We start from the raw sequence: 57,348 nt of genomic DNA, 5'->3' as shown, positions 1-57,348 counted from the left end.
ACCTGGTTGCAGGCCGCTCAGTCCGCTGACAATCACCTGATCGCCAGCCTTCAGGCCTTCACTGATCTGCCAGCGCGAACCTTGCATGGAACCGGTCACCACATTGCGCGCTTCGGCGCGGCCGTCGGCGCCGACCACCATGACCTGCGCGCCGCCATCGCTGCCGCGCTGCACCGAGCGCTGGGGCACGAGAATGGCCTGCTTGTCGGTGCCTTGAGGCGTGCGCACGCGCACGAACATGCCCGGCAGCAACACGCCGTCGCTGTTGGCGAACTTGCCGCGTAATGACACCTGCCCGGTGCCGCGATCAACGGCGATATCGGTAAACATCAGTGCGCCCTGACGCTCAAAAGCGGTGCCGTCGACACGAATCGACAACGTTTTACTGTCATCAGCGGAGAGTTTTCCGCCCTTGAGCGATTCGCGCAGGCGCAGCGCGTCGGCGGCAGATTGAGTGAAATCGACATAGACCGGATCAAGTTGCTGAATCCGCGCCATCAACGTCGCGTCACCCTGACCGACCAACGCACCTTCGGTTACCAGTGCACGGCCGACACGACCGGAAATCGGTGCAGTCACCGAAGCATAACCAAGGTTCAAGCGCGCGCTTTGCAGATCGGCCTGAGCCGAGCGCGTGGCCGCCTGGGCGCTGCGCAGGTCGGCCATGGCACTGTCGAAGTCTTGCTGGCTGACCGCCTCGACCTTCACCAACGGTTCATAGCGCTTGACCCGCGCCTGTGCCTCAAGTGCAACGGCCTGGGTGCGGGCCAATTCACCCTCTGCTCGCGACAAGGCCGCCTTTAGCGGCGCCGGGTCGATCTGGAACAGCAGGTCCCCGGCTTTGACATCCGCGCCCTCTTCAAAACGCTTTTGCATCACGATGCCTGGCACGCGCGCGCGCACCTCGGCGACTCGCATGGGCTCTACCCTGCCCGGCAAATCCGAAGTCAGAGCTAGAGGCTCCGTCTTTACTGCCAGCACCTCTACAGGACGCACCACTTCGGCCACGTCCGCTTGTTCATTCGACGGCCCACACCCGGCCAGCGCAATGGCCGCTGCCAGCGAGCCTGCCATCCCTATCGCACGCAAATTTCCCATCTCTCACCCAAGGCTTGATTGAACTTGGTGCGGATGCTACTTTGCAAACTCTAATGAGTCAACATTGTCTCATATGAGAATATTGTGATCCCTGTATAAACATCGCTAAAGGCGTGGTGATGACACCCAATTCCCATGATGAACAAATGCTCAAGTCGCTGACTATGGCGGTTGTCAATCGCCCCCGGGCGACAATGAAAGAGCTGGCGCAACTGGCGGGCATGAGCAAAGCGACCCTGCACCGCTACTGTGGGACACGGGAAAATCTAGGGCAGAGACTGGAGGAGTACGCCGAAAGTACGCTCAATCTGATTATCCGCAGCGCCGGTTTGCAGCATCTGCAGCCCTTGGACGCGCTGCGTCGATTGATCCGCGAGCACTTGGCTCATCGCGAATTGCTTGCCTTTCTTATGGCGCAATACCGCCCAGACTTCCTCGACTTCGAACGGGGTGACACACGCTGGCAGTTTTACCTGGCGGCGCTAGACGAGTTCTTCCTCAGAGGTCAGCAAAGAGGACTGTTTCGCATCGACATTAGCGCAGCGATTTTTACCGAGCTGTTCATCACCCTGGTCTACGGCTTGGTGGATGCCGAACAGCGCGGGCGTGCAGCCAACGCCGAGTCGGCCCGAACGCTGGAGCAAATGTTCCTGCACGGAGCACTCTCTAGTGGCGAGTTTCGCGAGCACGCCTCTGTTCAGGAGAACGCTTCAGTCCTCAGAAATGCGTGAAGGCATCGCTGATGCTGGCAACCGGCGGGTGATTGGCATGATGAACAACATTGTGGTCAGCGGGCCGTGGCTGAACATACAGCGCACCCGAAATCAGTGCGATCACCAGCAAAGCGAACAGAAACCGACGCATCGTATCCCTCCATCGTCCAGCCTTGGGCCGAACGCAGGTCTTTTGTTATTGGTCGTTCGAGTGTGGTCTCGGGACAAGGGTGAAAGCTTTGCATATCGCGCCAGAGATTTTGCATATCGTGCCAATACTTTTCAGGCCAAAGGCTGTATTTCATTCGAGAGGCTCAGATGATGTCCACAGTGCGTGGTGTTGCTTTGCTTGGTTTCAAGGCGTTTGCTACCAGTCAGGGGATTGATCCGGTTTCGGCGCTGGCGGAGGTAGACCTGCCCGAAGAGCCGCTGAACGCTCAAATATCCGGCGCGCAATTCAATGCGTTGGTCCAGTTATGTGCGTTACGGTCGAGCAATCCCTTGTTCGGCTTACAGTTAGGCTTGCACCAAGGCACGCAAAGTCTAGGCACTCTGCTGTACGCCATGCGTAACGCGGCCAATGTGGGCGAGTCGCTGAATCTGCTGACACGCTATTTCCATATACACAGTGACGGCGCACTAGTGCGCCTTGAACGCCGAGGCGGTAGCGCCCTTCTTGTGTACGAAGTCATTGACGGTACGTTGGCCTCAGTACGTCAGACAGTGGAGCTGGCAATGGGAGTTGCCGCATGCTTGCTCCGCGAACTGCTGGGGCACGCCTGGAAACCGAGAGCTCTGATGTTGCGCCACAGCGCTCCGGCCAGCCGCATTGCCTATCGCACGCTGCTGGGTGTCCCTCCGCGCTTTGACAGCGCCGTCAATGCCTGGGTTTTCGATGAGTCGTTACTGGCCAGACCTCTCGGAGCTACAGACGTCAGGTGTCAACTATTAGCCCAGCAACAAATCGACGAGTTAGCGCGCGTAACACTGCAAGAACTTCCGTCGTATGTGCAAAAAAGGCTATGCAATGAGCTTGCCAATGGTCCGGTCACACTTCGCGACATGGCCAAGTACATGATGATCAGCCCGCGCACCTTGCAACGCTATCTTCGGGCACAAAACACGCGATTTCAGGAGCTGCTGGACGAAACGCGCCAGACGATGGCCGCACGCTACCTCTGCGACTCATCGATCAGCCTGACACAGGTGGCAGGTATGTTGGGTTATGCCGACCTGAGCACCTTTTCCCGGGCTTTCACGCGCTGGAATGGCGTCAGCCCGCAGAAGTGGAAGCAGCGCATGCAACAAACTCTTGGGTAAAACATGGCGTCCAATCCATTCATTCGTGCAATCAGTCTGACAGGGTTCGATCAATTTGCCCGGCGTCAGGGTCTGGACCCGAGCCGTATACTGCGACAGGCCTCTGTGCCTGCGATGTCGCTGCAGCGCCCGGAAGATATCCTCTCCTTCCAACAATATTGCAGCTTGTTGCAAATGTGCCAGCAGCGTTCGAATAACGCATTGTTCGGCCTGGAATTCGGGCTCCACCAAGGTGTCGACGTCTTCGGTGATATGTTTTTCCTGATCCACAACGCTCGAACCATCGGCGATGCATTGCTCGAGCTGCGCGCGAATTTCGGGCTGTACAACGGCGCAGCACAGGTTGATTTGGAGGTTGTGAAAGGCGTCGCGTTGCTGAGCTATCGAACCGATGAGATGTCGATTGTCGGATTGCCTCAAGCAGAAGAACTGGCGTGTGGTGTCGGTTTAAAACTGATGCTCACGTTGGCCGGGGATCAATGGCAACCTGAGGCGGTAATGCTCCGTCATCCGCCTCTTGCCGATGAGTGGGGCTATCGCCAGGCACTGGGTATCACACCAACGTTCTCAGCAGCGCATACGGGTCTGCTATTTGACGCATGCGTGCTGGCGCAACCACTGGATCGCGCCAGCGAAGCATTACATCAGATTTTCGCTAGACATCTATCAGGTATAGAGCGCTTGTCGACAGACGCGATACCTGGCTACGTCAGGCAATTGCTGCGTAACTTGTTGCCCAGCGGACGTGCAACGATCGACAAGGTGGCCGATTGCATGGCAGTCACCCCAAGAACCTTGCAGCGCCACTTGGCTCAAGAAAATACGTCTTTTCAGCAGTTGCTGGATGAGACTCGCCAGCAACTGGCGCGCAATTACCTGCTGGTTCCGACAATCAGTCTTACAGACGTGGCGCATCTGCTGGGTTACGCCGATGTCAGCACTTTTTCGCGGGCGTTTCGTCGCTGGTTTGGTATGTCTGCGCTTGAGTGGTGCAGGGAGTCGGGGGTGAGCAGGCAGCCTTTATTGATGGCTAGCCGGATAAAGGATCAGCTTTGAGCGGAGCGACCCAGCCCCTGCAATGGATGGAAGACGAACCACATCCAATGGCTCGTCTTGCGGCCCGCGCGCAGCTCGTCCATGCCTCGATTGAACACCAGGCGCTGAGCCTCGACGAAACGGGGAAGATTGAACGTATCCTGCATGATTGGCGCCTCCTACGATAAGCGCGTCGGTAATCTCAGTTCAGCGCACAGTCCGCCGCCTTCGCGATTTCTCAAGGTGAGGGTGCCGCCGAGGGCTTGTGCCAGTTGCTGGGCGATAGCCAGGCCCAGGCCCGTGCCGCCGGTGCTGCGGTTGCGCGAATTTTCCACGCGGTAAAATGGCTCAATCACACGGGCCAGCTCCTCTTCGGCAATGCCGGGACCACGATCCATCACGGTCACCGAGAGGCTGTCGCCCTCCTCCGGCTCGACCCGCAGCTGCGCGGCACCGGCGAATTTGAGCGCGTTATCCGTGAGGTTTACCAGCACTCGGCGCAGCGCGTGGGGCCGCGTGTGAATCACTGCGTTGCTTTTGCCGCTGAGCCGCACGTCCTTGCCCATGTCCTGGTAGTCGAACACGAGGCTGTCGAGGAATGAATCAAGATCGGTACGGCGGCTTTCCTCGGTGGCGCCATGCACGCTGCGGGCATAGGCAACGCCTTCACGCACCAGATGCTCCATCTCGCCGAGGTCATTCCACAATTTGTCTTTGTCGCCGCAGTCGTCCATCAATTCGGCACGCAGCTTCATGCGCGTGATCGGGGTTTGCAGGTCGTGGGAAATCGCCGCCAGCAGTTGCATGCGTTCTTTCAGATAGGCCGCAATGCGCGCCTGCATGGCATTGAAGGCGATGGCCGCGTGTGCGACTTCGGTCGGGCCTTGTTCATCCAGATGCACCGGGTGAGTATTAGGATCGAGGTTCTCCACGGCCTGGGCCAGGCGGGTCAGCGGGCGTATGGCAATGCGCACAGCCAGCCACGCGCATAGAATCATCAAGGCCAACTGGCCCAGCAAAACCACCGGCAGCCACGGCGACAATGGCACCATCGAGGGGCGCACGTCGATGGTCACCGGGCTGCCGTCGGCCAGTTTAAGATGGACCTGGAAATGTTTGATAGGCCCGGGAATGTCTGTCACGGTCATCGGGTAATCCTTGCCGATAGCCTCCTTGATCGAGGTCACTGCAATCGGCGTGTCACGCAGGGCGGTGCCTGGCGAGCCTTCGTCGAGCAAATAGCGGTAATTGCGTCGATCCAGTTGTTTCAACCAACTCATGCGTTCCTCGGCGGGCAAGCGATCAAGGATGGCAATGGACGTCGACACATCGGTTTCCAGGTTACCGAGCATGGTGTTTTTCGCGGTTTCGTAACGCTCGTAATACTGCACGCCGAAGGACAAGGCCTGCGCGAGGGTCAGCCCTACCAGAAAGATCAACGACAGCCGCGAGATGAGGGTACGAGGCCAATGCAGCGAAGGCTTCATGCCGGTGCTCCAAGCACTTGCACCGGCAGCGAGAAGACATACCCCTCGCTGCGTACGGTTTTGATGTAAGCCGGCTCGCGGGCATCGTCAAGCAGGCGTTGGCGCAGGCGGCTGACCAGCAGATCAATGGAACGGTCGAACAGGTCGGCGTCACGGCCCTGGGTCAGGTTGAGCAACTGGTCGCGATTGAGTACTCGTTGCGGATGGTCGAGGAACACCCGCAGCAGGCGATATTCAGCGCCGCTGAGGGCGACCATGGTGCCGTCCTCATCAAGCAGATGGCGGGCGGAGGTGTCCAGGCGCCAGCGCCCGAACCCCAGCAACCGTCCGGTTTCGGTAACGACCAGGTTGGGCGGCAGCATGCGCGTACGGCGCAGCACAGCATTGATGCGTGCCAGCAATTCACGGGCGGCGAACGGCTTGACCAGGTAATCGTCGGCGCCCATTTCCAAACCGATGATGCGGTCGGTTTCGTCGTTGCGGGCGGTCAGCATCAGCACCGGCGTGGCCTTGTGTTTGCCGGCGCGAATGTCGCGGCAGAGCACCAGGCCATCGTCGCCGGGCATCATGATGTCCAGCACGATCAGGTCCACCGGCGTGGCCTCGAGAAACGAGCGCATCTGGCGGCCATCGGCAACCAGGGTCGTGCGCAGGCCGTTCTTCTTCAGGTAGTTGCCTACCATCTCTCGAATCTCACGGTCATCGTCCACGATGAGGATGTGATCAACGTGTTCCATGGGCCAAGCCTCTGTCATTGGAAATTGCGGCTCAGTCTATAGAGGCTGAGCCCGTTCGCCCGCGGCGGTTTGTATTGCAGTGTATCTGCTGTGGCGAAGGATACATGCAGAGGCAAAAACAACAATTTCCTAGGTTTTGTATGGCTGTGTATCGGGACGGGGTCCTGATACGAACCGATTTATCCGCGCCTGTTTTTGACACAGGCGAGATACCTCGCGGGCTTCTAATGAGCCACATCGAGGCCAACCCAAGCGCCTCGGCTCAACTGAACGACCCAACCCTTGAAGCCTTGAGGAAACGACCATGAACACCAATACCCTCTATGCCACTTGCCTGTTTGCCGCCCTGAATATCTGCACCTTCTCGGCCCGCGCCGAAGCCGACGTCACGCCGCAAACCTACACCTACGGCACGCATCTGGACATCCAGAAAGTGGTGGCATTGACAGAGGATGCCGGGGCGGCCTGCGGCATTGTCGATGCCCAACTGACCTACCTGAATTCGCAGGGCAAGACCGAGATCCTGAACTACCGCAAATTTGCTGAGTGCCACAGCGATAACTGAGCCCGGCCCACATTTCATCAGGAGACCCTTATGTTCCTCATCGCATTCCTGGGCGGCTTATTGACCGTCCTCAGCCCTTGTATCCTGCCGGTCGTGCCGTTTCTGTTCGCCGGTATCGACCGCACACGCTCCTCGATCCTGCTTACCCTTGGTGGCATGGTCCTGACCTTCGCGCTGGTTTCCAGCCTGGCCGTGGTCAGCAGTGAATGGGTGATTCAGGCCAACAACACCGGGCGTCATGGGGCACTGGTGGTGATGGCGCTGTTTGCCTTGTCGCTGATCTCGGCGCGGATCAGTGGCTGGCTGGCCAGCCCGTTCGTGTTACTGGGCAATCGCCTTGCCCCCCAGACGCGCAAAATGTCCGGGCCGCTGGGTTCGCTGATGATCGGCGTCGCCACCGGCCTGCTCTGGGCGCCGTGCGCCGGGCCTATCCTCGGTGTGATCCTGACCGGCGCCATGCTGCAAGGCGCCAATGCGCAAACCAGCCTGCTGCTGGTGGCCTACGGCCTGGGCAGTGCACTGTCGTTGGGTACGCTGATTTTCGCCGGACGCGGTTTAGTCAATCGCCTGAAGGCCTCGATTCCGGTCACGGGTTGGCTGCGGCGCGTCACCGGTTTTGCGGTTCTGGCCGCAGCGCTGATGATTTCTACCGGTGCCGACAAGACGCTGTTGGCCGGGGCGTCGTCCGAAGGCGTCAGCGTGCTGGAAAAAGGCGTGCTGCAAAGCGTCCCCAAAGTCGTCGAATACCTGGTAAGCAAGGCCAAGGCCGAACCCACCCTCGACAACGCCCAAGGCCCGATGCCGTCGCTGTCCGGCGCGGTGGAATGGCTCAATTCGCCCGCACTGACCAGTGAATCGCTCAGAGGCAAAGTGGTGCTCGTCGATTTCTGGACTTACGACTGCATCAATTGCCAGCACACCCTGCCTTACGTGAAGGACTGGGCGCAGAAGTACGAGAAGGATGGCCTGGTGGTAATCGGCGTCCACACCCCGGAATACGGTTTTGAACGCATCATCAGCAATGTCAGGGATCAGGTGAAAAAGCTCGGCATCACTTACCCGGTAGCCATCGATAACAACTACGCGATCTGGCGCAACTTCGATAACCAGTACTGGCCTGCGCACTACCTGATCGACGCCAAAGGGCAAGTGCGTTTCACCCACTTCGGAGAAGGTCGCTACGAGACGCAGGAAAAGATGATTCAGCAACTGCTGCAGGAGGCGAAAGCCCCAGCCGCGTAACCCTTGAATATCCATGGCCCCCAGGCAACGCGCTGTGGGCCATTAGCTTTTTCTCCTGCGGCCTGGGTTGCGCGACCACCCTCTCCCGCCCACCCAAGGCTAATCGGACACGATGCTTTTGGCCTCAAGAAATGCTTGCAGCCCAAAGACTCCAAACTCCCGGCCGACACCGGACTGCTTTACCCCGCCGAACGGCGCCAGCAGCTCTGGCGAAATTCTGTTGATCAACACCGAGCCGGCCTGCAGCTGGGTCGCCAGGCGTTGGGCACGTTCCGGTTGCCGGGTAAATACATAAGCCTGCAAACCGTAGAGACTGGCATTGGCAATAGCGATCGCCTGTTCTTGCGAGTCATACGCAATGATCGATAGCACCGGGCCGAAAATCTCCTCTTGCGCGATGTCCATGTCATTGCTGACGTCGGCAAAGACCGTAGGCCTGACGAAGTAGCCCTTGTCCAAGCCGGTCGGTCTGCCCTCCCCGCCGATAATCAACGTCGCGCCTTGCGCCTGCCCGCGGCGGAGGAAAGCTTGTACGCGGTCGAATTGGGCGCGATTGACCAGCGGCCCGAGAGCCGTGGCCGGATCCTGCGGATCGCCGACGACCATCGCTTCAACCAGGCTTTTGACGCGCTTGATAATGTCCTCGGCGTGCGAGCGTGGCACCAGCAGACGTGTGCCAGCGACACATGCCTGACCGTTGTTCATGAACGCAGCATTCAGAGCCAGGGGAATGGCGATGTCGAGATCGGCGTCATCCAGGATGATAGAGGCCGACTTCCCCGTGAGCGACAGGCTCACTCGCTTCATGGTCTCGATTCCGGCACGTGCAATAAGCTTTCCGGTAGCGGTGGACCCGGTGAATGAAATTTTCGCGATGAGTGGGCTGGCGCTGATTTCGTCACCCACATCACTGCCGCGTCCCAACAGAATATTGAAAACCCCGCTGGGCAACTCTGCGCGATGCAACGCTTGGGCGAGCACGGTGGTTTGCAAGGGGCTCAACTCGCTCGGTTTGATGACCGAGGCACAACCCGCCGCGATGGCCGATGCCAGTTTGCTGCATATCGTCCCGGCGGTGCTGTTCCAGGGGGCAAACAGCGCCGCGACTCCGACCGGCTCCATCACCACGGTAGCGTCACCGACCGAACGACTCAGGTCGAAGTGTTTCAACACCTGCGCCGCATTGGCAAATGACTGCGAAGCGTAGCGACTGACCCATTGCGCACGGGCAAACGGCGCACCGTACTCTTCGATGGCGGTATCGCGAATTTCATTCGTGCTCGCCAGCACGGCAGCCTGCAACTGCTCGAGCATGTCGATACGCTCGGCCTTGGAGGTGCGGCCCATCGCGACTTGAGCATGCGAAGCCGCCGCGATAGCGCGCCTGGCATCTTCACGATCAGCCAGGGTGAGCGTACCGATGACCGCCTCGGTAGCCGGATTGATGCATTGCACCGTTTCATTGCCCTGAACGGGAACGAATGCTCCATCAATGTAACTGTGATTGATCTTCCACATCGTGGCGTACCTGATTGATTGCGGTTGCCCGCGATAAGCACAACGCCCGGTATGCCCAGGCGTTGGCAGCGTCGAATACCCCTCTCCCGCGTTCAGCGTTGCACACGTTCAAAACGAATCCCGCCGGGCGCCGTGTAAAACCCACCTCGGCATAGAGCGCTGAAAACGCCGCTTCGCCCTTGGCGTGTTACTTCGCGGTGGCGGCTTTTTCGATGAGGCGGGCAACCGGTTCCGGGTTCGAAACCATCACGACATGGGAAGCGCCCTTGACCACTTCCACGGCTTTGGCAGCGGCGCGCTTGGCCATGAATGCCATGGCTTGCGGGGGAATGTTCTTGTCCTTGTCGCCGTAGATGTACCAGGACGGAATATGCTTCCAGGCAGGGCTGCCGGATGCTTCGTTGAGCGCCGCTTCCGTTACCGGGCGTTGGGTGGCGGCCATCAATGCCGCCTCTTTCGCGGGGACGTCAGCGGCGAACTGGTTGTGAAATTTGTCCTGCTGGATGTACAAGTCCTTGCCCCCATCGGCCAGCGGTACAGGCGCAGCCAGCGTTGGACCCAGCGTGCTGCCCGGGAATTTGCCGGCCAGCCCGGCGACGGTTTCCCCGGCCTCAGGTGCAAACGCACTGACGTAAACCAGGGCTTTGACGTTTGCATGATCGTTGGCCGCATCACTGATAACGTTGCCGCCATAGGAGTGGCCGACCAACACCACCGGCGAATGAATGCTCGTCAGCAATGCCGAGATTGCCGACCCATCGCTCTTTACACCGCGCAATGGGTTGGCAGCGGCAACCACCGGGTAACCGTCCTTCTCGAGAATCTTCACGACACCATTCCAACTCGACGCATCGGCAAAGGCGCCATGTACGAGCACAATCGTGGGTTTTTCAGTTTGCGACCAGGCGTGTGTCGCCATGCCCAGGCTGACGGCGACGGCCAGTGCGGTTAATACTTTTTTCATTGTTGACTCCGGGTTTGACGGGAAATCAGGGAGCGAAGCGCGTGAAGACAAAGTCGTGATTACGCACTCGCGCCTGGTGACAGGCGAAGCAGGTTTGGTGTTGGGCTTCATCGGCCGGTTTACCGTTGATAAACCGCCCGAATCCCCAACCACCGGTTGCTGCATATTTTTTCGAGTCCTTGACCATCACCTGCACGGTCGTGGCCGGCCCCGGGATGGACGCCGGCTCGAATTCCGGGGACTGCACATGTTTCCAGGCCAGCTTTACCAGCACCGTGCCATCAGGGAACGGCAGCGTTGAATCCTGATAAGCCTTGATGGCCAAGTCATTGCCCACCACGGCTCGCAGCTCGTTCAAGGGGGCCGCTTCCTGCGCCGGGGCAATCAGCGGCCATAGGCGGTAGTTTTCCGGCAATTTCACGCCATAGATTGGTGAGGCGTCGCCAGTACTGGCGTCGCCCGAGGCCACACCGGTAGCGCTCAACGCTGCGATTGCAATGGCAGCCGACATCGCGGCCAGAAATTTCAGCTTCATTCTCGCCATCCTCTCAGCCGGTTTTCAAAGATGATCGGCGTCGATCACCGCCTGGGCGAAGGCTTTCGGCGCTTCCTGCGGCAAGTTGTGGCCTACACCACCGGTGATCAATCGGTACTCATACTTGCCAGTGAAGCGCTTGGCGTACGCTTCGGCAGGTGGGTGCGGTGCGCCGTTCGCATCACCTTCCAGGGTGATGGTCGGCACGCTGATGGATGGAAATGCCGCGAGTTTCTTCTCCAGCGCGTCGTATCTGGCCTCGCCCTTGACCAACCCCAGGCGCCAGCGATAGTTGAAAATCGACACGGCCACGTGATCAGGGTTTTGCAAGGATGCCGCGCTGCGCTCATAAGTGGCGTCGTCGAAATTCCACTGTGGCGACGCCAGCTTCCAGATGAGCTTGGCGAAGTCATGGGTGTTTTTCTCGTAACCCAGGCGCCCGCGCTCGGTCGCGAAGTAGAACTGGTACCACCACTGCAGTTCGGCGGCTGGCGGCAATGGTGCCTTGCCCGCCTCTTGGCTGCCTATCAGGTAACCGCTCACAGCGACCAGGGCTTTCACTCTTTCCGGCCACAGTGCGGCAACGATATCTGCCGTGCGGGCGCCCCAGTCAAACCCACCCAGCACCGCCGTCTTGATCTTCAGCGCGTCCATGAAGTCGATCAGGTCGGTCGCTAGCGCAGCGGGTTGACCATTGCGAACTGTCTTGGCCGAGAGAAAATGCGTATCGCCATAACCACGCGCAGAAGGGATCAACACTCGATATCCCTTGTCCGCCAAAGCAGGACCGACATCAGCGTATGCGTTGATATCGTAGGGCCAGCCGTGCAACAAAATGATCACAGGGCCATCGGCTGGGCCGAGTTCCGCGTAAGAAACGTCCAGCAGCCCCGCCTTCACATGCTTAAGAGCACCGAGAGAGGTGTGAGCTCCCGGCGTGATAGCCCCAATGGTGGACGCGGGCACATCAGCCGCGCTGGCTTGGGAAAAACCGACAGCTACCGCCGCGAATTGCAGCACCGCTGCTGCCAACAGCGATGGGGCAAGACCCCGCAGGCGGCTGGATTTATTTTGATTGTTCAGCAAGGTCATCTCCATGGTGTTTCTCCGTAGCGAGCCGCCGAATAGCGGCCCGGTGTGTTGGCTGGATTGCGTGTGAGCTACTGGGCTGTCTTCGTTGCGCTCAGCTTGGCGCGCAGCGGCCGGAAGGCCTCCCGCAACTGTTCGCTGAACAATTGAGGTTGCTCCCAGGAAGCGAAGTGGCCGCCCTTGTTAACCTGGCTGTAGTAGGAAAGTGATGGGTAAGCGCGTTGCGCCCAGCTTTTTGGCGCCTGATAAATCTCGTGCGGGAAGACCGTGATCGCCACCGGCACCTTGATGCTTGCGGTGTTCTGCGCGGCAGCGCTGAAATTGTTGTTGTTGTTTTCCCAATAGAAACGCGATGACGATGCGCCCGCGTTCGTCAGCCAGTACAGGCTGATATCGTCCAGCATCTCGTCACGGGTCAATACCCGTTCAGGCTGGCCATCACTGTCCGTCCACGCGGCGATTTTTTCGTACATCCACGCCGCAGTGCCGGTGGGCGAATCGGCCAGCAGGTAACCGATAGTCTGCGGGCGCGTAACCATCATCGCGCCGTATGCTGCATTGCGGCCGAAGAAGGTGCTCAAGGAATCAAACGCCTTGCGTTCAGGCTCAGTGAGCCCAACAGGGGCCGGCTCGCCGCTATTGATCGGCTTGACCAATTCGGGCGGGATGGTGGCCGGCATGTTCAAGTGAATGCCCAACAGCCCCGGCGGATTCAGGCGGCCCAATGCATCCGATATGACCGAACCGTGATCTCCGCCCTGGGAAACATAATGGGTATAACCCAGACGCTTGACGAGCACATCCCAAGCCTTCGCGACTCGATCCGGCCCCCAACCCAATTCAGTCGGCTTACCGGAAAAACCGTGTCCCGGAATCGATGGAATGATCACGTCGAACGAATCTTCAACCTTACCGCCGTAAGCAACGGGATCCGTCAGCGGGCCGATAGTCTTCAGGAACTCAAACTGTGAGCCAGGCCATCCGTGTGTCAGAAGCAGCGGCATCGCGTTGGGGTTTGGCGAGCGAACATGGATGAATTGAATATCGACGCCGTCGATTCTCGTGATGAATTCAGGCAGCGCATTGAGCTTCGCTTCGGCCTTGCGCCAGTCATAGCCGCTGCCCCAATACTTCACCAGCGCCTGGACCTGGGCCAACTGCACGCCTTGGGAAACGTCGTTGACGGTCTCTTTGTCCGGCCAGCGGGTCGCCGCAATGCGCTTTTTCAGATCGGCCAATTGAGCTTCATCGACGTGAATTCGATAAGGTCTGATCGATTCGGGACTGGTCGAGGCCGAGCTGGCAACTGACGCATCGGCGGCCGGGCCAGCAGCCCAGGCACCACCGCTGCCGGCTATCAGGGCCAACCCCAAAACACCCATTCTCACGGAAGAAGCCAGACAATGGCGCCAGGTGAAACCGAACGTGGCTGCAGGCATTTTGAATTTCCTATAAGTCATTGGTCGACAACGTCGCGAAACGCGCAGAGATAGCCGCGAGTTAAATGAGTCATCCATTGGAGAAGGTTTGCGCCTTCTCGATGGGTTCATTTAAAGCCCCGCAGGTATCCCGTATGTGTCATCAACCGACTTAAAGGAATCGCTGTGTATCTATCCAAAGCGCAGATACAAAACGATACAAATGCGCCAATCGCTGCTAAAGACAGGGTTCCACTTCGTGATCTACCCCCTGCCCATTCACGCCTTGATCGATTTGGGTATCGCGATACGGCTACTGGTCTTAATTTCGCGTAAAGCCAGACTGGACTGGATGGACGCAATACCCACCTGATGCCTGAGCACCTGCTCGATAAAATCACTGTAGCTATCAAGGTCCTCTGCTAACACTTGCAGCACGTAATCGGCATCCCCGGTGATCTTGTGACAGGACAACACTTCAGGCAGTTGAGCGATCACCGCCTCAAAATCATCGGGAGCGTGGTCGGCGTGGGTGGAAAAACGGATGTGCACGAACGCCATGATATCCAGCCCCAGCATTCGTCGATCAAGGTTCGCCTGATAGCCTTTAATCACGCCCGCCTCCTCCATTCTCTTACGCCGCCTCCAACAAGGTGTCAGGCTTAACGACAAGCGCTCACTGAGCTCAGAGTTGGAAATACTCGCATCCTCCTGCAGCAACGCGAGAATCGCCAGGTCGGTGTCGTCGAGACTGATGCGTTTGGATGTTTTTTTCTGCATTACGTCATTCCTGAGTAAAAACGCCCGAATAATCCAGTAAACCACGAAAACAAAGCAAAGAAAGCGCATCAGAGCCGGAACAGAATATTTGCACTGGCTCACATCAACGGATGCGCACAATGTTTACAGTTTTCAGTGATTCCCACCGTTTGCACCACGGCACCGAATTGAAAGACGGCGTGCTCAAGCCGTCCTTCGAACAGCCCAGTCGGGCCGATACCGTCCACAATCGGGTCAAACAGGTAGGTCTTGGCCAGATCATCGAACCGCGGGCATTTGATCGGTCGTGCTATGTCAACGCGCACAGCGAGCGCTACGTAACTTTTCTGGAATCTGCCTGGTCTGAATGGTGTGCAACCGGGCGCACCCACGACGCCTTGCCGCTGGTATGGCCAGTGCGTGATCTGGCCAACGAGCAAGTTCCGAGTTTCATCGACGGCAAGCTGGGTTTCTACGCCATGGACGCCGGCTCCCCCATTACCGCCACCACCTGGCAAGCGGTAAAAACCAGTGCCGATATCGCGCTGACCGGACTGGCGCTGATCGATGAAGGTCACGACAGCGCCTTTGCCCTATGCCGCCCGCCCGGCCATCACGCAGCACGTGAATACATGGGCGGCTATTGCTATCTGAACAACGCAGCCATTGCCGCACAGCAGGCTATTACCCGAGGCGCCAAGCGTGTCGCGGTATTGGATGTCGACTTTCATCATGGCAACGGTACCCAGAATATTTTCTACGGGCGCAGTGACGTCATGTTTGTCTCGCTGCACGGCGAACCGGCGGTGTCCTATCCGTACTACTCAGGCTACAGCCACGAAGTCGGCGCTGGTCACGGCGAAGGTTACAACCTGAACTATCCGCTGCCGAAGAACACCTCTTGGGAAAGCTACCGCAACGCCTTGCTCCACGCCTGCAAGAAACTTCAGCAATTTGCCCCTGACGTGCTGGTTATTTCACTGGGCGTCGACACCTTCAAGGACGACCCCATCAGCCACTTTTTGCTTGAAAGCGAAGACTTCATCGGCATCGGCGAGCTGATAGCCGGCGTGGGCTGCCCTGCCCTGTTTGTGATGGAAGGCGGGTACATGGTTGATGAAATCGGGATCAATGCCGTCAATGTGCTGCATGGTTACGAGAGCAAACGCGCCTGAATCGCAGCCTTTCGACTGTTGAATCGGAGAACAAAAACATGACTTTTTTATTGGCCGTGCACCTTGTTAGCGGAGGAAAAGCCTGCCATCCGCAAACCACCACCGTCAGTAGCCGTTACATCTCAATCAAGGTCATGTGACACCCACTTTTCTACCAAAACTCAAAAACATAAAATCAAGAGGTTTTGTAATGAAATCGACTCCGTCCGAGCGGGTTGAACAGCCCGCGCTGCAGCGCACGCTCAGCAATCGTCACATTCAGTTAATGGCCATGGGAGGTGCTATCGGGACAGGCCTGTTCATGGGTTCCGGGAAGATCATCGCCCTCTCCGGCACGTCGATCATCCTCATCTATATGATCATCGGACTGTTCGTCTACTTCGTCATGCGTGCCATGGGCGAAATGTTACTTTCCAACTTGAACTTCAAAACCTTCGCTGATTTTGCCGGTGCCTATCTTGGCCCACGCGCAGCATTCTTTCTCGGCTGGTCATATTGGCTAAGCTGGAGCGTTGCAGTGATAGGTGATGCAGTCGTGGTGGGTGGTTTTTTTCAGTATTGGTTCCCTGATGTACCCGCATGGATACCGGCCATTGGCATGCTGATAACACTGTTCGCCTTGAACGTGCTGACTGTCAGGCTCTTCGGTGAAGTGGAGTTCTGGTTCGCGATCATCAAAATCATTGCCGTCGTTGCCCTGATTGGCGTGAGCATGGTGCTGATTGCCAGCTCCTTTGTCTCACCCAGTGGCGTCACTGCGTCCCTGAACCACTTGCTGGATAAACAGGGCGCATTCCCCAACGGCTTGTTCGGTTTCTTTGCCGGGTTTCAGATGGCGATTTTCTCGTTTGCGGGCACCGAGCTGATCGGCACCGCAGCCGCCGAAACGCGCTCCCCCGAAAAGACCCTGCCTAAAGCCATCAACTCGATTCCGCTCAGAATCATCTTGTTTTATGTGCTGGCACTGGCCTGCATTATTGCAGTGACTTCCTGGCAACAGGTTTCGCCCAACAAGAGCCCCTTCGTCGAGCTGTTTCTGGTTGCGGGGTTCCCCGCAGCAGCCGGTATCGTCAACTTTGTGGTGCTGACATCCGCCGCCTCATCGGCCAACAGTGGCGTATTTTCATCCAGTCGGATGCTGTTCGGGCTGGCCAATCAGGACAACGCTCCGGGGATTTTCCGGCGTCTGTCGAGCAACAGCGTGCCTCTGCTGAGTTTGGCGTTCACCACCTTGTTGATGCTGCTGGGCGTGTTGTTGCTGTTCATCGTTCCAGAAGTCATGACCGCGTTCACCATCGTCTCTACCGTGTCAGCAATTCTGGTGATTTTCACTTGGTCGACGATCCTCGCGTCGTACATTGCCTATCGCAACACTCGCCCTGACCTGCATGCAAAATCGACCTACAAGATGCCTGGCGGCGCGCCGATGGCCTGGTTCTCTTTGGCGTTTCTGGGCTTTGTTCTTTGTCTGCTGGCATTGAGACCAGATACCCGAATTGCGTTGATGGTCATGCCGGGATGGTTCCTATGGTTGGCAATTGCTTACCAGCTGACCTGTTCCAGAAAACCCAAGCCCGCTGACAGTTCGGCAAATCAATACAAACGCGAAGGATTGGTTTAAGGGCTATGGCTTACCTCTCTCGTACCTCCTGGCGTGGAACTCTAGGGGGTACGAGGGAAACCTTATTGAAGCTACTGATGTGTCGCAGCCGTTCTGTTTTTAGCCTAGCGCCCTTCATGTTGAATTCGATCAAAGGACTTTATATATCTGCGAAACCCCCCGCCTCATCGCCTCCTCAATCGTCCCTTCATTGCGACACATCACCCACCCCTGCCCCACAGCCGCCCGTTCAAACGCCTCGGTACACACAACCTGCTCCTCCAGCTTATGCATCACCGTACTGCTCAACCCGCGCCGTCGTGTCGCTGCCCTCGCCCAGGATATTTGCGCAGTGGTGACAACCCCCACATGCAGATCCGGCACTTGCACCTGTCGATCAAGGTTCAGCGCAAGGATATCTTTAAACGGTATCAATCGACGAAACGCCGCATCGGAGGGGTACCAACGGTCCATCAGGATGATGCTGTCAGGTGGCTGGGCAGCCAGTACGTGCCGGGTAATCCAGCGACGGCTGTCGGCAAAGCGTTCACACACCTCAAGTTCCAGATCCCGGCTGGGATCTCTGGCGAATGTTTTAACCAGAGCCATCGTTTGCGCTCGATAGGGATCGCTCTTGCGCTCGCACAGGCGGACAACCTTTTTGTTGTCGGCCCTCAATGCTGTCGTAACGGCCTCCAACAGCGTGGTTTTGCCGGTGCCCTTGGGCCCATCCAACGAAATAAACAGCGCACGATTCATACGAGCGCTGCGTTATCGTTCAGGTTGTGCAGTTCCATGGGGCCTCTGGTCTGAGCGTTTGGGCGAATTGGCCTCCATTATGGGGAACCCTATTGCCCAATGCGAGGCTGGGCCCTTCCCGCGTCGACCGTAGAGGATCGGTCAGCCATTCAGCATTCCGGGACTTCGGCCTCGTACGTCACCGCCCAGGGCGCGATCAAGCGCTGCGGGGTCTGGCAGGTTTTGCGTTTAAACACGAAGTTTCGGCACTTTTCGGCAAACTGTTGGCGGTTTTGCACCATATCCAACTGCATCTGTACCAGCTCATGTTCGCGGCAACGTTCAACCTGCTGACTATCCAGCGTGGCTTTACGGGTGCGTGCGTACAGATACTTCTCATCGGTCAGCGCGCTTTGGGCCTGTTGAGAGAGCCACAGATCAAAGGCGTGTGGGCAGCGTGGGCCGATGTCCTGAACCATTCCGTGCTGCAAGGCCTGGACGGCACTGACGGGCAGGCATTCTTCGGTGAGCTTGTGCGCGATCTCACTGCCGACGGCCCGTGGCAGGCTGTAGGTCCAGTACTCGGAGCCATAGAGCCCCATGGTTTTGTAATGCGGGTTGAGCACTACACCCTCACGGGCCAATACAATGTCAGCGGCCAGCGCGAGCATCACGCCGCCTGCGCCCGCACTACCGGTCAGGCCGCTGATCACCAGTTGCCTGGCGGTTAGCAGCTCCCGGCACACATCGTCGATGGCTTGAATATTGGCCCAGGCTTCCAGCCCCGGCACTTTGGCGGCCTGGATGACATTGAGGTGTACACCATTGGAAAAGCTCCCGCGCCCGCCCTTGATCAGCAACACTTGGGTGTCTCGCGCCTTGGCCCAGTGCAATGCTGCCACCAGTCGTTGGCATTGTTCGGTGCTCATGGCGCCGTTGTAGAACTCGAATGTCAGTTCGCCGACGTGACCGGCCTCCCGGTAGCGAATCGGTTGATAGGCCAGCGCATTGAAGCTTTGTTGCGCGATCGAGCTGTTCAACACCGGAATGTCAGCCAGTTGTTCAGCCAAGACATGGCGAGCCGGCAGCTTGAAGGTCTCCTCCCCTGGCTGGGCCTTGCGTTTGAGCGAGCCGATCCACAGGCTGTGATCCCCTGCTGCCACCAACACGGCGTCGTCCTGTACCGCGAGGATGTCTCCCGGGGTGCCCTGGCGTGAGTCCAAGTGCGCGTCGTACAGGTAATATTGCCCGCCCAGCAGGCTTGCCAACACCCCGGGTTGGCCGTCGGCGGCGTCGATGCTGCGCTTGATGAAGCTTGCGCAATCGAACCAACTGAAGGTGCGGTCAGCCTGGGTCATGTTCGGCTGCAACCGCCCGATAACGCTAGGTTGCGTGTAGTCGAGGGGCTCCGGGACGAAGCCATTGGCGAATTTTTCCACCACGTCGCGGATGCAGACGATCGCCGCGTCACTCACCGGGCCGTTGTACAGTTCGGATTTGCGTACATCGGCGGGCATGTCGAATTCACAGGTCGACCAGATCGGCCCGGCGTCCATTTCCTCCACGGCCTGCAGGGCCGTGACGCCCCAGCGCCGGACCAGCTGGGTGATGGCCCAGTCCAGTGCGCTGGCGCCACGGTCACCGACGATGCCGGGATGGATGATCACCACCGGGCGCTGCGGGTGGCTCCATAGCTGCTGTGGTACACGGTCCTTCAGGAATGGGCAGATCACCAGGTCGGCGCCTGACGCCTCGACGTGGCGACACACCGTAGTTTCATCGGTGAATACCACAACGCTGGGGTCGTGACCCGCCTGGCGCAAATCCAGCCAGGCCCGCTGGGTCAAACCGTTGAATGCCGAGGATAACAACAGGATCTTCAATGATCGCATGGCTGACTCTTCCTTGAGATTGGGCGACCAGAGGTGCTCCTTGAGCCGTCCCTGGCCTTTGATGGAAGCCCAAGGTTATAGAGCGTGGCAGCAGCGTTACCTGACCAGGATCAAGCTTGTGCCAGCAAATGACGATAGTTTCGAGTTGACAGCGCCCTGCAAACTTCAACAACCTGCCAACTTTCCTGCCCTGCCCCGAGGCTGCCCTTGGACTATTTCAGTGCCCTCACCGCCTTCGTCGAAGCTGCCGAAGGCAATAACTTCTCCCGCGCAGCCGAGCGTTTGGGGATCAAGGCGTCCACGGTTTCACGCTATATAAAGGATCTTGAGCAGGACCTGGGTATCGCGTTGTTCAACCGCTCCACGCGCACCTTGCACCTGACCGAAGGCGGCCAGACCTTCCTGATGCACGCCCGCAGGGTGCTGGATGAACTGGAACACGCCAAGGCGGCGACGTCTGCGTTGAACCAGCAGCCCAGGGGCTTGTTGAAGCTCAACCTGCCGCCGGCATTCGCCCGCCATCACATCCTTCCAGCCTTGAAGGACTTTTGCGCGCGCTACCCGCAAATCAGTGTGGAATTGGTATTGGATAATGCTCAGGTCAACCTGATTCATGCCGGCGTCGATCTAGCCATACGCATTGGCGCGCTGGCCGATTCGACGCTCAAGGCCCGCAAACTCTGCGATGGCCACTACCGCGTGGTGGTCAGCCCGGCTTTTGCCAGGCAGCACCCTGCACCCTCAACCCCTGCCGACCTCGCCGGTTTGCCCGCGGTGTTGGGTACGCTGCCTACGGGCGCTATCAGCTTTGTCTGCGGCGATCATGTATCACCGCTGCTGCACAACGGCTGCATTCGGATAAATGATCTCGACGCACAACTGATCGCCGCTCGCCAGGGGCTGGGCTTTGCCCTTTTGCCGGATTGGTTGGTCGCCCAGAGCATCCAGGCCGGCGAGTTGCTCGTGTGGCTGCCGCAATGGCGAATACGCGATGTCGAGCGCGACTTCGCCGTGCGGTTTGTCTACCCGCCCAAGCGCATCGTGTCATCCAAGGTCAGGTGCTTTATCGACTTTATCGTTGAGCGACTGGGCGAAACGCCTGAGTGGACATGACTCAACTGAAACGAATATCCAGGGAGCGCAGATAGGTTTGCAGCCCTGCGTCCTGAATCGGAATCAGGAACGCCTCGGTGTCCGATTCATTGAAGTGCGCGTGCCAGTACCCCGGCGGCGTGACAAATGCCAGGCCAGGCGACCAGTCCACCCGCTGCGGATTGCGGATCTGCCCGTCCGCGTCCAGCTCGGTGCCCACCAGCGAGTAACACCCCGGCGGGCAATCAATAATGAAGTCCAGCGCAATCGACTGATGCCGGTGAGGTTTCTGTACCGAGCCTGCCGGCAGGATCCCATACATGGCCCACAGCACATGGGTCACGGTGCGCGTCTGGGGGAAATTGCGGTTGCCCAGCAAAATGCTGATGCGGCTGCGGTCTTGCGCACGAGGATCGTCGGCCGCTTCACGCAGCTTGGCGTTAGCCAGTTCTGCGGGGTACAGCGTCGGTGCGAAGCGGTCTGCGCTGCGTGCCACCCCCAGGTAACGCAATAACGGTTCATCGTGCACGTAGTAAAGACGGGCATCCTGGCGGGCGCTGAAGTGTGCTGCCTGCAAGCCAGGCAAGGCCATAAAGCAACCTTTTGACCATTGAATCTCATGTTCGCCCTGAACCACGCTGCCCTCGCCGGCGATCACGTAGAACACCTGGGACGTCGCATTGGGTTGCACGGTCAGCGTGTCGCCACGGTTAAGGCGCATGAAATTCGCGCACAGCCCGGGGCCTGTCGCAGGGCCTTCGCAGCCCAAAGCGTCGCTGAGGTCCAGCGGTACCACGCGTGAAGGGCCACTGTCGTATAACGAGGCGGGAAAGCTGTGGTAGGGAATGCGCGCAATAAGGTTGGCACTGATGGGGTTGGCCGCTTTGCTGTACTCGAAGTACTCGGCGTCCATTTGGTTTATATCCGTCGGCACAGGGTTGAATTCGTTCATCAGGCTCATCTCAGTTTTTGGCTGGAGCCCGCAGCGCTTTTAAACGCTGCGGTGTGTGAATGAACTATAGGCAGTGCGCGCAGGCGGATTAATCCCTGGTACTGCACAGCAGTTATGCGAAATGGGGAGGTGCTTGGCTCCCTGTCGACACCGCTATCAAACCTTGAACCGTGGTATCGCCAACCCCAGACTTTCGCGCAAAGTCGAGCCTTCATACTCTGTGCGGTAAACCCCACGCTCCTGCAACAACGGAATCACCTCCCGGGTGAATCGATCGAACTGCCCGGGGTGGCCGATGTAGATATTGAACCCGTCCACAGCCCGCGCCTGGAGCCAGGCGGCCATTTTCTGCGCCACCGTATCGGCGCTACCCACGAAGGCGCCAGGACGCAGTTGCCGACCAAACTCAATGGCCTGGCGCAAGGTGAAACCCTTCTCCCGCGCCTGATCGGCGATGCGTTTGGCATTGGTGAAAAAACTGCTGCGCGCCGCTTCCAGGCTCTCTTGCGGGAATGGCGCATCCAGGTCGTACTGGCTGAAATCATGCCAGCCGAAATTACGCCCGAACTCCTTGAGCGCCAGTTCAAAACTATGGTCGAGTTGATGGTAGTGCTGCTCGATTTCCCGGGCCTGTGCATCAGTGTCACCCACATAGACTTCCGCACCGGGCATGATCAATAACTGCTCCGGATCGCGCCCTCTTTGTCCCGCCCTGCCCTTGATATCCCGGTAAAACGCCTGGCCCTGCTCGATGCTGGCCGCATGGGTGAAGATCACGTCCGCCGTGGCTGCGCCCAGATCGCGGCCTGGCTCGGAATCTCCGGCCTGAAAGATCACCGGTTGGCCCTGGGGTGAGCGTTGGATATTCAGCGGGCCGACCACGCGAAAATGTTCGCCCTGGTGGTTCAGGCTGTGCAGCTTGCTGGGGTCGAGAAACTGGCCGGTAGCGCGGTCGCGCACGAACGCATCGTCTTCGTAAGAGTTCCACAACCCCTGCACCACTTGGACGTGTTCGGCGGCGCGGCCATAGCGGGTGGCGTAGTCATAATGTTCATCGCGGCTGTAATTGCCTGCGGTGCCAGCATCACCGCTGGTGACCACGTTCCAGCCGGCGCGGCCTTTGCTGATCAAATCCAGGGACGCCAGGCGCCGCGCCACGTTATACGGCGAGTTGTAGGAGGTGGTCAGCGTGCCAACCAGGCCGATATGTCGGGTACTCACCGCCAGCGCCGATAACAGTGTCAGCGGCTCCAGGCGATTGAGGTAATGGGACGGCGAGCCGGGGGTGATAAATTGGCTGTCGACGATAAACATCAAGTCGAACAGCGCCGCCTCGGCCTGGCGCGCAATCTCGATGTACCAGTCGACGTTGACGCTGGCATCGGCCGGCAGTTGCGGGTCGAGCCACAGGTTATGCCGGCCCGGGCCACCGCTGCCCATGGTCAGGGCGCCCAGTTTGAGCTGTCTTTTAGTCATGACGAGACCCCCTTCAGGGCTGGCGGGTGGCGACGGCGGGCTGCAAGGACGCCGCGAAGGACGGGTCAAACAGTTGGGCGGCCGGGTAAGCCTTGATCAGGCCCTGGCTGGCGAAAAAGTCCACGGTCTTTTGCGCTTCCACAGGCACCTGGGCGGTCAGTGGCTCGACGGTGGTGCGCGCCCGAGCAAACCACACACGGGCGATGTCGGCGTTGGCACGGGTGCGCTTGGCCCAGGCATCGGCATAGGCATCGGCGTTGGCCGGGTTTTGGCGAGCCCAGTCACGGGCTTTTTTCAGCCGCTGGAGAAAGTCGCTGATAGGCTCACGCTTGGCCTCTACCACATTGGCGTTGGCGGCAATGAAGCTCTGGGCCGGGATCAACCCCTCGGCGGTCGCCAGCACTCGCGCACCCTGGCGTTCCTGTTGCGTGACATACGGCTCCCAGGTGGCGATGACGTCAACCGCGCCGCCCTCCAACGCATGGGACGCATCCAGCGCGCTGAGGTAGCGCAACTCCAGAGAGTCCCGTGCAACCCCGGCTTTATCCAATGCAGTCAGCAGCAGTTGCTGGCTCCAGGAGCCCTTCCAGATGGCCGCGCGCTTGCCCGCAAGATCGGCCAGGCTGTGGATCGACGAATCCTTTTTCACCAGGATTGCCACGCCCGCAAGATTCTGGCGGCTGACGGCAATCACCTTGATCGGTGCGCCCAATGCGCCCAGGAACAATACCGGCGCATCGCCCAGCAGGCCGATATCCAGGCTGCCGACGTTGAGCGCTTCGGCCACCGGTGACCCGGCGGTGAATTGCTTCCATTCCAGGGTATAGGGCAGATCATCCAGCCCCCCCGCCGCTTCCATCACCGCTTGGGCGTTATAGCTCTGGTCACCCACGACCAGGGTTTGTGCCTGTGCCGTCAGGCTTAGCAAGGTGGCGGCCAACCCGGCCGCCAGTGTTGTCAGGTAACGCACGCTCGTCTCCAGATGCCGTGTTGGGCAGTCAAGTCGATCCGCGCGTGCGGTCTCGGCAATGTTCGTAAGGATCAATACGATGCTGTTCTAAGAGGCGCGTGTAAAATACCTATAACGCATAGCGTAATGCGCAAATAATGCGCGCACCGCATCAGGCTATCGAGGCAGCTCGACCCGCGCCACCAAGCCTGAGCCACGCAGACGGTTGCTTAGCGTCAGTTCGCCGCCCTGCTCGCGCACAATGGCGCGTGCTGCTGAAAGCCCGAGACCCACGCCACCGGTATTACGATTGCGCGAGGTTTCGAGGCGAAAGAATGGATCGAATACGCGCTCAAGGTCAGCCTCGGGAATCCCCGGCCCCTGGTCATGAACCTCAATGCAGATGCGCTGACCGTCCCCACTCAGAGAGATGCCAGGGTGACGCGCATATTTGGCGGCGTTCTCCAGCAGGTTGACGATCACCCGCTTAAGTCCCAGTGGGCGTCCGTGATAGACCAGGTGGGACGGCCCAATGAAATCCACCGCAAAATGCTGGTCGCGATAGTCATCGATGATGGTTTGCAGCAGCTCCGACAGATCGAATGCAGTGCGTTGCTCCAGCACCGTATCGTCGCGAAAGAACGCCAGCGCAGCGTTGATCATCGACTGCATTTCCTCGACATCGCGAATCAGTTTGTGCTGATGGTCCAGATCCTCCATGAACTCGCAACGCAGGCGAATCCGCGTCAAAGGCGCGCGCAAGTCGTGGGAAATCGCCGCGAGCATATGGGTGCGTTCGCCAATGAAATGCTGGATCTGCGCCTGCATGGTGTTGAAGGCGATGATGGCCTGGCGTATTTCGTGGGGGCCTTCGCTGTCGATGGGCGGAGCGCGCAAATCACCACCAAAACGCCTGGCGGCACTGGCGAAACGCTGCAACGGTTGGGCCAATTGCCGGGTCGCGAGCCACGCCACCAACAAGGTCGCGATCAACCCCAGGGTGATGATCACCGCGATGCGCGTGGGTGCGCTCAGCCCCCACGTGCGTTCAGGCGGGACGAATGACAGCCAGCTGCCATCGAGCAACTGCACGAGCGCAACATAGTGCGCTTCGCGGCTGCCACGCGGCCAATCGTTGGGGCTGAACACCTTAATTTGTCGCCCAGTGCCAAACAGTGCTTGTATCCCCGGGACTTCGCCCGTTTGAAGCGCCGTGTTGCCGTCGGGAAGGCCGAAATCCGCGGGCTCGTTACGCCACGCCACATGCAGGCGGGCATCGCTGGCCGCTGCCGCCAGTTGCGGACGCAGCGTTGCAGGCGCGGCTTCGATGACTTTGGTGGTGGCGGCCATCTGCTCCAGCAACCCTGTGCGCTCGATCGGCGGGCGCGCCCAGACCCCGGCAACCTGGACGAACAAAGCATTAAGCGCCAGCGAAGCGAGCATCGCGGCGAGAATGGTCAGGGCGATGCGCCGGTTCAGGGTGTCGCGACGCAACAGGTCGCGGATCATGACCGGGTGACCGGGGCGGTGAACAGATAGCCGCCATTGCGTACCGTGCGGATCAGGTCCGGGCGTTTGCAATCGGGCTCGATCTTGCGCCGCAGCCGGCTGACCTGCACGTCAATGCTGCGGTCGAAGGCGTCGTGGTCCCGGCCGTGGGTCAGGTCGATCAATTGGTCGCGGGTGAGGATGCGCTGAGGATGCTCAAGAAACACCACCAGCAAGTCGAATTCGCCACCGGACAGCGGAATCATCACGCCCTCGGGAGAGCGCAGCTCGCGGCAGGTAATATCCAGATGCCAACCGGAGAACGCGATGATTGGCCGGGAATGCTCACTGGCAGCGCCGACGGGCTGCCCCGCCCGCCGTTGCACCGAACGCAGACGGGCCAGCAATTCGCGGGGGGCAAACGGTTTGGTCAGATAGTCGTCGGCGCCCAGCTCCAGGCCGACGATGCGATCACTGAGCTCGCCCATGGCCGTGAGCATGATGATTGGAATGCCCATCTGCGCCCGGACTTTCTGGCACAGGCTAAGACCGCCTTCACCGGGCAGCATGAGGTCAAGGATAATGGTGTCTGGCCGCTGCCGGGCGATGGCTGCCCACATGGCTTCTCCGTCGGCAGCCACGTCGACTTCATAGGCGTGCTGCACGAAGAACTTCTTCAGCAATGCCCGAATTTCTCCGTCGTCGTCGACGATCAGCAGTCTGCTCACGTTCCCAGGTCCCCTGGCAAAAAAGGAAAACATCTAAAACCATTCCGGCGCCGGGGTCATTTATTTCAATCGAGCAACATTCCTTCGCCACGGACACAACCCGGACATCTTCGGGAAAAACCCGTCGGGCATCCTGCACGCCTTCCATTCAAGGAGACGTTCATGAAGGTTTCTAGCAGCAGGTATACCGAGCAGGCACAGGACACCGGGCGGCCATTGGTGCTGAGCCAGCGCACATCGTCCCCCGCACAGGACAGCCCCATGCTGTTCCAGGAATCCTGCCTGGGCCTGACGGCGGACCAGGACCGCATCGTATTGCGCCGCTACTTCGAACATTACAGCCCCGACGCCGGGCGCTGGGTCGAGTATGCCCACTCCATCCCCATCGCCGAGCTTGTCCATTGGATCATGACCCATGGGCAGTTGCACATCGAATGCTCTCAGGATAATCCGAACGACGCTCCTGGTTCATACAGCGCCGTCGCTCAATAGCACGGCCCCGCTCAAACGTCATAATCCCCTGCCCGTCTGCGTGGTAATCTCCCGGCACCACGAATAGACATTGATCGTCACTTGACGATGACCAAAGCCAGGAAAGAACATGCCCAAGATTTCTCACTCAGCGCTACGCCGTAACTTCCGTGACCTGCTGGCAACGCCCATCTGCGTTGAAACCGCCTCCGTATTCGACCCCATGTCTGCCCGCATCGCAGCCGACCTGGGTTTTGAAGTCGGAATCCTGGGCGGTTCAGTCGCCTCCCTGCAGGTGCTGGCGGCCCCCGATTTTGCGTTGATTACCCTGAGTGAGTTCGTTGAGCAAGCCACCCGCATTGGCCGCGTCGCCCAGTTACCCTTCATTGCCGACGCCGACCACGGCTACGGTAATGCGCTGAACGTGATGCGTACCGTCGAAGAACTGGAACGCGCCGGTGTCGCCGCGCTGACCATTGAAGACACCCTGCTGCCGGCGCAATTCGGGCGCAAGTCCACCGATCTGATTTCGGTAGAAGAAGGCATCGGCAAGGTCAAGGCAGCCATTGAGGCGCGCGTCGACCCCGAATTGTCGATCATTGCCCGCACCAACGCCGGCGTGTTGCCCACCGCCGATGTTATCGCCCGCACCAAAGCCTACGAAAAGGCCGGCGCCGATGGCATCTGCATGGTCGGCGTCAAAGATTTCGAGCACCTGGAGCAAATCGCCGAGAACCTCAGCGTGCCGTTGATGCTGGTGACCTACGGCAACCCGCAACTGCATGACAGCGAGCGCCTGGCCAGCCTGGGCGTGCGCATCGTCGTAGCCGGGCATGGCGCCTACTTCGCCGCGATCAAGGCCACCTACGACAGCCTGCGTGCGCAACGCCAGCTTACCCATAGCACGTCCAATCTCAGCGCCACGGAGCTGACCCACACCTACACGTTGCCGGAGAGCTATGTGGCGTGGGCTGAAGAGTTCATGGACGTTAAAGAGTAATTGCCCTGCCGGTGCTGATTCGCCTTGTCAGCATCGGACTCATCCAACCGCCAAGGCTCACCGCGGTAAAAACTGTGATGGCGCAAAACAGTTGTTTTACGTCATCACAATGAATCCCAGGTACTCGCTGATGTTCTGCATTTCGAAGTATTTTTGCTGAGCATTGAGTACAGGGGCAGGACCATGCAGAAACAGCCTTACGTGCTGACCTTTGGCCAATTGATTGGCTACTGGATCACTGCGCTTCATTTTTACCCTGATCGGCACGGGTTTGTTTTGTGTATCGAACTTGAGCCAGGTTACGACTAAAACTACGTTATCCAGCAGCGACACCGTCGCCTGAGCATGGGTGATGAGTCGATCACATCCCAGGGACGCAATGTTCTTTTGAGCGGCAGTAAGCTGCGCAAACGCATCGAAATAGGTCAGTTGCTGGCCCGCGATAGATAGCGATGTTCGCTGACGGACGTTTACGGTCATAGCAGACCATGCTTCAACAACTTCAGCCAAAGTGCCTGGGTGTATAACCGCAGACGTCGACGCTTGGAGCGACGAGGCCAGAGCTTGCATCTCGGTAACCGTTGGTTTGGCGTTTTTGCGCCGCGTGGAGAGTTTGCCCAAGTGGCTTGGGATAAGCGGCGGCGCGATATAGGCCGGTCGCGGGGCTGACACTCCTGGAAACGCAGACGCATGAGACGGGGCTTTTTCGTTCACACAGCGCGGTTTGTGAGAGTTCAGCGCCCTGAAATAGAAGTTGCCCAGAATTGAAATGGCCGCAACGACCTCCTCAAGGCAACAAGGGCAAAAATAAAACAGGTCCTTGGGGGCCGCGTGCGCAAAACTGGCCGACACGTTAGCGTCCATGTCCCAGCACGCTGCCGTCGTCATTAACTTAACTACCATTCCAATATCCCTATCGTTCGTTCACTGACATGCTGGCGCAAGCTTACCTGTTAGAGGGGGCAGCAACTACAGACGCAGGCGCCGTGACCTTCGAGCGGGCAGTGTTTAAACTGTTCGCCAACCTTCGATCCGCACTGCACATGAGACCTACATGGCCAACCACGATCTTTCTTTCACTCCCGACCCAGATGCCGACTCCATCTCCTCCGATGTCATCGGCTTCAACGGCATTCTGGTCTCGACCCAAATCCCGACCCACGCCGACGGCAGCCTGGAGCTGGGCGACATCACCCTGCAAAGCGAATGCACCCTGCAAGCGCTCAAAGTCGCGCTGGAAAAAGCCGGCAGTTCCATGGATCGGGTGATGCACCTGACCATCTACCTCACCGATATGGCCGACCGCGCTGCGTTCAATGAAGTCTACAAGCGCTTTTTCGCCAAGCCATGGCCGGTGCGGGCTGCGGTGGGTGTGGCTGCGTTGGCGGTGGACGGGATGCGTGTTGAAGTAACGGCAATGGCTGCCAAAGCCTGATATCTCAGAGCGCTATGAACAATGTGGGAGGGGGCTTGCTCCCGATAGCGGTGGGTCAGAACAGTTTTAATTACTGACACACCCTCATCGGGAGCAAGCCCCCTCCCACACAGGGCCCTGGGCCCGACAGCCCTGCGGTAGATGCCGGCCGGGCATTTCACGGCTACAATGCGCGCCTCGACCGTGACAAGCCTGACTAAAAAAACTATGTCCTTGCCCAAGCATCACCTTGAATTGCTCAGCCCTGCCCGCGATGTCGCCATTGCGCGCGAGGCCATTCTGCATGGCGCCGACGCCATTTATATCGGCGGGCCGAGCTTCGGCGCTCGCCATAATGCGTGTAACGACGTGAGCGATATCGCGCAGCTGGTGGAATTCGCCCGTCGATACCACGCCCGCGTCTTCACCACCATCAACACCATCTTGCATGACAACGAGCTGGAGCCAGCGCGCAAGCTGATCCACCAGCTGTATGACGCAGGTGTAGACGCGTTGATCGTGCAGGATCTGGGCGTGATGGAGCTGGATATTCCGCCCATCGAGCTACACGCCAGCACCCAGACCGACATCCGCACCCTGGGCCGGGCAAAGTTTCTTGACCAGGCCGGTTTCTCGCAATTGGTATTGGCCCGTGAGCTGAACCTGCAGGAAATCCGCGCGATCGCCGACGAAACCGATGCCGCCATCGAATTCTTTATCCACGGCGCCCTGTGCGTGGCGTTCTCCGGGCAGTGCAATATTTCCCATGCGCAGAATGGCCGCAGTGCCAACCGTGGTGATTGCTCCCAGGCCTGCCGTCTGCCGTACACCTTGAAAGATGACCAGGGCCGCGTCGTGGCCTTTGAAAAGCACCTGCTGTCGATGAAAGACAACAACCAGAGCGCCAACCTGCGCGCGCTGGTCGAAGCGGGTGTGCGTTCGTTCAAGATCGAAGGCCGCTACAAGGACATGGGCTATGTGAAGAACATCACCGCCTACTACCGCCAGCGCCTCGACGAAATCCTCGAAGACCGCCCGGACCTGGCCCGCGCCTCCAGCGGGCGTACCGCGCACTTCTTCGTGCCCGACCCCGAAAAAACCTTCCACCGTGGCAGCACCGACTATTTCGTCACCGATCGCAAGATCGACATCGGCGCGTTCGACACCCCGACCTTCACCGGCCTGCCCGTGGGTGTGGTGGAAAAAGCCGGCAAGCGCGACTTGCAGGTAGTCACCCATGAGCCGCTTTCCAACGGCGATGGTCTGAATGTGCTGGTCAAGCGTGAAGTGGTAGGGTTCCGCGCCAATATCGCCGAGCCTAAAGGCGAGTTCGAAGAAGACGGCGAGAAACGCTATCGCTACCGCGTCGAGCCGAATGAAATGCCGGCCGGCCTGCATCAGTTGCGCCCCAACCATCCTTTGAACCGTAACCTGGACCATAACTGGCAACAGGCACTGCTCAAGACGTCCGCCGAACGCCGTATCGGCCTGGCGTGGGTTGCACGCCTGCGTGAAGAGCAGTTGCACCTCACCGCCACCAGCGAAGAAGGCATCAGCGCCAGTGTCACCCTGCCCGGCCCGTTTGGTGTAGCCAACAAGCCGGAACAGGCACTGGACACCCTGCGCGATCTGCTCGGCCAGCTCGGCACTACGGAGTATCACGCCACCCGCATCGAGCTGGACGCGCCGCAGGCGTTTTTCATCCCCAACTCGCAGCTCAAGGCCATGCGCCGTGAAGTGATCGAAGCCCTGACCGCCGCCCGCATCAAGGCGCACCCTCGGGGCGGACGCAAGGCCAAGACCACCCCGCCGCCGGTGTATCCGGATGCGCATCTGTCATTCCTGGCCAACGTCTATAACCAGAAGGCCCGCGACTTCTACCACCGTCACGGCGTGAAGCTGATCGATGCGGCCTTCGAAGCCCACGAAGAAACCGGCGAAGTGCCAGTGATGATCACCAAGCATTGCCTGCGTTTCTCGTTCAACCTGTGCCCCAAACAGGCCAAGGGCGTCACCGGCGTGAAGACCAAGGTCGCGCCGATGCAGTTGATCCACGGCGACGAAGTGCTGACCTTGAAGTTCGATTGCAAGCCGTGCGAGATGCATGTGGTGGGCAAGATCAAGGGGCATATTCTTGGGTTGCCGCAGCCGGGCAGTGCTGTAGAGCATTTCAATCCGGAAAACCTCATCTATCAGGGCACGCACTGACCTGACGGGCGCGGGGCCACCACCAGCCCCGCTGCAACCCGGCAGCGGCCAGCAGAATCGCCGCCACACCCAGCCATTGCAGCCACCCCAGGCGATGCCCGAACGCAATCCAGTCGACCAGGATCGCCGCAATCGGATAGATGAACGACAACGCGCCGGTCATCGCTGTGGGCAGCTTCTGAATAGCCCCGTACAGCAACACATACATCAAACCGGTATGCACCACGCCCAATGTCGCCAGTGCCGCCCAGGCAGTGGTCGACCCGGGCAAGCTGTGCCAGGGCACCAGCGGCGCCAGCAGCACGGCGCCGGTGGTCACCTGGATCAACGCCATCAAATGCGGCGGTACGTCCTTCAGGCGTTTGATGATCAGCGCCGCCACCGCGTACAAAAATGCCGCGCCCAAGGCCAAGGCAATGCCAGCAAGATAGTTCCCGCCACCCGATTGCTCACCATGGGCGGTCACGATCGCCAACATGCCCAGGAACGCCACACTCAGCCACGCCATTTTTTGCACGGTGATCTTCTCACCGAGAAACACCGCTGCCAGCATCACCAGTATGAACGGCTGCACGTTGTACACCGCCGTGCTGATCGCGATGGACGCACGGGAATAGGACTCGAACAGCAACAGCCAGTTACCGACGATCGCCACGCCGCTGAGCACTGCCAGCCCGAGCTTGGCCCAGTTGAGTAACTCCAGGCGCAAATACCCCAGCAACGCGCACACCAGCATCAGTGTCAGCGCGCCAATCACGCAGCGCCAGAACACCACCTCAAGCACCGACACGCCCGACACCAGCACAAACCAGCCAATGGTGCCGGAGATCAGCATGGCAGCGATCATTTCCCAGGTTCCGCGACGGATTGATGTATCCATGATTGAGGCTCCTCAAGTGAGGCTCAATTATGGCAATCTGCTCGACACGGCTACAGCGACTAAAAAAGGCAAAACCCAGGATTCACCTTTTCTTATTAGGCAAAGCTCATGATCGACACTATCGACCAGCAATTGATCGCCGCCTTGATGGACGACTCGCGCCTGTCCCTCAAGACCCTGGCGGGCATCACCGGTTTGTCTTCGCCGAGCGTCAGCGAACGTCTGCGCCGCCTGGAAGAGCGCGGCGTGCTGACCCACTACACCGTCGACATCGACCCCAAGCACTTCGGCTACCTGCTGCAAGCCATCGTGCGCATCCGCCCCCTGCCCGGCAAACTGCAGGAAGTGGAACGCCAGATCCAGGCGATCCCCGAGCTCACAGAATGCGATAAGGTCACGGGCGACGACTGCTTTATCGCACGCCTGCATGTACGCACCATGGAGCACCTCGACACGCTGCTGGACCGGCTGAATACCTATGCCGAGACCAACACCGCTATCGTCAAGAAAACCCCGGTGAAACGGCGTTTGCCGCCGTTGGCTGACTAACAGGGCTGCGTAGCCTGTGGGAGAGTTGGGCAAGTACTCACGCCCAGTGCACGGCCCGCTCACTGGCAAGCTGTTCAACAAACAGCACAATCCGCCGACAGGCTTGCGCCAGACGCTCCTCGCCCAAGGTAAAGGAAAGCCGAACGAAGCCCTGGGCCGGCTCGCCGAAGGCTGCCGCGTCCAGCACCGACACGCCAGCTTCACGAAACAGGCGCCAGGCGAAATCCAGGGACCCCAGGCCCGTATCGCGCACATCCACCAACACAAACATGCCCGCTTGCGGCGCCTGCACGCGGATGCCCGGGCAGGCGCTCAAGGCAGTCACCACCAGGTCGCGTCGGCGTCGGTAAGTCTCAAGCATGCCTTGCGTGACTTCGTCATGGGCCAACACCGCAGCTGTCGCCGCCTCCATCACGAAGCCGGGCAAGCCGTACATCATGCTCAACAGCAGGGTTTCAGCGTGCTGCACCATTTGCGCTGGGGCGATGAGCCAACCGATTCGCCAGCCGGTCATGGCATGGGACTTGGACAAGCTGCCGATCACAATGCAGCGCTGCGCCATGCCCGGCAACGCCGCGAGGCTGTGGTATTGACCGTCGAACACCAGGCTTTCGTAGACCTCATCCACTACCACCCACAGGTCATGTGCGATCGCCAAGTCCGCAATGGCTTGCAGCTCTTGCCGGTTGAGCACCACGCCAGTGGGGTTGTTCGGATTGGAAAAGAATATCGCCCGGGTGCGCGGCGTGATCGCGGCGGCGAGCAATGGTGGATCCAGTCGAAAGCCGGACTGCGCACTGCAGGGCACCCGCACCAGGGTGGCGCCGCTGGCCTTGAGCGTGGCTTCGTAGGTGACGTACATCGGGTCGAGCACCAGCACTTCGTCGCCGGCCTGCAACAGGCATAGCGAGCTGATGAACAGCGCGTTCTGCGCACCGGGCACGATGATGACGTTGTCAGCCGCCAACGGGCGGGCCAGGGTCTGGCGGTAACGGGTCGCGATCGCCTCGCGCAAGGCCGGGCGCCCGGCGATCTCGGTGTAGTGGGAATCTCCCGCGTGCAAGGCATTGACGGCGGCGTCAGTGATAAAGGCCGGCGTGGCGAAATCCGGGTCGCCGACGCTGAGGATGATGACGTCTTCGCCCTGGCCGGCAGCGTCGAACGCAGCGTGGTGGATGTCCCAGGCGGCGACGCCCTGCCCTGCAATTCGCTCAACGAAGGGAGAAAACCTCATGCCAGAGCCTCTGGTGAAAGAATAAAGACGCAAATCCATAAATATGCGCGCGGCAACAATCGGTCAACTTAGTGCATAGCAAACCGTCGTTCAATGGATAAATAGGGCCTTGTCCCCGTGGCAGGCAATCACATTGAACCCCCTCCCGGTCGCTGTTCTCAAACCTGCATAGACCACGGCCCTGGAACACGCACGATGACTTTCATTCTATGGTTGGCCGTATTGGGCGCCGTACTGCTCACCCTCGCCCTCACCTCCTCCTATTTGCGCTGGATGCCGGTGACCACCTCAGCGGTGTGCTTGTTGCTGGGCATCGCCATTGGCCCGCTGGGCGTGGACTTGTTGCACCTGGACGTGAAGGGCTCAGCGCGCTGGATGGAGCACCTGACGGAAGTGGCGGTGCTGTTTTCGCTGTTTGTCAGCGGTTTGAAATTGCGCCTGCCGCTCAAGCACCGCACCTGGCGCATCGCCTTTGGCATGGCCGGGCCGGTGATGCTGCTGACCATCCTCGGCACCTGCCTGTTGCTGCACTACCTGTTCGATTTAACCTGGGGCGTTTCATTGCTGGTGGGAGCGATGCTGGCGCCCACAGATCCGGTGCTGGCCGGCCTGGTGCAGGTCAACAATGCCCAGGACTATGACGCATTGCGATTCGGCCTGTCCGGCGAAGCAGGGTTGAACGACGGCACTGCGTTTCCTTTTGTGATTTTTGGCCTGCTGTTCATGCAACATGGCGGTTTCGACGGCGACTGGTTCGGCGGCTGGGTGCTGAAGAACCTGCTGTGGGCGGTACCGGCCGGGCTGTTGATGGGTTACTGGATGGGCCGCGGCATTGGCCGTATCACCCTGCGCCTGCGCTTGATCAATGCCGATAGCACCCTGTCACCGAATGACTACCTCACCCTCGCGCTGATTGCCCTGGCGTATGTGACGGCTGAAGCGGTCGGCGGCTACGGCTTCTTGTCGGTGTTTGCGGCGGGCCTGGGGCTGCGCCAGGCCGAGGTCAAATCCACCGGTTATGCGCAAACGCCGGCCGAGCACCTGGCCCAGCCGGTGGTGGGCCATCTGGAGATCGAGCCCGAGCAGGCGCTGCACGGTGACGTCAGCCAGTTGAAGGACACCCAGATCGCCGCCGGCGTGATGATGGGCGACATGCTGGCTTTTGGCAGCCTGGTCGAGCGCTCGATGGAAGTGTTCCTGGTCAGCGTATTGGGCATCGTGTTGGTCAGCCATTGGGATTGGCGCGCGCTGGCGGTGGCGGCGTTGCTGTTCTGTGTGGTTCGCCCGCTCAGCGTGTTTGCGATGCCTTGGGGCAGCCTGCTGGATCGGCGGCAACGCAGCCTGGTCAGTTGGTTTGGTATTCGTGGGATCGGCAGCCTCTACTACCTGTTCTATGCGCTCAACCATGGGCTGATCGGTACCAGCAGCGCCGTGGCGGTGAACCTGACCCTCTCGGTGATCGCGCTGAGCGTGATGGTGCATGGCCTCAGCACCCAGCCCTTGCTGGCGTGGTACGAACGACGCGCCGCGCACAAAAAATGAATCCTGCGCCGCGCTTGGCGTGACGGATAACCGCGTACCGGGCCAGAAGGTTTCAGTGGATCAAGCACAGTAAGAATACCTACTGTTCAAGCTCACCGATCCCTTTGGCCCGCCGCCCGATCAATCCTGACTGTCGGTATTGCCGACGTCGGCCGCTTCATCCAGATCGTTGAGCGGCACTTGCGCATCATCCATCAGCGAACCCGGATCTTCATTGCCGGGGTCGTTGAGTTCTTCGTCGAGTTCTTTTGACATGACCGTCTCCGTTAACCGCCTTGGGTATCGATATCGGCATCGGTTTCAGGCTTGTGCTCGCGCTCAGGCTTGAAGTCTGGACTGTAGTCGTTTTCCTTGGCCTTGGGGTCGCTGGCAGGCGTCGGGTCCTTGGGCGCATCGGCAGCGGTGCCCGGAGCGGGCTCGCCACCATCGATGGCAGGGTCATTGCGGTTGCTGGTTTGGGGATCGTTGGATGTAGACATGGCATACCTCTTCACAGACCGGTAATAAATCTTTACCGCGTAAAGCTAAGGCGTCACGTGCCCCAGTGAAGTTCCGTCCGATTGCTCAGCGCAGTGGATTGTCCACCTGGATATAAAACGCATAGATGCCCAGCACCAGCCAGAACACCATGAACAACCACGGCGCGCGCATGGAAAACAGCAACGACTTGCGATAGCCCTTGTGACTGGACTCCATTTCGGAAAACAGCGGCGATTCATCGTAGGCCAGGCCCATCACCGGCTCGCTGCGCAGCAATTCGCTTTGCTTGTAGTGCCAGTGATCAATGATCTGGTAGGCCGCGCGTATGCCAGGCCAGGCGTTGAGCGAGCTGAGAATACCCAGCGCGGCGAGGATCACCGGCACCACCAGCGTGAACAGCTTGCCCCATTCCGGGTTGAGGTTGCCCATGCCGGACACGAAGGCGATCACCAGAAACGATTGCGCAGTGAGGTAAGCGTCAGTGCGGTTGGCCAGGATGCTGGTTTCGTACTGGATCTCGCGCCGGTAGAAGTCGAGGCGATCCTTGGGCGAGCCGAAGATCTTGGCGTTGTGTTCGCTATGGTCGGTCAGGGCCGCTTCCGGCGTGTTTGGGGAGATGATTCGGGGCACAACGATGCTCCACAAAGTGACGGGACTCGTTAGAAGAATCGGACGTGGATGAAGTTCAAGTTTCTTGCGCACCAAGTCAGGGCGCCCTCTGCCCCCTTGTGGTGAGCCCGCTTCTGTGGCGAGCGAGCTTGCTCGCGCTGGGCTGCGCAGCGGCCCCCACAAAAGCGCGAGCGCTGCGCACTCCAGCGCGGGCAAGCTCGCTCGCCATAGGTAATTGCCACCTTGTGTGCGTTCCGGCACATCCCTTGCTTTATCCATTCATCTACCCGAAAACAGGAGCATTCGTTACCCCGCGACCCAGAGCCGACTCCATAAGAAAGTAAGGACCAGGCCTGTTGGCACCCTCAGCCACGGGCTCATAAGAACATGCGTTTTTTAAGCGGCAGTGCCACCCAGGAAACCCTCGGCACTGACAAGGTACTGGAATGGCTCGAACTTTCTTCGATGAAATGAATGACGCAAACGGCGTATGCCGCGCCCACTATCAGGATTTTTCCCGCTGGCTGGCCAACACGCCGCCGGAACTGCTGGCCCAGCGTCGCCGTGAAGCCGACTTGCTGTTCCATCGCGCCGGGATCACCTTCACCCTGTATGGCGACGAGCAAGACACCGAACGCCTGATTCCCTTCGACATCACCCCCCGCAGCACCCCCGCCAGTGAGTGGAGTCTGATCGAGCGCGGCTGTATCCAGCGGGTCAACGCACTGAACATGTTCCTCGCCGACATCTACCACGACCAGCGCATTATCAAGGCCGGGATCATTCCGGCAGAACAGGTGCTGGGCAACGAGGGCTATCAGAAGGCGATGGTCGGCCTGGACCTGCACCGCGACATTTACTCGCACATCTCCGGTGTCGACCTGGTACGCGACGGCGACGGCACCTATTACGTGCTCGAAGACAACCTGCGTACCCCCAGCGGCGTGAGCTACATGCTCGAAGACCGCAAGATGATGATGCGCCTGTTCCCGGAAGTGTTCGCCAAGCAACGCATTGCGCCGGTGGACCACTACCCCAACCTGCTGCTCAAGACCTTGAAAAGCGCCAGCCGCCTCGATAACCCCAATGTGGTGGTATTGACCCCTGGGCGCTTCAACAGCGCTTTTTTCGAACACGCGTTCCTGGCGCGGGAAATGGGCGTGGAGCTGGTCGAAGGCGCCGATCTGTTCGTGCACGACCTCAAGGTATTCATGCGCACCACCGATGGCCCCAAGGCGGTGGACGTGATCTACCGGCGCATCGACGACGCCTTCCTTGACCCCGAGGCGTTCAACCCCAAGTCAATGCTCGGCGTACCCGGCCTGGTGGCGGCCTATTGCGCGGGTAATGTGGTGCTCGCCAACGCGATCGGCACCGGGGTGGCTGACGACAAGTCGATCTACCCCTATGTGCCGGCGATGATCCGCTTCTATCTGGACGAGGAGCCAGTGCTGCAAAACGTACCGACCTTCCAGTGCCGCAAGCCCGATGAACTGTCCCATGTGCTGGCCAACCTGGAACAACTGGTGGTCAAGGAAACCCAGGGTTCCGGCGGCTACGGCATGTTGGTGGGCCCCGCCTCCAGCGCAGCCGAGATCGAAGATTTTCGCCAGCGCATCAAGGCGCGTCCCCACGCTTACATCGCCCAACCGACCTTGAGCCTGTCCACCTGCCCGACCTTTGTCGAAAACGGCATCGCGCCCCGGCATATCGACCTGCGCCCCTTCGTGCTCTCGGGCAAGGAAACCCGCCTGGTGCCGGGCGGCTTGACCCGCGTGGCGCTGAAGGAAGGCTCGCTGGTCGTCAACTCGTCGCAAGGCGGCGGAACCAAGGACACCTGGGTGGTGGAGGGCTGAGTATGTTGAGTAGAACCGCTGCTGATCTGTACTGGATGTCGCGCTACCTGGAACGCGCCGAGAACCTGGCGCGCATGTTGGAAGTCAGTTATTCACTGTCGTTGATGCCCCAGGCCGGGCGCAGCGATGGCCTGGATGAGCTGGCAATGTCGTTGCTCAGCAGCGGCACCCTGGACAGCTACCTGGAGCGTCACCAGACCCTGGATGCCGAGCGCATGTTGCACTTCTTCGCCCTCGACGAAGAAAACCCGGCCAGCATCTACAACTGCCTGCGCGCCGCCCGAGGCAATGCCCACGCCGTGCGCGGGCGCATCACCGCCGATATGTGGGAAAACCTCAACGCCACCTGGCTGGAAATGCGCAGCATCGCCGCCGGCGGCCTGGCGCGGCATGGCATCAGCCACTTCTGCGACTGGGTCAAGCAACGCTCGCACCTGTTTCGCGGCGCGACCTCGGGCACCATCATGCGCAATGACGCCTACCGGTTTATTCGCCTGGGCACCTTTGTGGAACGCGCCGACAACACCTTGCGCCTGCTGGATGCGCGCTATGAGATGTTTGGTGAAGAGTCCGAAGAAGTCAGCGACTTGTCGGCTCGCGGTTATTACCAGTGGAGCGCCCTGCTGCGTGCGCTGTCCTCGTTCGAGGCGTACACCGAGTTATACCCCAACGCCCTGAATGCACGCTCGGTCTCGGAGCTACTGCTGTTACGCAGCGATGTCCCGCGCTCGCTGCACGCGTGCATCGAAGAGTTGAGCCATATCCTCGCCGACTTGCCCGGCAGTTACGGACGCACGGCGCAGCGCCTGGCGGCGGAGTTCGAAGCAAGGCTGCGGTATACCGGGATCGATGAGATTCTGGAAGATGGACTGCACGCCCGGTTGACGGACTTTATCGACACCGTGCGCGAGTTGGCGCGGGCGATACACAGTTCTTACCTGGAAGTAATCTAAGCAACACCACCGCTCGAATGTGGGAGGGGGCTTGCTCCCGATAGCGGTGGGTCAGCTACATACTGGCTGGCAGATACGCCGTAATCGGGAGCAAGCCCCCTCCCACATTTGAATCGCCGTAATCTGTCAAACATTGATCGCCCACCACCTCGGCAGCAACTGTCGAACCCGCGACTCGCCAAAGCGGTCATCAATCAACATCACCACGCCGCGATCGTGCTGGCTGCGGATCACCCTCCCCGCCGCTTGCACCACCTTCTGGATGCCGGGATACAGGTAGGTGTAGTCATACCCCGCGCCGAAAACCTCGCCCATGCGTGCCTTGATCTGTTCATTCACCGGGTTGAGTTGCGGCAAGCCCAGGGTGGCAATAAAAGCGCCAATCAAACGCGCCCCCGGTAGGTCGATACCTTCGCCAAACGCGCCGCCCAATACCGCAAAACCGATGCCTTGGCTGTGCTGGGTGAACTGGTCCAGGAACGCCTGGCGCTCGGCCTCGGCCATGCCGCGTGACTGCAGCCACAGTGCAATCTGCGGGTGTCGCTCGGCGAGTAACTGCGCCACTTGCTGCAGGTAATCGAAGCTGGAGAAAAACGCCAGGTAGTTGCCCGGCTGCTCGGCAAATTGCCGGGCGATCAATTCCACAATAGGTTCCAGCGACGCCTGGCGGTGCACAAAGCGTGTAGAGATGCGCTCAACGATGCTGACCTGCAATTGCTCGGCCTTGAACGGCGACTCTACATCGACCCAGGCAGTATCCGCCGGCAACCCGAGTAAATCGGCGTAATAGTGGCGTGGGCTCAGGGTCGCGGAAAACAGCACGCTGCTGCGAGCCGCCGTCAATCGGGGCCGGATGAATTCGGCCGGCACCACATTACGCAGGCACAGGGTCGAGCTACTGCGCTTGCCACTGAACTGGCGCTTGCTGATGTCGAAGATGAAGTGTTCGTTGAATAGCTCGGCCACCTTGGAAAATTGCAGTGCTTCAAAGTAGAAGGCTTGCAGGTCTCCATTGAGGGACTCGGGGTGATCGTTGAAGTAGTCGCCCATGGCGCTGGTGCACAGGCTCAGGGCCTGTAGCAGTTTGTCGGGCCGGGTGGCATAGGCCTGATACGGCGCGACTTGTTCCTTGTGCAACGCGTTCCACTCGCGGTTCAGGCGCTGCAAGGGTTTGTTCAGCGGCTCGGGCGCGGTATCGCGCAAGGTCTTGAGGCTGTATTGGTCGAGGCTGGCGCTGTACATCGAACGGGCGCGTTCCACCAGGTTATGGGCCTCGTCGACCAGCGTCGCAACACGCCATTGGTTCAACTGCGCCAGGCCGAATAACAGGGCGCCGAAGTCGAAAAAATAGTTGTAGTCGGCGACCACCAGGTCGGCCCAGCGCGCCATTTCCTGGCTGAGGTAATACGGGCACACGTCATGGGCCAGCGCCACACTGCGCAGGCTGCGCTGATCGAGCAGGCGAACCCTGGACGCGGCATGGCGGGCGGCGGGCAAGCGGTCGTAAAAACCCTTGGCCAGCGGGCAGGAATCACCATGGCAGGCTTTATCCAGGTGTTCGCACGCCTTGTCCCGTGCAACCAGTTCAAGTACACGCAGCGGCAGATCCGGACTGCTGTCGTACAGCACCTGGGCGGCATCCAGGGCGAGCTTGCGCCCCGGCGTTTTGGCGGTAAGGAAGAACACCTTGTCCAGCTGCTGCGGCGCCAGCGCCTTGAGCATCGGGAAGAGGGTACCGACGGTCTTGCCGATGCCCGTGGGCGCCTGGGCCATCAGGCAACGACCGGTGCTGACCGCCTTGTAGACCGACTCGGCCAACGTACGCTGCCCGGGACGAAAATCGGCATGGGGAAATGCCAGGGCTTGGGCGGCCTTGTTGCGCTTATCGCGGTGCTGCATTTCCAATTGTGCCCAGTCGAGGAACAACGCACATTGCTGATTGAAAAAGCGCTCAAGCTGCGCCGCCTCGAAACGTTGGTTCAGCAGCGTCTCGCCTTCGCCAACGATATCGAAGTACACCAGCGCCAAGTCGATTTCGCCGAGGCCGAGCTTCTGGCACATCAGCCAGCCATACACCTTGACCTGGGCCCAGTGCAGTTGCCGATGGTTGGCGGGCTGGGCAGAGAGGTCGCCGCGGTAGGTTTTGACTTCTTCAAGGCGGTTGGCGTCGGGGTCGTAGCCGTCCGCCCTGCCCCGCACGTTGAGCTGCTGGTATTGCCCCTCCAGGGCGACTTCATTCTGGTAGTGCGCGCTGCGCCGGGACGCCACCGTACGGTGGCCGACGATACCTTCCTGGGCGCTGGGCGACGGGGTAAAGCGCAGGTCAAGGTCGCCGACCTTGGCCGTGAACTCACACAGCGCCCGTACGGCCACGCTGTAACTCAAGCGGGTTGCTCCGCCCAGCGCACGTAACAGACGGTGACCGGCATCTGGTACTCGCCGCAAAATTGCAGCCAGCGCAATTGGTTGTCTTGCAGGCGGTCGCCCGGGCCCTTAACCTCGATCATGCGGTAGGTTTTTTGTGCAGGCCAGAACTGGATCAGGTCCGGCATCCCGGTGCGGTTGGCGCGGATATCCAGCAGCAGGCGTGTGAACCAATGGCGCAGGTGCTCGGCGGGCAGGCAGGCCAGAGCTTGCTCCAACAGCTCTTCGCTAAGCAGGTTCCAGAACACGAAAGGTGATTGGATACCCCATTTATCCAGAAAACGTTGGCGGATGGTGGCCTTGTAGCGCTCATCCCCCAGTTGCTCGAAACACGTAGCAAACAACGCCTCGCGGCGTTGATGGAAGTCTTCGCTGTGCAGGTCCGCCGGCCCACGCTGGAACGGATGGAAGAACGCGCCCGGCAGCGGCGCGAAAATCGCTTCCCAGCACAACAGGCCGAACAGCGAGTTGATCAACCCATTCTCGACGTAATGCACCGGTGCCTCGGGCTCGTTCAGGTGCGCCTGGACGCAGTATTCCACCGACATCAGCGGCGCCTGGGCGAGTGCCAGGTCAAGGCGTGCAACCGCTTGCGGCTTGGCCTTGGGCAACGCCGGTTCGCCGAGTTTGCGGCGCAGGCGCGGCAATACACGCAGCAAGTGCTGTTGTTCAGCGGCGCTTTCCGGGGCCTGCTGGGCTGCAGTGGCCAGGGCCAGCGCTCGGGCGTAATCCTCTTGGCGCTCAACGACCCGGATCAACCGCGCACGTGCACCGGGATAGGCGCAGGCAAGGTAGATCTGTTCAGCCAGCGCAAGCTCGGCGCAGCGCTCGCAATACTGGCCGATCTGGAACAACAGCTTGGCGCGGCGTTTTTCCAGCCAGGGGTTGTCGGTGCACAGGCCGGCGATCTGCACCAGCAGCGTGTCCAATGCCTCACCGGCTTCAAACGCTTGCTGGCACTGGTGCAGGAACAGGAACCCCACCACGTCGTCACGCGTGCGTAACCCGCGGGACTCGGCGCAAATCTCGACTTTTTCATAGGTGTAGATGCCCAGGTCTGCCAGCACGAACTCGGACCAGTCCTGGTGCAGGTTGCCAAAGAACATCAAGCGCAGGCGATCACACAACGCCATGACCGTAAGGCTATAGAGCACATCATCCAAGCCCGGGCACCATTGAGCAAAACTGCGCGGCTCGCTGAACTGCGCCGCCAGCGGTTCGAGCCAGGTGGCCTTGTTGCCCTTGGGCTGATCGATCCAGGGCCTGAACGCGCCGAGGATTTCGCCCTTTTGCAGCAAGGCGAACAAGGTGGCAAACGGCAGCGGGCTTTGGTCATCCACCCATCCCAGTTCTCGTAATGGGCCCGCGGCCGCATGGGGGCAGCCGATTTCCACATAATTAAGCTTGGCGCCGCGAAAATGCACACCCTTGCGCATCACCATGCGCACCAATAACGCCTGGGACGCCTGGGGCAACCTGTCAAATTGCTGAATGAAATGCTGTTCGTCCGCATCGAGCAGATCGGCATAGCGTTGCCCCAGCCAGGCCAGGACCTGGCGGAAGTTATGCAGGTAATACAAGGGGTCTTCGAGGGGGTTGGCCATGGCGCAAGGGAGTCAAATACTGGTTATGCATACAGAGTGCCGATGCAAAGCCGTTGTTGCAATCGGTAATAGATAAATGGCGCCTGCAACTTTTTGCAAAAAAACGATCAGATGAGGGAGTTGATCGCGTAACATTTATAGCCCACAGCCAGACGCTGCGGGACTTTTCAGGGTTAAAGGTAAGGGTTATGAACATGAAGAATTTGGGTCTGCCGCTGGTTGCACTCACTTTTCTGGTATTGGCCGGTTGCTCCACGCAAACGGTAGTGACATTGCAAAATGGCACGCAGTATTTGACCAAGGACACGCCCAACGCCAAGACAGCCGACGGCTTCTATGAATTTACCGATATCGCCGGCAAGCGCATTCGCATCAAGGCCGATGATGTAGCCACGGTGCGCAAGGAAAACTAATCTTCGAATCAACACCGATCAAATGTGGGAGGGAGCAAGCCCCCTCCCACAGTTTTCAACCGCATTCCAACTTAAGCGATAACAATCCCCTCCCCCGACAGACTGCTCACGCCCACCAACGTCACCGAATCGGCACCAAAACTAATCACCGTATCCCCGCCCACCACCTTGGTGTGATCGCGATAATCGGGACTGCCCTGCACATCGTTGAACACCAGCTTGTCTGTCGACTGATAGCCAATCACTCGATCATTACCAAACTGCCCACTGAACAAAAACGTGTTATGCCCGCTGCTGTCGCGGATCGTGTCATTACCCTTGCCGCCTTCGATAAAGTCCGCCCCCCTGCCGCCCTTGATCAGGTCGTCGCCGTCGCTGCCGATGATAAAGGTATTGCCCTTGTGCGCCTCGGCGTTGCGGTTCAAGTCCTGCACCCAGGTGTTGGCCCGTGCCGGATCGGACAGGTTGGCGACGATCACTGTGGAGTCACGGGTCATCTGCTCGTAGAAGCCGGACTCGAGGATGCGCGTCATGCCGTCGCCATAACCGGTGGGCAAGTGCGAGACCCAGGTCGGCAGGTTGAGGATGGAAAACGGCAGCACGTTCCACAGTGCGGAAGCGTAGTGGTCGTTGAAGCTGACAATATTGTCGGTGCTCGATTCGTGGGGTTTGTCGTGTACGCCCAGGGACGACAGGTTGAATGAGGAACCGTCCAGCGCCCGGAATACCGGGTCGTTTTCGTAGCCGACGTTAAGCACCTTGTCGCCGGCGCTTTGGGTGGGCGACGCATAGGCTACGTAATTGGAATCGGTGTAGAACCCTGACCATTTGCTCCCGCTCAGATCCGCCATGCTGTTGACCGCAAGGCCGCCCAGGCTGTGGCCGCTGACCACCACATCCTTGCCGCTCAAGCCCTGGGCGCTGGCATAGTCAGCGACGTTGCCGAGCAAGTTGCCAAACGCCTCGCCAGCGTAATTTTTTGCATAGTCCTTGGGACCGAATGCAGCAAGCAGGTCACTGATCACATCCCCGATGGAATCGGTGATCAGGCTTTCCCGTGGCCCCGAGGTGCCACGGAAGCCGATGCCGATTTCCAGCAGTTTGCCGGCGTCATCGTATTTGCCCAGCACTTCCACTTGGGCGGTACCGTAGGCAGCCTTTTCGCCAAAGAAGGTGCCACGGGCATCGACCTTGCCGGTATAGCCCAGGGTGCTGGCGCTGATGGGGGTCCAACCGGCCTGTTGCACTGCGTCGAGGGCGGCTTTTTCTGAATCCGGGTTCCACGGGATCCCGGGAATCACGCCTTGGGCGTTGCCGCTGCCAATCAGCGCGCTCACCAGCGTGGCCGGCAGGCCAAGGCCCAAGCCGTTGTTCTGGTAACCCACGGCAAAGCCGTTATCCAGGTTGTGGTAGGAATACATCGTGATCGCCATCGCATCGGCGAACAACGTTTTGGAACCCTCGGTGCCGAGGTTTTTATAGTCAAAGATACCCATTGGTAGTGCCTCTCTGTTGTTGGATTTGTAGAGAAAGCCAAAACACCTGTTATCCGTTACCTACTGTAGGAGTGAGCTTCTGTGGCGAGGGAGCTTGCTCCCTCGCCACAACCAACTACACCTGACCTTTAGAACGCCCAGTCCAGGCTCAAGCCGACGCCGTGCACCTTCTCTTTGCTGGCCAGCAGGCCGTTGTAGTCAAAGTTCACCCGCGCATCCTTGCTCAACGCCAGGCTGACCCGTGCCCCAACCAGTGCGGCATCCCGCACCATCGGCGCACTTTCGACCGCGAACGACGGGCCACCGGAGGCAAACGCCAGGTGTTGCTCGGAATCGGTGCTGCTCAGGTTGTGCTGCCAGCCCAGAGTGCCGGAGACTTCCAATTGCTGGTGGTCGTTGACGTTGAAGGTCTTCAAGGCGCGCACACCCAAGGTGCTCAACACCAGGTCGCGGCTGTCGTCGCCACTTTTCAGCGCAGCGGCATCGCCCTTCTCTTTGAAGCTGTCCGTGTCCAGGTGCACATAGGCCAGGTTGGCGAACGGCTCCAGGGCCAGCGGTTGCAGGTTGATGCGATACGCCGCTTCGGTGAACACCTGGGTGCTGTGCGCATCGACCTTGGCCTTTTGCTTGCCGGCGACATCGCCGTATTGCAGATCGCGCTTCACATCGGCGCGGTGCCAGCTGTAGGTCGCCCCACCGCTCAGGCGCCAGGCGCCGATTTCATGCCCGGCATAAGCACCGAAGTGGTAGCTGTCGACCGAGGCGCGGCTATGGGTGTCGCTGCCCATGTTCAGCGAGGTATCGCTGTAACCCGCGACCAGACCAATGCGCGTGGCGTCGTCGAGGGCACCGTCCACCCCGGCAAGCATCCCGCCGATGGAGGTGTTATAGCCAGCGGTGTCGCTGCGGCTGTCGGTCTTGCCCCAGGCGCCCAGGGCCTTGACCCATACGTTGCCACGGCTGTCGATGGCTTGGCTGGTTGCGCCCATCTCGCCATTGCGCAGGCGCTCGCCCACTGCTTCGCGTACATAACGGCTGTCATTGACCAATGCAGTTTGCAGCGCCGGATAGACTTCACCGCTCAGTTGCTGGAACGCGCCCTGGGCCGAAGCGGCCGTCGGTGCCAACAGCAAGCTTTCATACACGCCATTGCCCGCACCCAATTGCTCAGCGGCTGCGGCCACGGCGCGTTGGTTCGGTGTAGCAGCAACACTGGCGAAGCTGTTGGTGCGTGTCACGTCTAACTGCACACCGTTGGCCGCGTAATTCAAGGTGCCGCCGACAAACAGATAGTTGGGCAGTACAGCACCAAAGCTGCCGGTGACACCGCCCGCCGCTTGCAGGATGTTGTACTGACGGCCGATCAGGCTTTGGGCCTGGGTTGCACTCAACAGTGTCGGGCTGTTTTCCAGGGCCAGGGTTACGGTGCCGCCATTGAGCGTGGCGGTACCCCCGGCGACGATACGGTCGCTGCTGGCAGGCGATAATTCCACGGCGTAGGTCGAGCCCGGGTTGAAGGTGACATTACCCGCCACGTTCAGGGTGCCAATGGAATTGCCCGGCGCCACGGCGCCGCCGCTATTTGCGGTCAGCGAGCCGATACGCCCCGAGCCACCGATTACGCCGGCCTGGCTGACGATGACATCGGAGGTGACCGAACCGTTGACCGCCAGCAAGCCCTGGTTGACCAGGGTCGGGCCGCTGTAGGTGTTGGCGCCGGCCAGCACCAGGGTGCCGATGCCCTGCTTGGTCAAGCCGCCATGGCCTGAAATGTTGTTGCTCCACACATCCAGCCCGCAGTGCACGTCGTTGCAAATGCGCTGGGTCGGTTTGCCCGCGTCCACCACCGCACCGACGCCCGGCAGGTCCGCGACGAACTGGCCGCTGCCATAGGCGCCCTCAATGCGGAACTCGGCAGGAATGTCCTCGGCGGTCACAAACATCCCCGGGCCGTTGACCGCCTTGCCCAGGTTGATCATGCCCCAGCCATACAGCGAGTCGATACCCGGCGCGCCGAGGTCAGTGGCCGTGGTCTTGAGCACCGTGGAGATCTGGTCGCCGCTCATGTACTCGAAGCGCTCCATCAGCACCGCTGCTGCACCCGCCACATGGGGGGCGGCCATGGAGGTGCCGTTTTTGTTGGCCCAGTCGGTGGTCAGGTTGTTCAGGTCGGTGCCGTTGATGATCGAGCTGTAGATCTTGGTACCGGGTGCCGACACGCAAAAACTCGCCGCATAGCCGCAACGTGAAGAGAAGGTGCTGATCACATACGGATCAGGGCTGGCGGTGTCCGGGTTCTGCTGCAATGCCGCCACCGACAGCCAGTTCGGCGCAATCTCCGGCACAAAGTACGCCAGGCCGGAAATCGCGTCCGGGTTGTTGCGGTTGTAGTCGTTACCGGCGGCAAAGATGGTCAGCACACCACTGCGGGCCGCGTCGATGGCGCCTTGATAAGCACCACCTGCGATCGTGCCGAGGATCGGCCGGATCGTATTGAACTGCGCCTGGGCTTCATTCACGGTGAAATTGGGGAACGCCGGATCGCGGCCGCCCTTGGCGTACTGGTCACCGATGCCGATACCCCAGCTGTTGTTGATGATGCGTGCGCCGCTGGCAACCAACCCGTCCCAGCCGGCCTTGTAAACCGCGCCATCATTGCCGAGGATAATCCCGTCTTCCGGGCCCGGGTCACCGTTTTCGGCGGTGAGGATTTGCGCATTGAACGCCACGCCATGCATCGGCCCGCCATCGCGGTTACCCGCAGCAATGCCGCCGACGTGGGTGCCGTGGTTACCCAGCTTGCCGTTGGAGTCCTTGGACGGCGTGCCGTCGTAGCGGAACGCATCACCGGCCTTCACCGGGATATACGGGTCGGTATATTGGCGAATGCCCTCGGTGACAATCGTCACCACCTTGTCGGGGCTGGCGAATTCCGGGTGCTGGGCATACACCGGCTGGTCAAAGATCCCCAGCTTGACGCCCTTGCCGGTGTAGCCGGCGGCATACGCGGTGTCGGCATGCACGGCGCCCAAGCCCCAGTCGGCCTTGAACTCGTTGCTGCGCCAACTGGCGGCATCACCCAGCTTGCCGGTTTCCACATAGGGTGCAGCCTGAGCGGTTCCCAGGCTTGCCAGGCAACACAGCAACGCGCCGTATGGCACGCAGCTCAGCGCCTTGAGCGGGTAGCCCGGGCCGGTGTGGATGGCGGTAGTTAACCCTGACTTGCGTTTTTTCACGGTGACCTTCCTTAGTTTTCTTATTGCACGTGTGTAAATCACTTTCTCCAGAACACCGCCGATTCAATGTGGGCGCTGGCTTGCCTGCTCCCACATTTTTTGTTCGCGGTGTCTTCAGAACTGCCAGTTCAGGCTCAAACCCACACCCTGGGTTTTCGCGCGGCCACCCAACTGGCCGTTGTAATCCAGGTTGACCCGCGTCGCGGCATTCAGCGCCAGGCTGGCTTGCAGCCCCACCAAAGCAGCGTCACGCAGCAATGGCGCACTGCGCACGGCAAATGAAGGGCCGCCTGCGACAAACGCCAAGTGCTCTTCGGATTCCACGGCGGTGAGGCTGTGTTGCCAGCCCAACGAACCAGAGAGTTCCAGTTGCTGGTGGTCATTGAGGGCCAGGGTTTTCAATGCCCGTACGCCAAGGGTGCTGAGCACCGCATCGCGACGGTCACTACCGCGTTCCAGGGCGGCGGCATCGCCTTTTTCGTGGAACGACTCGCTGTTCAGGTGCACATAGGCCAGGTTGGCGAACGGTTCCAAGGCCACCGCTTGCAGGCGGATGCGGTACGCTGCTTCGGTGAAGACTTGCGCTGTGGTCGCATCCAGCTTGGTTTTTTGCTTGCCGCTGACATCACCCCATTGCAGGTCGCGCTTCACATCCCCGCGATGCCAGCTGTAGGCACCGCCGACACTCAAGCGCCAGTCGCCCAGCTCGCGCCCGGCATACGCGCCGAAGTGGTAGCTGTCGATGGATGCCGATGAGTGCGTGCCGCTGCCCATATTCAAGGAGCTGTCGCTGTAACCGGCGACCACACCCACGCGGGTCTGCTCATCCAGTGCGCCATCCACGCCCGCCAACAGGCCACCGATGGAGGTGGTCGAACCGGCCGTTTCACTGCGGCTGTCACTCTTGCCCCAGGCACCGAGTGCCTTGAACCACAGGTTGCTTTCGCCGCTCACTGGTACGTGGCGCAGGCGCTCGCCCACGGCATTGCGCAGTTGCAGGCTGTCGTTGATCAGCATCGCACCCACGGCGGGGTAGATTTCACCGGACAGTTGCTGCAAACCCTGCTGGGCGGTGGCGACTGACTGCGACTGCAACAGGCTTTCATACACCGGGTTGCTGGCGCCCAATTGCTCGGCAGCCGCCGCCACGTTGCGCTGGTTACGGGTGGCGGCGACGCTGGCAAAACTCGCGTCGTTGCGCCCCACGTTCAGTTGCACAGCGTTGGCGGCATAGTCGAGGGTGCCACCGAGGAACAGGTAGTTGGGTAGCACTTGGCCAAACTGGCCCTGGATGCCGCCCGCGGCCTCAAGGATCGAGTATTGCCGGCCAATCAGGCTTTGGACCTGACTTTGACTGAGTAACGTGGGGCTGTTTTCCAGCGCCAAGGTGACGGTGCCGCCGCCCAGGACCGCCTTGCCGCCCGCGACAATACGGTCGCTGCTGGTGGGCGTCAGTTCCACTGCATAGGTCGAGCCCGCGCCGAGGTTCACATCTCCCGCTACCTGCAAGGTGCCCACGGAATTGCCCGGTGCCACGCGGCCGCCGTTGTTTACCGACAACGCGGCGATACGCCCGGAACCGCCAAGGGTGCCGCTGTCATTCACGGTGACTGCCGAGGTCAGCGAACCGTTCACCGCCAACAGGCCGCCATTGACGATAGTGGCGCCCCGATAGGTGCTGTCACCGCTGAGGACCAGGCTGCCGGCGCCGGACTTGATCAGGCTGCCTTCATACACACGGTTCGCCGCCGCCTGGTCGCGGGCGTTGCCGATGGCGTAGTCGGTCTGGTCCTGCTGGCTGGCGGTGGCGCTCACGCCGTTCTGCCAGCCCTTGTCGATCAGGGTTTGCTGCCAGGCGCTGTGCTCGGCGCGGTCCTCGGCCTGGCGCGCAAGCAAGGCCTGGTCGGAGATACCGTTGCTCCACACATCACCCTGCCCGGCTGCCAGGTTCACATCCATGGCTCCCAGCAATTGCCCCGGGCCGTGCATCGCCCGGCCGAGGTCCGGCACGCCCCAACCGACGATTGCGTTGGGCGCCTGGGTGATCGAACCGTCAAGCTGCGTGGCAGTGGTCAGCAACACCTGCAACGCTTGCTCGTTGGTCATATAGGGGTAGCGCTCCATCACCAGCGCCAACGCCCCGGTGGCATGGGGTGCCGACATCGAGGTGCCGGATTTGACCCCATAACCACCGTCGGGAATAGTGCTGTTGATCAGCGCGCCGGGCGTGGAAATGCACCAGTATTTGGCGATACCGCACTTGTTGTATTTCTGGTTATTAGCCTTATCCAGCCCCGACACTGCCAGCCAGTGGCCTTCCAGTTCCGGCTGAAAATACGGCAAGGCCGAGCGCACGCTGGCATTGGCATAGCCGCTGTTGCCGGCGCTGAACACGTTGATCACCCCGGCCTTGGCCACATCCGCCGCGGCGTCCAGCCAGGTGCCACGGTTGTAGTGCTGGGCATAGGCGGCGTGCAGGTCACCGAGGGTCTGGTAGCTGACATCCTTGGGCTGGCTGCCCCAACTGTTGTTGATGGCGCGCACGCCGGAATCCACCATCGCGGTGTATACCGTCTTGAAGTACTTGGGGTCTGGCGTCGGGCCGAACAGGAAGCTGTCGTTGGCGTTGGTGTTGCCCACATAGACTTGCGCGTTGTACGCCACGCCGTGCATGCCCACGCCGTCGCGGGCGGCGCCCATGGTGCCGGTGACATGAGTACCGTGGGAATCGTTGTTGGGGTTGAGCGCGCCCGTGGTGCTGAACGCGCTGCCGTCGACATAGGTGCCGGTGGCGGTCACCGCATGAAAGCGGTCTTTGGAGGCTTCGGGGTGATTGGCATCGAAGCCCGAGTCCAGCGCGCCGATTTTCACGCCTTGGCCACTGATCCCGGCGGCGTAGGCTTCATCGGCCTTCATACGGCCCAGGCCCCAATCGCTTTGGTATTCGGCCGAACGCCAACTGGCCGGGTTACCCGCTTGGCCGGTCTCGGTGTATTGCGCCTGTGCCGCAACGGACAACAGCAGCAATGAACCTGCGGTGAAGGGTTTGAAACGCGGTGAATCAGTGATCATCTGCACACTCCTGATTATTGTTATTCCCCTTATAGGAGCGAACTCCTACAGGTTTTTATCCGGGCCGAAGGCCTCGTCCACCTTGGCCAGGTCGGTGTCGCGCAAGTTGCCCGCGTAGTAGTGCAATTTGGTCCAGGCCATCAGGTAGTCGTACCGCGCCTGGGCCAGGTCGCGGCGAGTGCTGTAGAGCTGCTGCTCGGCATTCAGCGCATCAAGGTTGACCCGCTCGCCACCAAGGATGCTCTGCTTGGTCGACACCACCAGCGCCTCGGCGGATATCAATGCTTTCTGGTAGGCACGCAGCTTGCTCACGCCCGACAGACATGCACTGAACTGGCGGCGCAGCTCGATCAGGGTTTCGCGGGTCTTGCCTTCCAGCTCGTACTCGGCCTGCTCCATTGCGCGGCTGGCCTGGCGGGTGGAGGCCGAAATGCCGCCACCGGCATACAGCGGCATGCTCACTTCGACGCCAATAGTGTTGGTGTCGTAGCGCTGGTTGTAGGTGTTGCCGCTGTCGGACTCCTGTTTGCGCGACGTGGCATACGCGGTGATTCGCGGCAAATGCCCGGCACGATTGCGTTCCACTTCATAGCGCGCCACTTCCAGCGACTGACGCTGTGAAGCCAGCACCGGGTTGTTGGTGAGCGCCAGCTCATGCCAGGTGTCGTAATTGGCCGGGGTCAGGGTGAACGCGGCAAAGCTCTGGTTCAGCGGCGCCAGGTCGTTGATGTTGACGCTTTGCACGCCGATCAACGCGCCCAGCTCCCTGAGTGACGCGTCCTGCTCATCCAGGGCCTGGATCTCTTCGGCAGTGGCCAGCTCGTAGCGCGACTCGGCTTCAAGGATGTCGGTGCGCGTGCCCTCACCTGCCTTGAACAAGTGCTCGTTCTGCTGGAATTGCTGCTCGAAGGCCTTTTTCTTTGCCCGGGCGATGTCGATCTGATCCTGGGCAAACAGCGCCTGGGTGTAATAGCTCAACACCCGCACCAGCAGCGCCTGGCTCTTGTCGCGAAAGCTTTCATCGGCAAACAGCGCCTGGGCCACGCCCTTGCGGTAGTTGGCATAGGCTTCGTAATCGAACAACGGTTGTTGCAGGCTGAAGGTGGAGCCGTAGCTGTTGTAGTTGCGGTCGTCTCTATAGCTGCCGCCGCGCCCGTCGGGCAGATGCGCCTCGGAGTTGTTGCGGCCCTTGTTGTAGTTGTAGGACAGCCTCGGCAGCAGCCCGGCGCGGCCGATGGTGCGGTTTTCCAGGCCGGCGTCGCGCTCCTTGATCGCGCCGAGGAACACCGGATCGTTGCGCAGCGCCTGCTCGTAAACATCGAACGGGCCCATGGCGGCCTGGGCACTGCCACACACCAGCAATAGCGAAATGAACACTGGCTTCATGCTCATTCCTCAGTCAACGCGGAGCCGGCGCGATCCAGCAGCGGCTTGAACAGGTAATTGAGCAATGACCGCTCGCCGGTACGCACGAACATCTCGGCAGGCATGCCGGGCTTGATCACCAAACCGTGGAGTTTTTCCATCGCCGCGTCGCTGACGCTGGTGCGCAGCACGTAATACGGGGCGCCTGTTTTTTCATCGAGCATCTGGTCGGCGGAAATCAGGCTGACTTCGCCCGGTACCCGTGGCGTGCGGCTCTGGTTGAAGGCGGTGAAGAGGATGTCGACGGGCAAGTGCGTGCCGACCTTGTCCACCAGATGCACCGGTAGATGCCCTTCGACTTCCAGGCGCGTGCCCTGGGGCACGATTTCCAACAGGGTTTCCCCGGCGCGCACCACGGCGCCTTCGGTGTGCACGCTGAGGTTGACGGCGATGCCATCGGCCGGTGCGTTGATTTCGCTGTGTTGCAGGTTGAACCCCGCAGACGTGAGTTGCTGTTCCAGGGTCAGGCTGCGCAATTGCGCGTCGGCCAATTGGCTGCGCACCTCTTTTTGATACTCCTCGCTGTGCTGCTGCAATTTGAGCCGCGACTCGACAATGCCCTGCTCTATCCGGCCGCTTTCACCGGCGTTTTGCGCCAGGTCCTGCTGCACCTGAGACAACTGGCGCTGGTAGTCCATCAGCCGGTTGCGCGGGATGTAGCCGTTGTCGGCCAAGGGTTGCAGATTGCTCAGTTGCGCGCGCAGGGATTGGGCCTGGGCGGTCAAGTCACTGCGGGCACGGCGCATACCGCTCAACTGTGAGGTAGCGCCTTCGATGCTGGCGCGAATCCCGGCTTGTTCACGGGCGAAGGCGTCGCGGCGGCTGCTGAACAGCTGGCGCTGGCCTTCCAGCACCAACGCCAGGGCTGGATCAGGGTTGGCGCTCAGCTCGGTGGGAAAGGTAATGCTCGGCAGATTGTCGCGCTCGCTCTGCCAACGCGCCACACTGGCCCAGGCCATGCGGTACTGCGCTTGCAGGGATTGTACGTCGGCCTGGTTCTGGGTCTGGTCGAGACGAAACAGCGGCTGGCCCTGCTTGACCAGTTCGCCCTCCTTGACCAGGATGCGGCTGACCACACCGGGGCTGAAGGTTTGCACGGCCTTGCGCTTGCCCGACACCACCACGGTGCCTTGCACCGGGATGCCCTGATCCAACGGTGCCAGGCTGGCCCAAAGGAAAAAACCACCGGCACCGACGACCGTCATCAGCCAGCCCATACGCACGAAGAAGCGGGCATCGCGCTCTTTGAAACGAGGTTCTACCGTAATACTGCTCATGCGCCTGGGTTCCTTGCGGCCGGGTACTGACGACTGAAACTGACACCGGTTTTCTCTTTCGGCGCTTCCTGCTGTTGCCCGGACAACGCCCGCAGCACTTCCTGGCTGGGCCCGAACGCTTGCAGATGGCCTTCGCCGAGCACCAGCAATTTGTCGGCCTGGGCCAATGCCGAGGAGCGATGCGTCACCAGCACGACGCTGCTGCCTTGGGCTTTCATCTGCACGATGGCGCTGGCCAACGCCGCTTCGCCGACCGTATCAAGGTTGGAGTTGGGCTCATCCAGCACAATCAGGCGCGGCCCGCCGTACAGGGCGCGGGCCAGGGCCACGCGTTGTTTCTGGCCACCGGACAGGCCGCCGCCGTTATCGCCCAGCACCGTGTCGTAGCCTTGGGGCAGGCGCAGGATCAGCTCATGCACACCGGCCTGTTGCGCGGCCTGGACCACCAGCTCCGGGTCGGCCTCGCGAAAGCGTGCGATGTTGTCGGCGATGCTGCCGCTGAACAGCTCGATGTCCTGGGGCAAATAGCCGATGTGCGGGCCGAGGTCGTCGCGGTCCCAACGGTGAATGTCCGCGCCGTCCAGCCGCACGGTGCCGGCCAGGGTCGGCCACACGCCCACCAGCACGCGGGCCAGGGTGGACTTGCCGGAGCCCGACGCGCCCAGCACACCCAGCACTTCACCGGCCGCCAGGTTGAAGCTGACTTGATGCAAGGTCGCCATGTGCCGCCCCGGTGGGCCAGCACTGACCTGTTCGAAACTGACCTGGCCCTTGGGCGCCGGCAAGGCCATTTGCTCGCCCTCTGGCGGGAATTCACGCAGCAGCCCATCAAGGCGCTGGTAAGCCAGCTTGGCCGAACTCCATTGCTTCCACACCGCGATCAGCTGGTCGATGGGGCTGAGTACGCGGCCCATCAGGATGGAGCCTGCGATCATCATCCCGGCGGTCATCTGGCCCTTGATCACCAGGTAGGCGCCCAGCCCCAATACCAAAGATTGCAGGCACAGGCGCAGGGATTTGCTCAGAGAGGTAATGACCGACCCGGTATCGCTGGCGGTGTTCTGGAAGCCCAGAAACTGCGAATGCACCCCGAACCAGCGTTTGCGCAACGCACCGAGCATACCCATCGCCTGGATCGTCTCGGCGTTGTGCAGGTGGCTGGTGGCCAATTGGGTTGACTGCTGGGAAAACACACCCGCCTCGCCCAATGGTTTTTTGGTCAGGTATTCATTCAGGCAAGCCAGGGCAATCAGCAATACCGCGCCAGCCGTGGCCAGCACGCCGAGCCACACGTTGAAGAGGAAAATCACGAACAGATAGATCGGGAACCATGGCGCATCAAAGAACGCGAACAGCGCAGGCCCGGTGATGAATTGACGCAGCGCGGTCAGGTCGCCCAGGGATTGCCCGGCATGACCCTGGCCGCGTTGCAGGTTGCGTTCGAATGCGGCCTTGTACACGCGCAGATTGAAACGCCGCTCCAACTGGCTGCCAATGCGAATCACGATAAAGCTGCGGATAACTTCAAGCAGGCCAATAAACGCAAAGAAGCCCACGACCATCAGCGTCAACATCACCAGGGTGGTTTCATTCTGGGAGGACAACACACGGTCATACACTTGCAACATGTAAATCGACGGCACCAGCATCAGCAGGTTAATCAATGCCGTGAAACAGCCAACGCTGATCAAAATACTCTTGTATTCACCCAGCGCCCTGAATAAGGGCGCGACCCCTTGGGACTTCGCCATATTGTTTTATCTTCCTGGAGCGCACTGCACGTAATAGTCGCCCTGCCGAGGAAGCGCACGGCCAACTGCTAAATCGAGTTATATGCTTATAACTTTTAACTAAGGCATTCGTTTCAGCTCGACAACTTGCCCGGTTTTAGTGCGGGCTTGATATTCGCCTTCTTTCTGGCGATTCAAATGCGTGATCCCTGAGCCTTCGGCGTTAAACAGCCAAATGCCGTCCGGCGTTGGCGACCACGTCTGTGGCTTGTCGCCCAGCCATTGCTCCACACAAGCGATATCGCCTCCCAGGGCATTGGCCTGTTCCAATAAATCCAGCGCGCATACCTGGTCCTGCTGCTTCAATTGCCAATGCCCCGCCAACTGGGCGGAGGTCGGTAATACAAGACTGCTAGCCATTGCGTGGGCTCCTGCCAAAACGAACAACACCTGCGAAGCACAGGCGATCAAATGAGAAAAACGTGGCATATAAAGCTCCATCCTGGAGCGCGGCGCCGAGGCGCCGCGCCGTGCATCAGGCCACGATGTCGCTGACGGCTGCCTGGCCAACGGTGGTGACGAGGAAATCCGCCACGCCGTGCCCGGAGAAGTCCACGGCCAAGGTGCCCAGGTTAGTACCCGAGGCATAGCTCAGCACAGCATCGCCGGCATGGCCGGTGAACGCATTGACGAAGCTCAAGCCCGCCCCCTTGGTGATGCCCGACAGATCGATCTTGTCGGAACCGGAGGTGAAGTCAAAGATCTTGTCCGCAGCCCCTGGCTTGGAATCGGAACTGGCACCGTACACGAAGGTATCGCTGCCGGCCCCGCCCCACAGTTGGTCCGCACCGCCGCCGCCGTAGATGAGGTCGTTGCCGGCCCCGCCCTTGATGGTGTTGGCGACT

General features: G+C 60.1%; 50 protein-coding genes and 1 pseudogene (1 of these 51 running past the window's edge). 17 read left to right on the top strand and 34 right to left on the bottom strand.

Features of this window, described 5'->3' with window-relative positions:
* Positions 1-1,098 carry the 5' portion of a MexC family multidrug efflux RND transporter periplasmic adaptor subunit gene (locus tag E4O98_RS17605; protein ID WP_223018299.1) on the bottom strand. It extends 60 nt beyond the left edge of the window, so the window shows 1,098 of its 1,158 coding nt (coding positions 1-1,098); it begins with the start codon at positions 1,096-1,098; its stop codon lies off the left edge, out of view.
* A 119-nt stretch (positions 1,099-1,217) separates the two neighbouring features.
* Between E4O98_RS17605 and E4O98_RS17600 the strand changes: the two genes are divergently transcribed.
* Entirely contained in the window at positions 1,218-1,829 is a 612-nt protein-coding gene (locus E4O98_RS17600; RefSeq protein ID WP_223018298.1) for a helix-turn-helix domain-containing protein, read from the top strand.
* Here E4O98_RS17600 and E4O98_RS17595 read toward each other — a convergent pair.
* Positions 1,816-1,962, bottom strand: a complete 147-nt coding sequence (locus E4O98_RS17595; RefSeq protein ID WP_198715775.1) for a hypothetical protein — start codon at positions 1,960-1,962, stop codon at positions 1,816-1,818. The two genes, E4O98_RS17600 and E4O98_RS17595, sit on opposite strands and share 14 nt — an antisense overlap.
* 170 nt (positions 1,963-2,132) lie before the next feature.
* Between E4O98_RS17595 and E4O98_RS17590 the strand changes: the two genes are divergently transcribed.
* Both E4O98_RS17590 and E4O98_RS17585 read left to right on the top strand, forming a co-directional pair.
* Positions 2,133-3,131, top strand: a complete 999-nt coding sequence (locus E4O98_RS17590; protein ID WP_248135792.1) for an AraC family transcriptional regulator — start codon at positions 2,133-2,135, stop codon at positions 3,129-3,131.
* A gap of 3 nt (positions 3,132-3,134) precedes the next feature.
* Positions 3,135-4,187 carry an AraC family transcriptional regulator gene (locus E4O98_RS17585; protein ID WP_248135791.1) on the top strand — a complete coding sequence of 351 codons (1,053 nt, stop codon included), beginning with the start codon at positions 3,135-3,137 and terminating at the stop codon, positions 4,185-4,187.
* On the opposite strand, the gene E4O98_RS17580 is transcribed toward E4O98_RS17585, so the two are convergent.
* The 3 genes from E4O98_RS17580 to E4O98_RS17570 are packed head-to-tail and all read right to left on the bottom strand — an operon-like array spanning position 4,178 to position 6,390.
* Complete coding sequence (locus E4O98_RS17580) at positions 4,178-4,333, bottom strand: DUF1810 family protein (RefSeq protein ID WP_248135790.1); 156 nt, start codon at positions 4,331-4,333, stop codon at positions 4,178-4,180. The genes E4O98_RS17585 and E4O98_RS17580 overlap by 10 nt on opposite strands.
* A gap of 12 nt (positions 4,334-4,345) precedes the next feature.
* The gene (locus E4O98_RS17575; RefSeq protein WP_223018294.1) at positions 4,346-5,653 is read right to left on the bottom strand and encodes a HAMP domain-containing sensor histidine kinase; all 1,308 of its coding nucleotides are present in this window, start codon (positions 5,651-5,653) and stop codon (positions 4,346-4,348) included.
* Positions 5,650-6,390, bottom strand: a complete 741-nt coding sequence (locus E4O98_RS17570) for a response regulator (RefSeq protein ID WP_116667505.1) — start codon at positions 6,388-6,390, stop codon at positions 5,650-5,652. Before E4O98_RS17570 ends, E4O98_RS17575 begins: the two co-directional genes overlap by 4 nt.
* A 304-nt stretch (positions 6,391-6,694) precedes the next feature.
* On the opposite strand from E4O98_RS17570, the gene E4O98_RS17565 reads away from it, so the two are divergent.
* Together E4O98_RS17565 and E4O98_RS17560 are read left to right on the top strand one after the other, a co-directional pair.
* Complete coding sequence (locus E4O98_RS17565; RefSeq protein ID WP_116667504.1) at positions 6,695-6,955, top strand: DUF2790 domain-containing protein; 261 nt, start codon at positions 6,695-6,697, stop codon at positions 6,953-6,955.
* Between the two features lie 30 nt (positions 6,956-6,985).
* Positions 6,986-8,197: a cytochrome c biogenesis protein DipZ gene (locus E4O98_RS17560; RefSeq protein WP_248135789.1), complete on the top strand. Its 1,212-nt coding sequence runs from the start codon at positions 6,986-6,988 to the stop codon at positions 8,195-8,197.
* Between the two features lie 99 nt (positions 8,198-8,296).
* Here E4O98_RS17560 and E4O98_RS17555 read toward each other — a convergent pair whose 3' ends face one another.
* The 6 genes from E4O98_RS17555 to E4O98_RS17530 form a co-directional block, all read right to left on the bottom strand.
* Positions 8,297-9,715 (bottom strand): aldehyde dehydrogenase family protein, encoded by a 1,419-nt coding sequence (locus E4O98_RS17555; protein ID WP_248135788.1) that lies wholly within the window; start codon positions 9,713-9,715, stop codon positions 8,297-8,299.
* A 187-nt stretch (positions 9,716-9,902) separates the two neighbouring features.
* Complete coding sequence (locus tag E4O98_RS17550; RefSeq protein ID WP_223018290.1) at positions 9,903-10,679, bottom strand: alpha/beta hydrolase; 777 nt, start codon at positions 10,677-10,679, stop codon at positions 9,903-9,905.
* Between the two features lie 25 nt (positions 10,680-10,704).
* The gene (locus tag E4O98_RS17545; protein ID WP_248135787.1) at positions 10,705-11,214 is read right to left on the bottom strand and encodes a cytochrome P460 family protein; all 510 of its coding nucleotides are present in this window, start codon (positions 11,212-11,214) and stop codon (positions 10,705-10,707) included.
* A gap of 24 nt (positions 11,215-11,238) precedes the next feature.
* Complete coding sequence (locus E4O98_RS17540) at positions 11,239-12,312, bottom strand: alpha/beta hydrolase (RefSeq protein WP_248135786.1); 1,074 nt, start codon at positions 12,310-12,312, stop codon at positions 11,239-11,241.
* A gap of 62 nt (positions 12,313-12,374) precedes the next feature.
* Positions 12,375-13,742, bottom strand: coding sequence for an epoxide hydrolase family protein (locus tag E4O98_RS17535; RefSeq protein ID WP_248135785.1), 1,368 nt, complete (start codon positions 13,740-13,742; stop codon positions 12,375-12,377).
* A 258-nt stretch (positions 13,743-14,000) separates the two neighbouring features.
* The gene (locus E4O98_RS17530) at positions 14,001-14,501 is read right to left on the bottom strand and encodes an Lrp/AsnC family transcriptional regulator (protein WP_032875302.1); all 501 of its coding nucleotides are present in this window, start codon (positions 14,499-14,501) and stop codon (positions 14,001-14,003) included.
* Positions 14,502-14,620: 119 nt separating this feature from the next.
* Between E4O98_RS17530 and E4O98_RS17525 the strand changes: the two genes are divergently transcribed.
* Together E4O98_RS17525 and E4O98_RS17520 are read left to right on the top strand one after the other, a co-directional pair.
* On the top strand, positions 14,621-15,655 hold the full coding sequence (locus E4O98_RS17525; protein ID WP_032875300.1) for a histone deacetylase family protein: 1,035 nt from the start codon (positions 14,621-14,623) through the stop codon (positions 15,653-15,655).
* A gap of 190 nt (positions 15,656-15,845) precedes the next feature.
* Positions 15,846-17,276 (top strand): amino acid permease, encoded by a 1,431-nt coding sequence (locus E4O98_RS17520; protein ID WP_223018288.1) that lies wholly within the window; start codon positions 15,846-15,848, stop codon positions 17,274-17,276.
* A 129-nt stretch (positions 17,277-17,405) separates the two neighbouring features.
* Here E4O98_RS17520 and E4O98_RS17515 read toward each other — a convergent pair whose 3' ends face one another.
* Positions 17,406-18,014 (bottom strand): dTMP kinase, encoded by a 609-nt coding sequence (locus E4O98_RS17515; RefSeq protein ID WP_248135784.1) that lies wholly within the window; start codon positions 18,012-18,014, stop codon positions 17,406-17,408.
* Positions 18,015-18,163: 149 nt separating this feature from the next.
* The gene (locus E4O98_RS17510; protein WP_248135783.1) at positions 18,164-19,885 is read right to left on the bottom strand and encodes a hydrogenase maturation protein; all 1,722 of its coding nucleotides are present in this window, start codon (positions 19,883-19,885) and stop codon (positions 18,164-18,166) included.
* Between the two features lie 207 nt (positions 19,886-20,092).
* Here E4O98_RS17510 and E4O98_RS17505 point away from each other — a divergent pair, with 207 nt between their 5' ends.
* Positions 20,093-20,998 (top strand): LysR family transcriptional regulator, encoded by a 906-nt coding sequence (locus E4O98_RS17505; RefSeq protein WP_078821380.1) that lies wholly within the window; start codon positions 20,093-20,095, stop codon positions 20,996-20,998.
* A gap of 1 nt (position 20,999) precedes the next feature.
* Here E4O98_RS17505 and E4O98_RS17500 read toward each other — a convergent pair whose 3' ends face one another.
* The 5 genes from E4O98_RS17500 to E4O98_RS17480 form a co-directional block, all read right to left on the bottom strand.
* The gene (locus tag E4O98_RS17500) at positions 21,000-21,929 is read right to left on the bottom strand and encodes a cupin (RefSeq protein ID WP_032875291.1); all 930 of its coding nucleotides are present in this window, start codon (positions 21,927-21,929) and stop codon (positions 21,000-21,002) included.
* A 156-nt stretch (positions 21,930-22,085) separates the two neighbouring features.
* Positions 22,086-23,405 carry an LLM class flavin-dependent oxidoreductase gene (locus E4O98_RS17495; protein ID WP_248135782.1) on the bottom strand — a complete coding sequence of 440 codons (1,320 nt, stop codon included), beginning with the start codon at positions 23,403-23,405 and terminating at the stop codon, positions 22,086-22,088.
* A 13-nt stretch (positions 23,406-23,418) separates the two neighbouring features.
* Entirely contained in the window at positions 23,419-24,375 is a 957-nt protein-coding gene (locus E4O98_RS17490) for an ABC transporter substrate-binding protein (RefSeq protein ID WP_248135781.1), read from the bottom strand.
* Positions 24,376-24,531: 156 nt separating this feature from the next.
* Positions 24,532-25,863: an ATP-binding protein gene (locus E4O98_RS17485; RefSeq protein ID WP_248135780.1), complete on the bottom strand. Its 1,332-nt coding sequence runs from the start codon at positions 25,861-25,863 to the stop codon at positions 24,532-24,534.
* Positions 25,860-26,603, bottom strand: a complete 744-nt coding sequence (locus tag E4O98_RS17480) for a response regulator (protein ID WP_248135779.1) — start codon at positions 26,601-26,603, stop codon at positions 25,860-25,862. Before E4O98_RS17480 ends, E4O98_RS17485 begins: the two co-directional genes overlap by 4 nt.
* A gap of 129 nt (positions 26,604-26,732) precedes the next feature.
* Here E4O98_RS17480 and E4O98_RS17475 point away from each other — a divergent pair, with 129 nt between their 5' ends.
* Together E4O98_RS17475 and E4O98_RS17470 are read left to right on the top strand one after the other, a co-directional pair.
* Positions 26,733-27,062 (top strand): hypothetical protein, encoded by a 330-nt coding sequence (locus E4O98_RS17475; RefSeq protein WP_032875279.1) that lies wholly within the window; start codon positions 26,733-26,735, stop codon positions 27,060-27,062.
* Between the two features lie 109 nt (positions 27,063-27,171).
* Positions 27,172-28,041 carry an oxaloacetate decarboxylase gene (locus E4O98_RS17470; RefSeq protein ID WP_103735184.1) on the top strand — a complete coding sequence of 290 codons (870 nt, stop codon included), beginning with the start codon at positions 27,172-27,174 and terminating at the stop codon, positions 28,039-28,041.
* Between the two features lie 96 nt (positions 28,042-28,137).
* Here E4O98_RS17470 and E4O98_RS17465 read toward each other — a convergent pair whose 3' ends face one another.
* Positions 28,138-28,905: a hypothetical protein gene (locus tag E4O98_RS17465; RefSeq protein ID WP_143508450.1), complete on the bottom strand. Its 768-nt coding sequence runs from the start codon at positions 28,903-28,905 to the stop codon at positions 28,138-28,140.
* A gap of 190 nt (positions 28,906-29,095) precedes the next feature.
* Here E4O98_RS17465 and E4O98_RS17460 point away from each other — a divergent pair, with 190 nt between their 5' ends.
* Both E4O98_RS17460 and E4O98_RS17455 read left to right on the top strand, forming a co-directional pair.
* Complete coding sequence (locus E4O98_RS17460; RefSeq protein ID WP_032875277.1) at positions 29,096-29,476, top strand: RidA family protein; 381 nt, start codon at positions 29,096-29,098, stop codon at positions 29,474-29,476.
* Between the two features lie 207 nt (positions 29,477-29,683).
* A complete protein-coding gene (locus E4O98_RS17455) occupies positions 29,684-31,663 on the top strand; it encodes a U32 family peptidase (protein WP_248135778.1) in 1,980 nt (659 codons plus the stop codon).
* Here the strand turns inward: E4O98_RS17455 and E4O98_RS17450 are convergent.
* On the bottom strand, positions 31,641-32,543 hold the full coding sequence (locus tag E4O98_RS17450; RefSeq protein WP_103735186.1) for a DMT family transporter: 903 nt from the start codon (positions 32,541-32,543) through the stop codon (positions 31,641-31,643). The two genes, E4O98_RS17455 and E4O98_RS17450, sit on opposite strands and share 23 nt — an antisense overlap.
* Before the next feature lie 108 nt (positions 32,544-32,651).
* On the opposite strand from E4O98_RS17450, the gene E4O98_RS17445 reads away from it, so the two are divergent.
* Entirely contained in the window at positions 32,652-33,092 is a 441-nt protein-coding gene (locus tag E4O98_RS17445) for an Lrp/AsnC family transcriptional regulator (protein WP_248135777.1), read from the top strand.
* 67 nt (positions 33,093-33,159) lie between these two features.
* Here the strand turns inward: E4O98_RS17445 and E4O98_RS17440 are convergent.
* A pseudogene (locus tag E4O98_RS17440) lies at positions 33,160-34,326 on the bottom strand (aminotransferase class I/II-fold pyridoxal phosphate-dependent enzyme); the annotation flags it as partial.
* 195 nt (positions 34,327-34,521) lie between these two features.
* Between E4O98_RS17440 and E4O98_RS17435 the strand changes: the two are divergent.
* Complete coding sequence (locus E4O98_RS17435; protein WP_032875272.1) at positions 34,522-35,868, top strand: sodium:proton antiporter; 1,347 nt, start codon at positions 34,522-34,524, stop codon at positions 35,866-35,868.
* Between the two features lie 120 nt (positions 35,869-35,988).
* Here E4O98_RS17435 and E4O98_RS27665 read toward each other — a convergent pair whose 3' ends face one another.
* From E4O98_RS27665 to E4O98_RS17425, 3 genes are all read right to left on the bottom strand, one after another.
* The gene (locus tag E4O98_RS27665; RefSeq protein WP_005788437.1) at positions 35,989-36,123 is read right to left on the bottom strand and encodes a hypothetical protein; all 135 of its coding nucleotides are present in this window, start codon (positions 36,121-36,123) and stop codon (positions 35,989-35,991) included.
* 11 nt (positions 36,124-36,134) lie between these two features.
* Positions 36,135-36,347: a hypothetical protein gene (locus E4O98_RS17430; RefSeq protein WP_032875270.1), complete on the bottom strand. Its 213-nt coding sequence runs from the start codon at positions 36,345-36,347 to the stop codon at positions 36,135-36,137.
* A gap of 85 nt (positions 36,348-36,432) precedes the next feature.
* Entirely contained in the window at positions 36,433-36,978 is a 546-nt protein-coding gene (locus tag E4O98_RS17425) for a hypothetical protein (protein ID WP_032803895.1), read from the bottom strand.
* Positions 36,979-37,403: 425 nt separating this feature from the next.
* On the opposite strand from E4O98_RS17425, the gene E4O98_RS17420 reads away from it, so the two are divergent.
* Together E4O98_RS17420 and E4O98_RS17415 are read left to right on the top strand one after the other, a co-directional pair.
* Positions 37,404-38,813, top strand: a complete 1,410-nt coding sequence (locus E4O98_RS17420; protein ID WP_248091308.1) for a circularly permuted type 2 ATP-grasp protein — start codon at positions 37,404-37,406, stop codon at positions 38,811-38,813.
* Between the two features lie 2 nt (positions 38,814-38,815).
* Positions 38,816-39,766 (top strand): alpha-E domain-containing protein, encoded by a 951-nt coding sequence (locus E4O98_RS17415; RefSeq protein WP_005788443.1) that lies wholly within the window; start codon positions 38,816-38,818, stop codon positions 39,764-39,766.
* 126 nt (positions 39,767-39,892) lie between these two features.
* On the opposite strand, the gene E4O98_RS17410 is transcribed toward E4O98_RS17415, so the two are convergent.
* Positions 39,893-42,151 carry an ATP-dependent DNA helicase gene (locus tag E4O98_RS17410; RefSeq protein ID WP_148853215.1) on the bottom strand — a complete coding sequence of 753 codons (2,259 nt, stop codon included), beginning with the start codon at positions 42,149-42,151 and terminating at the stop codon, positions 39,893-39,895.
* Positions 42,148-43,794, bottom strand: a complete 1,647-nt coding sequence (locus E4O98_RS17405) for a VRR-NUC domain-containing protein (protein WP_148853213.1) — start codon at positions 43,792-43,794, stop codon at positions 42,148-42,150. The genes E4O98_RS17410 and E4O98_RS17405 overlap by 4 nt, the downstream gene beginning before the upstream one ends.
* Positions 43,795-43,982: 188 nt before the next feature.
* Between E4O98_RS17405 and E4O98_RS17400 the strand changes: the two genes are divergently transcribed.
* Positions 43,983-44,207 (top strand): YgdI/YgdR family lipoprotein, encoded by a 225-nt coding sequence (locus E4O98_RS17400; RefSeq protein WP_005788446.1) that lies wholly within the window; start codon positions 43,983-43,985, stop codon positions 44,205-44,207.
* 71 nt (positions 44,208-44,278) lie between these two features.
* On the opposite strand, the gene E4O98_RS17395 is transcribed toward E4O98_RS17400, so the two are convergent.
* The 8 genes from E4O98_RS17395 to E4O98_RS17360 form a co-directional block, all read right to left on the bottom strand.
* Entirely contained in the window at positions 44,279-45,703 is a 1,425-nt protein-coding gene (locus E4O98_RS17395; RefSeq protein WP_103735192.1) for a lipase, read from the bottom strand.
* Between the two features lie 128 nt (positions 45,704-45,831).
* A complete protein-coding gene (locus E4O98_RS17390) occupies positions 45,832-48,939 on the bottom strand; it encodes an autotransporter serine protease (protein WP_248135775.1) in 3,108 nt (1,035 codons plus the stop codon).
* 114 nt (positions 48,940-49,053) lie between these two features.
* Complete coding sequence (locus E4O98_RS17385; protein WP_148853207.1) at positions 49,054-52,011, bottom strand: autotransporter serine protease; 2,958 nt, start codon at positions 52,009-52,011, stop codon at positions 49,054-49,056.
* A 45-nt stretch (positions 52,012-52,056) separates the two neighbouring features.
* Positions 52,057-53,397, bottom strand: coding sequence for a TolC family outer membrane protein (locus tag E4O98_RS17380; protein ID WP_103735195.1), 1,341 nt, complete (start codon positions 53,395-53,397; stop codon positions 52,057-52,059).
* Positions 53,398-53,399: 2 nt separating this feature from the next.
* Positions 53,400-54,713 (bottom strand): HlyD family type I secretion periplasmic adaptor subunit, encoded by a 1,314-nt coding sequence (locus E4O98_RS17375; protein WP_005788451.1) that lies wholly within the window; start codon positions 54,711-54,713, stop codon positions 53,400-53,402.
* Complete coding sequence (locus tag E4O98_RS17370) at positions 54,710-56,464, bottom strand: type I secretion system permease/ATPase (protein WP_248128781.1); 1,755 nt, start codon at positions 56,462-56,464, stop codon at positions 54,710-54,712. The genes E4O98_RS17375 and E4O98_RS17370 overlap by 4 nt, the downstream gene beginning before the upstream one ends.
* Positions 56,465-56,563: 99 nt before the next feature.
* Complete coding sequence (locus tag E4O98_RS17365; RefSeq protein ID WP_032875255.1) at positions 56,564-56,932, bottom strand: AprI/Inh family metalloprotease inhibitor; 369 nt, start codon at positions 56,930-56,932, stop codon at positions 56,564-56,566.
* A 46-nt stretch (positions 56,933-56,978) separates the two neighbouring features.
* The coding region (locus E4O98_RS17360; RefSeq protein WP_248091293.1) for a M10 family metallopeptidase C-terminal domain-containing protein at positions 56,979-57,348 on the bottom strand (370 nt) is incomplete at its 5' end.

This window comes from Pseudomonas sp. W2Jun17, assembly GCF_023127795.1.
In the GTDB taxonomy this organism is placed as follows: Bacteria; Pseudomonadota; Gammaproteobacteria; order Pseudomonadales; family Pseudomonadaceae; genus Aquipseudomonas; species Aquipseudomonas synxantha_A.
Note: the sequence above shows the minus strand (reverse complement) of the source record. Positions and strands in the feature narration are given on the sequence as shown.

Excerpts from the sequence above, each read along its gene's own strand:
- E4O98_RS17600 (WP_223018298.1), top strand. The coding sequence starts at position 1,218 with ATGACACCCAATTCCCATGATGAACAAATGCTCAAGTCGCTGACTATG.
- E4O98_RS17595 (WP_198715775.1), bottom strand. The coding sequence starts at position 1,962 with ATGCGTCGGTTTCTGTTCGCTTTGCTGGTGATCGCACTGATTTCGGGT.
- E4O98_RS17590 (WP_248135792.1), top strand. The coding sequence starts at position 2,133 with ATGTCCACAGTGCGTGGTGTTGCTTTGCTTGGTTTCAAGGCGTTTGCT.
- E4O98_RS17585 (WP_248135791.1), top strand. The coding sequence starts at position 3,135 with ATGGCGTCCAATCCATTCATTCGTGCAATCAGTCTGACAGGGTTCGAT.
- E4O98_RS17580 (WP_248135790.1), bottom strand. The coding sequence starts at position 4,333 with ATGCAGGATACGTTCAATCTTCCCCGTTTCGTCGAGGCTCAGCGCCTG.
- E4O98_RS17575 (WP_223018294.1), bottom strand. The coding sequence starts at position 5,653 with ATGAAGCCTTCGCTGCATTGGCCTCGTACCCTCATCTCGCGGCTGTCG.
- E4O98_RS17570 (WP_116667505.1), bottom strand. The coding sequence starts at position 6,390 with ATGGAACACGTTGATCACATCCTCATCGTGGACGATGACCGTGAGATT.
- E4O98_RS17565 (WP_116667504.1), top strand. The coding sequence starts at position 6,695 with ATGAACACCAATACCCTCTATGCCACTTGCCTGTTTGCCGCCCTGAAT.
- E4O98_RS17560 (WP_248135789.1), top strand. The coding sequence starts at position 6,986 with ATGTTCCTCATCGCATTCCTGGGCGGCTTATTGACCGTCCTCAGCCCT.
- E4O98_RS17555 (WP_248135788.1), bottom strand. The coding sequence starts at position 9,715 with ATGTGGAAGATCAATCACAGTTACATTGATGGAGCATTCGTTCCCGTT.
- E4O98_RS17550 (WP_223018290.1), bottom strand. The coding sequence starts at position 10,679 with ATGAAAAAAGTATTAACCGCACTGGCCGTCGCCGTCAGCCTGGGCATG.
- E4O98_RS17545 (WP_248135787.1), bottom strand. The coding sequence starts at position 11,214 with ATGAAGCTGAAATTTCTGGCCGCGATGTCGGCTGCCATTGCAATCGCA.
- E4O98_RS17540 (WP_248135786.1), bottom strand. The coding sequence starts at position 12,312 with ATGGAGATGACCTTGCTGAACAATCAAAATAAATCCAGCCGCCTGCGG.
- E4O98_RS17535 (WP_248135785.1), bottom strand. The coding sequence starts at position 13,742 with ATGCCTGCAGCCACGTTCGGTTTCACCTGGCGCCATTGTCTGGCTTCT.
- E4O98_RS17530 (WP_032875302.1), bottom strand. The coding sequence starts at position 14,501 with ATGCAGAAAAAAACATCCAAACGCATCAGTCTCGACGACACCGACCTG.
- E4O98_RS17525 (WP_032875300.1), top strand. The coding sequence starts at position 14,621 with ATGTTTACAGTTTTCAGTGATTCCCACCGTTTGCACCACGGCACCGAA.
- E4O98_RS17520 (WP_223018288.1), top strand. The coding sequence starts at position 15,846 with ATGAAATCGACTCCGTCCGAGCGGGTTGAACAGCCCGCGCTGCAGCGC.
- E4O98_RS17515 (WP_248135784.1), bottom strand. The coding sequence starts at position 18,014 with ATGAATCGTGCGCTGTTTATTTCGTTGGATGGGCCCAAGGGCACCGGC.
- E4O98_RS17510 (WP_248135783.1), bottom strand. The coding sequence starts at position 19,885 with ATGCGATCATTGAAGATCCTGTTGTTATCCTCGGCATTCAACGGTTTG.
- E4O98_RS17500 (WP_032875291.1), bottom strand. The coding sequence starts at position 21,929 with ATGAACGAATTCAACCCTGTGCCGACGGATATAAACCAAATGGACGCC.
- E4O98_RS17495 (WP_248135782.1), bottom strand. The coding sequence starts at position 23,405 with ATGACTAAAAGACAGCTCAAACTGGGCGCCCTGACCATGGGCAGCGGT.
- E4O98_RS17485 (WP_248135780.1), bottom strand. The coding sequence starts at position 25,863 with ATGATCCGCGACCTGTTGCGTCGCGACACCCTGAACCGGCGCATCGCC.
- E4O98_RS17480 (WP_248135779.1), bottom strand. The coding sequence starts at position 26,603 with ATGTTTTCCTTTTTTGCCAGGGGACCTGGGAACGTGAGCAGACTGCTG.
- E4O98_RS17475 (WP_032875279.1), top strand. The coding sequence starts at position 26,733 with ATGAAGGTTTCTAGCAGCAGGTATACCGAGCAGGCACAGGACACCGGG.
- E4O98_RS17470 (WP_103735184.1), top strand. The coding sequence starts at position 27,172 with ATGCCCAAGATTTCTCACTCAGCGCTACGCCGTAACTTCCGTGACCTG.
- E4O98_RS17465 (WP_143508450.1), bottom strand. The coding sequence starts at position 28,905 with ATGGACGCTAACGTGTCGGCCAGTTTTGCGCACGCGGCCCCCAAGGAC.
- E4O98_RS17460 (WP_032875277.1), top strand. The coding sequence starts at position 29,096 with ATGGCCAACCACGATCTTTCTTTCACTCCCGACCCAGATGCCGACTCC.
- E4O98_RS17455 (WP_248135778.1), top strand. The coding sequence starts at position 29,684 with ATGTCCTTGCCCAAGCATCACCTTGAATTGCTCAGCCCTGCCCGCGAT.
- E4O98_RS17450 (WP_103735186.1), bottom strand. The coding sequence starts at position 32,543 with ATGGATACATCAATCCGTCGCGGAACCTGGGAAATGATCGCTGCCATG.
- E4O98_RS17445 (WP_248135777.1), top strand. The coding sequence starts at position 32,652 with ATGATCGACACTATCGACCAGCAATTGATCGCCGCCTTGATGGACGAC.
- E4O98_RS17435 (WP_032875272.1), top strand. The coding sequence starts at position 34,522 with ATGACTTTCATTCTATGGTTGGCCGTATTGGGCGCCGTACTGCTCACC.
- E4O98_RS27665 (WP_005788437.1), bottom strand. The coding sequence starts at position 36,123 with ATGTCAAAAGAACTCGACGAAGAACTCAACGACCCCGGCAATGAAGAT.
- E4O98_RS17430 (WP_032875270.1), bottom strand. The coding sequence starts at position 36,347 with ATGTCTACATCCAACGATCCCCAAACCAGCAACCGCAATGACCCTGCC.
- E4O98_RS17420 (WP_248091308.1), top strand. The coding sequence starts at position 37,404 with ATGGCTCGAACTTTCTTCGATGAAATGAATGACGCAAACGGCGTATGC.
- E4O98_RS17415 (WP_005788443.1), top strand. The coding sequence starts at position 38,816 with ATGTTGAGTAGAACCGCTGCTGATCTGTACTGGATGTCGCGCTACCTG.
- E4O98_RS17405 (WP_148853213.1), bottom strand. The coding sequence starts at position 43,794 with ATGGCCAACCCCCTCGAAGACCCCTTGTATTACCTGCATAACTTCCGC.
- E4O98_RS17400 (WP_005788446.1), top strand. The coding sequence starts at position 43,983 with ATGAACATGAAGAATTTGGGTCTGCCGCTGGTTGCACTCACTTTTCTG.
- E4O98_RS17395 (WP_103735192.1), bottom strand. The coding sequence starts at position 45,703 with ATGGGTATCTTTGACTATAAAAACCTCGGCACCGAGGGTTCCAAAACG.
- E4O98_RS17385 (WP_148853207.1), bottom strand. The coding sequence starts at position 52,011 with ATGATCACTGATTCACCGCGTTTCAAACCCTTCACCGCAGGTTCATTG.
- E4O98_RS17380 (WP_103735195.1), bottom strand. The coding sequence starts at position 53,397 with ATGAAGCCAGTGTTCATTTCGCTATTGCTGGTGTGTGGCAGTGCCCAG.
- E4O98_RS17375 (WP_005788451.1), bottom strand. The coding sequence starts at position 54,713 with ATGAGCAGTATTACGGTAGAACCTCGTTTCAAAGAGCGCGATGCCCGC.
- E4O98_RS17370 (WP_248128781.1), bottom strand. The coding sequence starts at position 56,464 with ATGGCGAAGTCCCAAGGGGTCGCGCCCTTATTCAGGGCGCTGGGTGAA.
- E4O98_RS17365 (WP_032875255.1), bottom strand. The coding sequence starts at position 56,932 with ATGCCACGTTTTTCTCATTTGATCGCCTGTGCTTCGCAGGTGTTGTTC.